This window comes from Jatrophihabitans sp., assembly GCA_036399055.1.
In the GTDB taxonomy this organism is placed as follows: domain Bacteria; phylum Actinomycetota; class Actinomycetes; order Mycobacteriales; family Jatrophihabitantaceae; genus Jatrophihabitans_A.
The window spans coordinates 1-57,671 of sequence record DASWNX010000044.1 but is presented as its reverse complement, the minus strand read 5'-3'; the positions used below and the strand labels follow the sequence as shown (position 1 = coordinate 57,671).

The following is a 57,671-nucleotide window of genomic DNA, read 5'->3' as shown; positions in this document are numbered from 1 at the left end:
ATCGCCGTGCTGCTGCTGTCCGCGCTGTGGAGCACCGACTTCTTCACCGGCAACATCACCCAGACCTACAGCATCGACAACCTGCGTGAGGTCTACACCCAGTCCCTGTACCGGAGCGTGACGCTGCGGACTGTCATGGTCGCGCTCCTCGTCACGCTCATCGACGGCCTCATCGCCTTTCCCATGGCCTTCTACATGAGCAAGCTGGCAGGCCCACGGCTGCGCAAGGCGTTGCTGGTAGCCGTGCTGACTCCGCTGTGGGCGAGCTACCTGGTCAAGGCCTACGCCTGGCGCAGCCTGCTGGCGCCCAACGGCCCGGTGAGCTGGCTGACCGGTGGCCACACCCCGGGCTACGGCCTCACGGCCACCGTCATCACGCTGGCCTATCTCTGGCTGCCCTACATGGTGATCCCGGTCTTCGCCGGTTTCGAGCGGGTGCCGCGATCACTGTTCGAAGCCAGCGCTGACCTCGGCGCCGGCGCCGGGCGCACCCTGCGCTCGGTCATAATCCCGATGGTCTTCCCGGCCCTCGCGGCGGGCTCCATCTTCACGTTCTCCCTCACCCTGGGCGACTACATCGCGGTCGGCATCGTCGGGGGCAAGACCCAGTTGCTGGCGAACGTGATCTACGGCCAGCTGGTCACGGCCAACAACCAGCCACTGGCCGCTGCGCTGTCCACCGTGCCCCTGGTCGCGATCGTCGTGTACCTGCTGCTGATGCGCCGGACCGGCGCCCTGGAGAACGTCTGATGCACCTGTCGAACCGGGTGCGCCGCGCGCTTGCGGCGCTCACTTTTCTGGGACTGGCCTTTCTCTACGTCCCGCTGATCCTGATCGTGCTCAACGCCTTCAACTCCTCGCGGACCTTCTCCTTCCCGCCCACCGGTCTCACCCTGAAGTGGTGGAGCGCGGCGGCGCACAGCGAGGGAGCCCTGCACGCGCTCGGCAACTCGGTCCGGGCCGGCCTGGGCGCGACGGCGGTGGCACTGGTGCTCGGCACGATGGCGGCGTTCGCGGTGCAGCGCTTCGACTTCTTCGGCCGTTCCACGATCAGCTTCCTGGTGGTGCTGCCGATCGCGCTGCCGGGCATCGTCACAGGCCTGGCGCTCAACGCGGCGTTCACCAACGTGCTGGATCCGCTGGGAATCGGCTTCGGCCTGACCACGGTGATCATCGGCCATGCGACCTTCTGCATCGTCGTGGTCTACAACAACGTCCAGGCCCGGCTGCGACGGATGAGCGGGTCGCTCGAGGAGGCTTCAGCTGACCTCGGCGCCACCGGCTGGCAGACCTTCCGGCTGGTCACGTTTCCCTCGTTGCGGGGCGCGCTGCTGGCCGGTGCGCTGCTGGCGTTCGGCCTCAGCTTCGACGAGGTCGTCGTCACCACCTTCACCTCAGGCCCCGCGGTCCAGACGCTGCCGCTGTGGATCTTCGGCAACTTGTTCCGGCCCAATCAGGCGCCGGTGGTCAACGTCGTCGCCGCCGTGCTCATCGGCTTCGCCGTGCTGCCGGTGTGGTTGGCGCAGCGGCTCGGGGACGACGCGGCGTCCAGTCGGTTCTAGAGCGAGGCCCGCTATCTCAGGCCGTAGTCGCCCAGCACCTCGGCGCCGGCGCGCTGGCCCTCGAGGGCGCCGCCTTCCATGTAGCCCTGGTAATCGATCGAGCAGTGCTCACCGGCGAAGTGCACGTTGCCCTGCCGCACCGCCTCGTAGCCGGCGTAGTTCTGGCAGTAGCCGGTCGGGTAGTAGGAGTAGGCGCCGTAGGAGTACGGGTTGACGTGCCAGGCCGCCAGGGTCGCCCGGCCGTTCCACTTGGTTCCCAGCCCGGGAAAGACCGGCTCGATCTCGCTCAGGAACTTCCTCGCCGAGGTCACCACGTAGGGGTTGGCCTGGTTGCTGAACGGCATCGACGGGTTGAGCGCCGCGGCGATGTCGCCACCGGTGTAGTCCACCAGGATCCCTTCGGCGCCGGCCTGGGCACGCGTCGCCTCCCAGGTGTTCATGGTGCCGGTGTCGCTGTAGGACTCCCCCGAGGAGATGCCGGGCCAGGCGCCGGGACTGTTCCACACCCGGGCGCCGAACTGCAGGTGCAACTTGCAGTCATGGCCCATCCGCATGTTGGCGATCTGGCCCTTCTTGCGGGTGTCGAAGCCCGCCCTGGTGAAGTCGAGTCGCTTCAGCACGCCCAGCGGCACCGCCAGGATGGTGTGGTCGGCCGTCACCGTCTGGGTCCTGCCGTTGGCCGTGAAGGTCAACGTCTGGGTGCCGTTGGGGTTCGCGGCGAGCGCGGTGAGCTTCCAGTTGAGATTGACCGAGCCCTTGGGCAGCGCGGCCGCCATCGCCTTCGGCAACTGGTCGTTGCCGCCACGGATGTGGTAGCGCTCGTCGGAGAGGCCGAAGATGCTGAAATTGCCCGGGCTGGGCTGGTAGGCCAGCAGGCCGAGGATGTTGAGCGCGGTCTGGTCGGTGGTCTGGCCGCCGTACTCCTCGTTGTAGGCCACGTCGAGCAGAGCGCCCATCGGCGAGGAATGCCCGCCCGGCACCCGGCTCTCGATCCAGTCGTAGGCGCTCATGTTTGACAGCGTGGTGCCACCGCCGGGCTGCGGGTTGTTCCAGGTGACCGGCCAGGTGAAGGTCTTCATGTCGTTCTGGATGTTCTGGTGCACGACCTGGAAGTCCGAGCTTGCCTGGCTGTACAGGTAGTACTGCCCGAAGAAGTAGAAGGTCTGCTCGGCTTGTTGGGGCTCGGCCTGGACGAGGTCGTCCAGCGTCAGGTTGAACCGCCGGGCGAGCGCCTGGACTGCCTTGTGGCCGGTGTCGATCATCTCGCCACCCCACTCCGACACCTGCCCCGACGCCCAGTTGGCAGTGTCGGAGTAGATCCGGCCGCCGAGCCGGGTGTTGGCCTCGTAGACCGTGCAGGCCAATCCGGAGTCCTGCATTCTCAGCGCGGCCGCCAGGCCGCTGATCCCCGCGCCGATCACGGCGATCCGCGGGGCGCCCGCGGCGCCCGCGCGCTGGGCGAGCGGAACCTGCCCTAGCGCCACCACGCCGGCCGCGGCGACAGCGCCACCGAGCAGCTGACGGCGGCTTAGTTCCAGCCCTACCTTGTCCGGGCCCATCGTCTGGATGGCCTGCGGTGTCACCCCGAGCTCATCGGCGGCACGGTGCTCCGCGGCCAGTCGCCGTACCAGGTTTCCGATCGACGATCTCGCCATGACGAAGCCCTTCAGTCCATCTAACAATCAATTAACACGTGATCCTGCTGGCAGAAACTGCCCATGTCAACGAATCGGGGCCAACGCCGACGGAGCGGGACGAACTGTCACCGAGAGCGACGGTCCGAGGTGGAGCCGCTGCCGCTGTCCACCGTTGAGCCCCTGACCCTCGACTCCGTGGAAGACTCCGGGGAACCCAACCCCTGACCCAGACGTCGGAGCAACCATGAACAATCTCGCGAACGTCGACCACTTCTTCGTCAAGCAGAAGATCACCATGATGGTGAACCGCTACGAGATCCGTGCCGCCCTGCCGGACGGCTCCGAGGGCGAGGTGCTGGCCGTCGCGCAGCAGAAGCGGATGGCGTTCAAGGAGCAGGTCACGTTCTACGCCGACGAGCAGCGCTCGGTGCCGGTGTTCAGCTTCAAGGCGCGCAAGCGGATCGACCTGGCCGCCACGTACGACGTGCTGGACGCCGGAGGTCAGCCGATCGGCAGCTTCCGTAAGGAGTTCGCCAAGTCCCTGCTGCGGTCTTCGTGGGAGCTCACCTCGGCGGCAGGCGTGGCCAGCGGGACCGAGCGCAACCAGGGCGTCGCCATCGCCCGGCGCCTGTGGGAGTCCCTGCCCTTCGTCGGCGACCTGCCGTCGCCGTTCCTCTTCCACTTCGACTTCACCGACGCGCAGGGCAGCGTCGTCCTCTCCTCGGTGCGCAAGCGCTCGCTGCGGGACCGGTACGAGGTCACCGTCCCGGGTGGTCGGGTCGACGGCCGCGTGGCGGCGGCGATGGCAGTCGCGCTGGACGCGCTGCAGTCCCGCTGAGCCGGATCAGACCAGGCCGACGCCCCAGCTGCCGGCCCACTGCTGGCCCGGCTCCAGCCTGATCAGGCCCTGGCCGGAGTTGAAGGCGTTGGCCGGGCAGCTCATCGGCTCGATCGCCACCGCGTTGCGCCCGGGCGTGATGAACGGCGGCGTGAACACCTGCAGGTACTGGTAGGCGGCGTCCCAGCGGATCTGGACAGCGCGCCGCTCGGTGCGCAGCAACGCCGCCGAGCCGGTGAGCTCGGCGAAGCCGTGGTCCAGGCGCAGGTCGCCGATCGGCCGGATCGTCCGGAGGTCGAACGGGGTGCCCTCGACCGGGCGGCGCCCGATCGGGATCTGGCGCTCATCGGCTTCGAGCACCGCCCCGGCCGGCACCAACAGCTCGGCGGTGTCGAGCTCGTGGTCGGCCAGGTCGAGGTAGGGGTGGAAGCCGGCTCCGAACGGCGCGGCCGAGCGGCCGGTGTTGGTGACCGCGGTGCTCACCAGCAGTCCGGTGTCGGCGTCGAGGCGGTAGCTGATCTCCAGGCGCAGCTCGAACGGGTAACCGGTCTGAGGCGCCAGGTCGTGGGCCAACGTCACCGACGAGCCGTCGTGGCTGATCGCGCTCCACCGGACCCACTTCACCAGGCCATGGCTGGCATTGAGCCGCGCCGGCTCGGTGAGCGGCAGCTGGTAGTCCACGCCGTCGAAGCGGTAGCGGCCGCCGGCGATCCGGTTCGGCCACGGCAGCAGCACCGCGCCGGTCGACTTGGGCGGCAGCGCGTCCGGCGGGCTCTGGACGGTGACCGGTGAGCCGTCGTGCCACAGCCCCGCCAGGCATGCCCCGACCTCGGCCAGCACCGCGCGGTAACCGCCCGCCGCGATCTCATAACGCCTGCCGTCAAAGCTCATGCCTTCGACGCTAACGAGTCCGGCTCGACCGGTGGCTGGCGGGCGTCGTACTGCCAGAACGACCGGACGGCCCGAGCCGCGATCAGCACCCCGCCGGCGCACAGCAAACCCCCGCCGACCCAGGACACCGTCACCGAGGTCAGCGACGCGGTCGCGCCGGCCCGCAGGTCCCCCAGCCGCGGCCCGCCGGCCACCACCACCACGAAGACGCCCTGCATCCGCCCGCGCATCGCGTCGGGGGCGTAGGTCTGCAGCATGGTCTGGCGGTACACCGCGCTGATCAGGTCGGCCGCGCCGGCCACCGCCAGCAGCAGCACCGCGAGCCAGAGCTGGTGGGCAAGGCCGGCCACCGCCACGGCCAGTCCCCACACCACGATCGCCCCGGTCAGGCTCACCCCCTGGCGGCGGACCCGGCCGATCCAGCCTCCGGACAGCCCCGCCAGCACCGAGCCGATCGCGATCGCGGCGTACAGCGGGCCGACCTGGCCGTGCCAGCGGTCATCGGCCACCTGCGGGTACAAGGCCCGGGGCATCGCGAACACCATCGCCACGATGTCGACCACGAAGGACATCAACAGCACCGGACGGCTGCCGATGAACAACAACCCGTCCAGCACCGAGCGCAGCCCGGCTCGTGGGGACTGGCCGTCCGGCGGGATACGCGGCAGGCGAAGCGCTGCGTACATGGCCAGGGTGAACAGCCCGGCGTCGACGGCGTAGGCGTAGGCGAAGCCGTGTTGCCGGGTGATCAGCACCCCGGCGATCAGCGGGCCGATCACCTGGCCGACGTTGCCCACCGTGAACGTCAGGGTGTTGGCCGCGGGCACCAGCTCGACCGGCACGATCCTGGGGATGATCGCGCCGCGCGCCGACGAGGCGACGGCGAAGAAGCCGGACTGGACGGCGACCAGGGCCAGGATCAACGGCACGCTCCGCAGGCCGGCCAGGGTCTGCAGCAGCAGCCCGACGGTGCAGGCCCACGTGCCCAGCGAGCTGATCAGCAGCAGCGTGCGCCGGTCGATGACGTCGGCGATCGCCCCGCCGTACAGGCCGAAGACCACCAGCGGAACCAGCCCGACCAACCCCACCAGGCCGACCTGCAGGGACGAGTGCGACAGCTGGTAGACCTGCACCGGAACGGCCACCGCGGTCAGCATCGCCCCGATGAACGAGGTGCCCTGACCCATCACCTGACGCCGGAACGCCGCGATCCTCAGCGGCGCGGTGTCGATGGCGTGGTGCCGCAGCCAGCCGACCCCGGCCTCGGGCTCGGCCTCGACCACCGCTTCGGCCGGGCGCGGCGCGCCGCCGTCCTGAGTAGCGCTGTCGTCCTGGGTAGCGCTGTCGTCCTGGGTAGCTCGGTCGTCCTGGCTCACGCGTCGTACCGGGTCACGCGTCGTACCGGGTCACAGGCCGTACCCGGTCGCGCGTCGTGACCGGGTCACGGGCCGAGCCGCTCGATCAGCCACTGTCCGCCGGGACGTGCCGGGCCTGCGGGCGCCTCGCCCTCCACCAGCCGGTAACGCAGCCGGTCGTGCAACCGGAACTCCCTGCCCTGCCAGAACTCGGCCTCGGTCACGGTGATGCGGTAGCCGCCCCAGTGTGGCGGCGGGGCGATCTCGCCGTCGCCGAAGCGCTCGGTGACTTCGGCCAGCCGCCGCTCCAGCTCGGCCCGGCTCGGCAGCGGCTCCGACTGTGGCGAAGCCCAGGCCGCCAACTGCGCTCCGCGCGGCCGGGAGGCGAAGTACCGGGCGGTCTCGGCGGGGTCGACCTTGGCCACCGGCCCGCGCAGGCGCACCTGACGCTCCAGCGGCAGCCACGAGAACAGCGCGGCGGCCACCGGGTTCGCGGCGAGCTGGCGGCCCTTGGCGGAGTGGTAGTTGGTGTAGAAGACCACGCCGGCGGCGTCGAAGCCACGCGCCAGCACGGTCCGCAGGTCCGGCCGGCCGGCCTCGTCGACGGTCGCCACCTGCATGGCGTTGGGCTCGTCGATCCGGTCGTCGGTGATCGCCTGGGCGAACCAGGTCCGCAACTGCTCCAGCCAGGTCGGCGCCAGCAGGGCCTCGCTCAGCTCACCGGCGCGGTAGGAGCGACGGGTGCTGGCCAGCCCGGCCAACGGATCGGCGTCGGTCCCGGAGGCGGTCACCCGGCCATTCTTCCTCACCTGCCAACGGCCCGGCGAAGCCGCGTGACCCGGGGTCGGGGTCAATAGGTAACAATGGAGTCGTCGGGCGCCTCGCCATCGCGCCCACAACTCAGCGAGCCTTCCGCGCCGGCTCCGCCAGGCGGCCGGCGAACTGACCAAGCGATCGGAGTCAGTTGCATGTCAGACGATTTCAGCCCCGGCCTTGAGGGTGTCATCGCGTTCGAAACCCAGATCGCCGAACCCGACAAGGACGGCGGAGCGCTGCGGTACCGCGGCGTCGACATCGAAGATCTCGTGGGCCACGTCACGTTCGGCAATGTCTGGGCGTTGCTCGTGGACGGCAAGTTCGGACCCGGCCTGCCGCCGGCCGAGCCGTTCCCCATCCCGGTGCACACCGGTGACGTCCGGGTCGACGTCCAGGCGGCGCTGGCGATGCTCTCGCCCATCTGGGGCTACCGGCCGTTGCTGGACATCAGCGACGACGAGGCCCGCGAGCAGGCCGCCCGGGCCTCGGTGATGGCGCTGTCCTACGTGGCGCAGTCCGCCCGCGGCGTCGGCGCGCCAGCGGTTCCGCAGTCGCGCATCGACCAGTCCCGCACCATCGTCGAGCGGTTCATGACGCGCTGGCGCGGCGAGCCCGACCCCCGCCACGTCGACGCCGTGGACGCCTACTTCGTCTCGGCCGCCGAGCACGGCATGAACGCCTCGACCTTCACCGCCCGCGTGATCGCCTCGACCGGCGCCGACGTCGCCGCCGCCATCTCGGGCGCCATCGGCGCGATGTCGGGCCCGCTGCACGGCGGCGCGCCGGCCCGGGTGCTGCCGATGATCCAGGAGGTCGAGCGCACCGGCGACGCAGCCAAGGTGGTTCGCGACATCCTCGACCGCAAGGAACGGTTGATGGGCTTCGGTCACCGGGTGTACCGCGCCGAGGACCCGCGCGCCAGGGTGCTGCGACGCACCTGTCGCGAGCTCAACGCCCCTCGCTACGAGGCCGCGGTGGCGCTGGAGCAGGCCGCGCTGACCGAGCTCCGCGAGCGCCGGCCCGACCACCCCATCGAGACCAACGTCGAGTTCTGGGCGGCGGTGACGCTGGACTTCGCCGAGGTGCCGCCGCACATGATGCCGGCGCTGTTCAGCTGCGCCCGGACCGCCGGCTGGTGCGCGCACATCATGGAGCAGAAGAAGACCGGACGGCTGGTCCGGCCGTCTGCTCGCTACATCGGCCCCGATCCGCGCAGCCCGAAGGACGTCGAGGGCTGGGACAACATCGCCCATTCTTAAACCGCGCATTCCCGGCGGTTGCCACTTAGTGTGAAGCCGCACACCTGGGAGCCCAATTCGGCGTGCCTGACCACGTGGGGGGTCTTATAGTCCCCGTCATCATGGTCAGACAGGGTTCGGTCAGCTGGCAGAACTGGGCAGGCACCTATTCGGTGACGCCGGCCCGCATCCAGCACCCGTCCTCGCCGGAAGAGGTGGTGGAGGCGGTGAGCCGCGCCGCCCAGGAGAACCTGTCGGTGAAGGCCGTCGGGGCCGGGTACAGCTCCAACGACATCGCGGTCACTCGCGGCGTGATGCTCGACCTGTCCCGGCTGACCGGCATCCTCTCCGCCGACCAGCGGACCGGGCTGGTGACAGTCGCTGCCGGAACCACGCTGCACGAGCTCAATCACGCGCTGTGGGAGCTCGGCCTGTCGCTGAGTTGCCTGGGCAATCTCGACGCCGCCACCATCGCCGGCGCGATCGCCACCGGCACCCACGGCACCGGTCGGCGTTACGGCGGCTTGGGCAGCCAGGTGCGCGGCCTGCAGCTGGTCACCGCCGACGGGCAGCTGCTGAATTGCTCGGTCAAGCAGCATCCGGAGCTGTTCGCCGCCGCTCGGGTAAGCCTCGGCGCCCTGGGCATCATCACCGCGGTGACCCTGCAATGCGAGCCTGCCTTCGTCCTGCATTCGTTCGAGGCCCCGGCCGACTACGAGGACCTGCTCGAGGTGCTCGCCAGGCTGGAACTGCGAGACCACTTTGAGTTCCTGTGGTTTCCGCACACCCGCCGCGTGCTGACCAAGGTGCAGACCCGGCTGCCCCCGGACGCCCCGCTGCAACCGTTGAGCCCGGTGCGCGGCTGGTACGACGACAAGGTCCTCGGCAGCGTGTTCAGTGCGATGAACCGGCTGTCCACAGCCTGGCCGGGCGTGACCGGCAAGGTGAACCGGATGGCCACCCGGGCACTTCCTGAGCGCAGCTACACCGATCGGGCCTACCGGGTCGTCACAAGCTCACGCCGGGTGGTGTTCCGCCAGATGGAGTACGCGGTGCCACGGGCGTCGGTGGCGCATGTCCTGGACGAGATCGATGACTGGCTGCAGCGCTCGGGCGAGCAGATCGCCTTTCCGGTCGAGGTCCGGCTGACGGCCGCGGACAACATCCCGTTGTCACCGGCCTTCGGCCGCGAGACGTGCTGGGTCGCGGTTCACCAGTACCACCGGCGTTCGCATGATCAGTACTTCGCCGCTGTCGAGGCCATCGCCCGCGAGGCCGGCGGACGGCCGCACTGGGGCAAGCTGCATTACCGCACGGCCGAAGACCTGGCGCCGTCCTACCCGCTGTTCGAGGAGTTCCTGGCGGTGCGCGACACCTACGATCCCGAGCGCCGGTTCAGCAACGACTACCTTCGCCGGGTGCTCGGCAGCTGATCGGCGGCATTGGCCGCATGAGGCCAAGGGGCAGATCGCGGCCCGAAGCCAGACCTCGTCCTGATCGCCGAAGACGGCGGCTGCACCTTCTCCGGATGCGACAAGCCACCCAAGTGGCGCCGACGCCATCACATCACCGCCTGGGTTGACGGCGAAAAGACCGACCTGGACAACCCGCCAGTCATAAACAGGCCTGGTGTGACGATCCGGACCGGGCCGAGTCAGAAGTTTAATGAGCTGTGGCGAACAGGGTGGCGACTCGGCGAGTCCGAGGCAGCCTCATCTACGATGGCGGCATGATTACTCGCCTACCTCAGCTATCGCTTGACGCACTAAAGATCGAGGTGGCGACGTATACCGCGAAGCTATCCATGACCGCTATTCCCGCACTCTACGGTGTGACTGATGGAAAAGCGGTTGGAACGTATGTCGAGCATGCGTTTATCGCGCACTTAGCGTTGACTTACGAGTTCGACAAGGGCAACTCCGCCAAGGGAATTGACATCCCGAGCCTGGACATTGACCTGAAGGTCACGTCGATCAAGCAACCCCAAAGCTCTAGCCCTTTTCGGGACGCTACTCAAAAGGTCTATGGGCTAGGGTATGGGCTGCTCGTTTTCGTCTACGAGAAGGCTGACGACCCAGTGGGTCAAGCCGCGCAGCTTGACATACTCCATGCAATTTTGATAGATCGAGCATTGACTGCCGACTACACGCTGACGCGGGGCCTCAAGCAAATACTCGAGGCTGACGGAGGCGTGGACGACGTCGACGCATACCTGCAGGACAGGAATTTGCCACTCGACCCCGACTCGCGGCGCACGTTGGCCGAACGGATACTGCTGGAGCCTCCAGCACTGGGACAGCTCACCATCTCAAATGCACTTCAATGGCGGTTGCAATACGGCCATGCGATTCGCGCCGCGCTCACCGGCGGCATGGATGGGGTGGTAGATCTTCGTGCCCAACGATGAGTTCGGTGATTTCCAGACACCGATCAAGCTTGCTCGCATGTGTGTGGAATCAGTCGTTGACCGGGGCCCGTGGAAACGCGTGCTCGAGCCCACCTGTGGGACGGGCTCCTTTCTGGAGGTGGCCCACGAGCTGCTGTCAGACGCCGAGGCAATCGGCGTCGAACTCCAGGAAGAGCACGCCAGGGAGGCGGGCCGGAAGGCAACCGTCATCCACCGGGACATATTCGGGATCGATCTGGCGTCTGAGCTGCCGTGGGCTGAAGACGGTCCCCTGCTCGTCGTCGGCAACCCGCCCTGGGTCACGATCGCGAACCTCGCGGTCCTTGAGTCGGCCAACCTCCCTGTCAAGGAGAACCTCAAGCGACTCGTAGGCTTGGAGGCGTTGACCGGCGCGTCGAACTTCGACATCGCCGAGTACATCTGGATCAAACTCCTGCGGGAGCTTCAGTCCCAAGAACCCACGATCGCACTGCTTTGCAAGACACAGGTCGCAAGAAATGTCCTGGAGTTCTCAAGCCAGACTGGACTCCCATTGGAGTCTGCGACGATCAGAAGAATTGATGCCAAAAAGTGGTTCGGCGCCATGGTCGACGCATGCCTTTTCACGGTCACCCTGCGAGTCGGCGCTGCGAATTATGTGTGCGATGTGTATGACGCGCTAGACGCGCAGCTGCCAAGTTCGACTTTCGGAGTGGTGGGTGGCAAGTTCGTCTCGGACGTCGAGGCATACCGGCGGTATGGCGCCGTGGACGGAAAGAGTCCCTTAGAGTGGCGCCAGGGAATCAAGCATGACGCCACCGAGGTCATGGAGCTGGTCGATGACTCAGGCCCCAGACAGAAGTCGGGGCAGCCTGTGCATATCGAGTCGGACTATCTTTATCCGCTGTTGAAATGCACCGACGTCTTCCGGGACCGGCTCAAGCCCACGAAATACATGGTCGTCCCGATGCGCAGCCTCGCAGAGAATACGGCGGAGCTTGAGACCAAGGCGCCTAAGCTCTGGGCGTACTTGACCCGGTTCGGCGATAAGCTTGACAAGCGCCAGTCGTCGATCTACCGGTCACGATCACGCTTCTGCGTCTTTGGGATTGGACCGTATAGTTTCTCGCCATTCAAAGTCGCAGTCTCAGGACTTCACAAGCAAGCTGAATTCCGGCTCGTCTGCCCCACGGCAGATGGCCGCCCGGTGGTCTTTGATGACACGTGCTATTTCCTGTCTTTCGACTCGGCAGAGGAAGCAAGCCTTGTCGCTTCACTGCTTCGTTCAAAGCCTGCCCAGGCAACCATCGGCGCATTGGCTTTCTGGGATTCCAAGAGACCAATCACTAAGAGACTGCTGCAGCGCCTCGATCTGGCCGCGATAGCTGACCTGGCCGTAGACGAAGCCGTACTCGAAGACGCTTTGAGGCTGGCAGCGGCGCAAGGGATCAAGCTTGACCCCGAAGCGCTGTCGAGTGCGTACGCAGACCGGCGGCTCGCCTGGGCGAACCCGGTCCCGGCCTCCAAGGCCCGGCGAGGCGGGTCGCGGCCGAAGCCGGTCGACGGCATGACCGCGGCGGAGGGTGAGTTGTCACACTCGGCGGCTCAAGGCGGCCTCTTCTGAAGTCGCGAACTGCGCTTGGTCGCCGCTAGCCCACGCCGCGCGCTTCACGTGGATGGCGACCTAACTCGGACTGGGTGACGGGCTACCGCCGGCCGTGGTTCATCGGTCAAGAAGCGAGGTGTGCTGAGGCCCCCCGGTCGAGCTCGTCGGCTTGGTCCGCGGCCACGACGAGGTCGACGGCACGTCGCCGGACTCGTCGGCTCCGGTGAATTGACCGCACTCAGGCGGCCGGGTCGCGCGGGCAGTTCTGGTAGACCGCGAGCAGCCACTTGCGACCCCGCTTGACCAGGATCCAGGACGCCCTGATGGCCGCTTCGTCAGGCACCTCGGTCTCGCCGGCCGGCATCACGCCGCCCTGGGTGATCACCGCCACGGCGCCCGCGCGCAGCGGCTTGATCTCGATGGGCGAGCCGGTGACCGTGCTGCCCTTGTAGGCGCCGTCGAACTGCGCGGCCATGAAGTCCCGGATCTCGTCGTGGCCCTTCTTGTAGACGCCCGGCAGGATCAACGTGCCGTCTTCGGTGAAGAGCTCGGCGAAGGCATCGGCGTCATGCGCGGCCCAGGCCGCGACCATGCGCGCGGGGACCGCGGCGATGGCGGCCATGTCGGCGGCGGAAGGTCCAGCGGCGGAAGGGACCGAGGTGGTCGTGGTCATGGGCGTTCTCGCTTTCGGTTGAGCGATCGGTTCAGCGGACTCTTGAATGGACGAGTTGAGCGGACGGACCATCGCCACGACCGTCGCACCGGCGGGCGTCAGGGCGCACCTTCGGTGTTGCGGGACCGGCCCGGACCAGCCAGACCAGCCCGGACCAGCCAGACCAGACCGGACCAGACCAGACCGACCGGACCAGCTAGACCGACCGGCGCGCACCCGCACGTCAGGCACGCTGCTGGGATACTGGCCGGGTGAGCCAGCCGCCCCAGCCTTATCCGGTGATCCCCGCCGAGCTGCTCCCCTCCGATGGCCGGTTCGGCTCCGGGCCGTCCAAGGTCCCCGCCGACACCCTGCGCCGCTTCGGCGAGCGAGCCGGTCGGGTGCTGGGCACCTCCCACCGGCAGCCGCCGGTGAAGTCGCTGATCGGCCGCATCCGGTTCGGCCTGAGCACCCTGTTCCGGCTGCCGCCCGGCTACCAGGTGGTGCTGGGCAACGGCGGCTCGACCGCCTTCTGGGACGCGGCCGCCTTCTCCCTCGTCCGGCAGCGAAGCCAGCACGTCACCATCGGCGCGTTCTCGGCCAAGTTCGCCGACGTCACCCGCGGCGCGCCGTTCCTGGCCGAGCCGAGCATCCGCTCGGCCCAACCCGGCTCGGCGGCCTACCCGGAGTGCGAGGCGGGGATCGACACCTACGCCTGGCCGCAGAACGAGACCTCGACCGGGGTGATGCTCGACGTGCGTCGGGTCGCCGGCGCGGACCCGACGGCCCTGCACCTGGTGGACGCGACCTCGGCAGCGGCCGGCCTGCCGGTAGACCTGAGCCAGAGCGACGTCTACTACTTCGCCCCGCAGAAGGGCTTCGCCGGCGACGGCGGGTTGTGGATCGCCTTCTTCTCCCCCGCGGCGCTGGAACGGGCTGCTGAGCTGGCAGCGTCCGGGCGCTGGATCCCGCCGTCGCTGGACCTGGTGACCGCCATCGACAACAGCGCCAAGGACCAGACCTACAACACTCCCGCGATCGCCACCCTGTGGCTGCTGGCACACCAGATCGAGGACATGCTGGAGCGCGGCGGGCTGGCCTACACCACCGCCCGCAGCGCCTCCTCCGCCGCCCGGCTGTACTCCTGGGCCGCCGACTCCGCCTTCGCCAGCCCGTTCGTCGCCGACCCGGCGGTGCGCAGCTCGGTGGTGGGCGTCATCGACTTCGCCTCCGAGGTGCCGGCCGGCCGGCTGTCCAAGGCGCTGCGCGCCAACGGCATCGTCGACACCGAGCCCTACCGCGGCCTGGGGGGCAACCAGCTGCGAATCGGCATGTACCCGGCCGTGGACCCCGACGACATCTCGGCCCTGACGTCCTGCATCGACTGGCTGGCGCCCAGGCTCGGCTGAGTGCGGGCTGAGCTGGGCGCATCTTCGCCGCCGGCACGGCGTGGACAGTCACGTTCTCAGGCCGGTCGCCGTATCGTCGCGTGCATGCGATTGCTGCGTCTGGTCGGTCCCGATGAGGACGGCACGTCCCTGATCGTGGAAGCGGTCGAAACCGGCAGTCCTGAGGGTGAGCGCTTCACGCTGTCACTGGATGACCGGCTGCGCGCCCTGGCCACCGCCCAACCCGATCAGCAGACCGACACGCCGGAACCGACGCCGGCAGAAAGCAGCGGACCTGTGCCGACTCCCCGTGAGATCCAGGTGCGGGTGCGAGCCGGCGAGAGCGCCCAGGCAGTCGCCGACGAGGCCGGCATCCCGCTGGAGCGAGTGATGCGCTTCGCCTTCCCGGTCCTGCAGGAGCGGGTCCGGGTCACCGACGAGGCCCGCCGCGCGCGGGCCAGGCGCGGCGGCGACGGGCTGCTGGTGCCCTTCGGCGAGTTGCTCGACAGCCGGCTCGCGCGGCATGGCGTCGACCCCACGTCCGTGCGCTGGGACGCCTACCGGCGCGAGGACGGTGGCTGGACGGTCACCTCGGCGTTCAGCTCGCACGAGCGCGACGTGCTGGCGAAGTTCTCGTTCTCGCTGCTCAACCGCACGGTCTCGGCGCTGGACGACATCGCTGCCGACCTGCTCTCGGACCGGCCGGTGCAGGCGCTGCTGCCGCCGCCCCCCGCGCCCAAGCCGGTCGCCGACGAGTCCGGCGCCGAGTGGTCGCCGGACTGGGACTCCGCCCCACCCCGGCTGACCGCCGTGCCGAATCCCACCCGGGCCGACGCGCCGCGCCAGCAGGAGACCGGCGCGGCAGTCCGGCCGCCCTCGCGCCGGCAGAAGGCGCACACCCGTCCGGTTCCGGTCCAGGCCGAGGACGAGCTGTTCGACCAGGACGCCTTCGAGCAGCAGCCCTGGCACGAGCCGCCGCTGCCGTTTGAAGCCGGCGCCGCCTCGATGAGCACCCCGACCCGCCCCCGCGGCCAGCGCCCGGCCGCCGAGACACGCGAGAGCGCCAGCGCAGAGGCGCTCACTCGGGCGCAACCGGAGCTCACCGAGCCCGCGGCCGCCGATCAGAAGCTGACGGGGCTGGACCCGGCCGGACGGAAGGGCTCCGACGCGGACCCGGCAGATCTCGATCAGCCGAACTTCGTCTCAGCCGAAGCCCTGTTCGAGCCGGCCGACACCGGCCCAGCGGGCGCCGGCCCAGCCCGGCCTGCCCCGGCCAAGCCCGCTTCGGCGAAGTCCCGTCCGGCCGGCACCGCCACGGCGATTCCCGCGCCCGAGGCCCCCAGCGGCAGCGACGACCTGGTCAGCACCCGGACGGGTGGCGACTCGCAGAGCAAGCGCGGCCGGCGAGCGGGCGAGAAGCCGCGGATGCCGTCCTGGGACGACATCCTGCTCGGGGTCCGCAACAAGTCCGACTGAACGGCGCCGATTGAGCGGCCCCAGCTGAGCGGCGCCGGGCTCAGCAGCCCGCCGAGCGGCCCCGGCTGAGCGACTCGGCTCAGCAGCCCGCCGAGCGGCTGCGGACCAGCGTCCGGCGGCCGGCTGGAGGGCCTAAAACAATTGGCTCGTTGTCGGGGCGCCGTCGTAGGGTGAGTCACCGTGGCATACGGGGCGGACGAAGCATCAGCGACCGGCCTGGAGGCCGGCTCGCACGCTTCGATGCGCGGGCTGCTGCGACTGTGGCCCTGGCTTCGTCCCTACCGCGGTTACCTGATCTTCATGCTGGTGATCGCCAGCCTGGCGATGGTCGTCCAGTCGGTGCTCCCGATCATCACCGCCGCGCTGATCGACGGCCCGATCGCCCGCCAGGACCCGTCCGGCATGTACCCGCTGATCGGCCTGGCGCTGCTGTTCGGGGTGCTCGAGGCGCTGCTCTTCGGAGTCCGGCGCTGGGCGATGAACGTCTCGTCGCTGGCTATCGAGACCGATCTGCGGCGTGACCTGTACCAGCATCTGCAGCGGTTGCCGGTCAGCTTTCACGACCGGTGGCCCTCGGGCCAACTGCTGTCCCGGGTGACCAGCGACCTGAGCATGCTGCGCCGGTTCGTCGGCTTCATGGCCGTCTTCGTGGTCGCCAACCTGGTCGTGATCGTGGTCGTGCTGGCGATGATGATCAAGCTGCACCTGCTGCTGGGGCTGGCGATCTGCGTGGCGATGCTGCCGCTGGCCGTGGTCACGCGGCACTACGAGCGGCGCTACAACATCGAGGCCCGGCGGGCGCAGGACCTGACCGGCGACCTGGCCACCGGCGTCGAGGAGTCGGTGCTGGGAATCCGGGTGGTCAAGTCCTTCGGCCGTCGCGGCCAGCTGCTGCGCAACTTCACCGGCGACGCCAGCCGGTTGCGCGAGGCCGAGCTGGGAAAGAACCGGACGCTGGCCACGCTGTGGTCGCTCATCGGCGCCTACCCGCAGGTGGTGCTGGCCGGCGTCACCTGCTTCGGGGTGCTGGCGGTCGGGCACGGCTCCCTGAGCCAAGGCGACCTGGTCGCGTTCATCACCCTGCAGCTGCGGTTGAACTGGCCGCTGATGGCCATGGGCTGGCTGATCGCCGGCACCGAAGAGACGGTCGCGGCGACCGCGCGGCTGTTCGAGGTCCTCGACAGCGCCAGCGACATCACCGACCCGCCGGCGCCGGCGCACCTCAGCGGGCCGTGGAGCCGGCCGGCCCGGCTGCGGTTCGACAAGGTCTGCTTCCGCTTTCCCGGCGCTGCCAGCGACACCCTGCACGAGTTGGACCTCGACATCGCCCCTGGCGAGACGATGGCCTTGGTCGGTCCCACCGGCTCGGGCAAGACCGTGCTCACCTCGCTGGTCTCCCGGCTGCAGGACGTCACCGGCGGCGCGGTGCTCATCGACGGCGTGCCGGTCAGCCAGCTGCGGCTGGAGGAGCTGCGCCGCACGGTCAGCACCGCCTTCGAAGAGGCCACCCTGTTCTCGGCCAGCGTGCGCGAGAACCTCAGCCTCGGACGCCCCGAGGCCACTGACGACGAGATCGCCGAGGCGATCGAGATCGCCCAGGCCGGCTTCGTCCACGAGCTGCCCTACGGCCTTGAGACCCGGGTGGGCGAGCAGGGCCTGTCACTGTCGGGCGGCCAGCGGCAACGGCTGGCGCTGGCCCGGGCAGTGCTCGGCCGGCCCCGGGTGCTGGTGCTCGACGACCCGCTGTCGGCGTTGGACGTGCACACCGAGGCCCAGGTCGAGAAGGCGCTGCGCCGGGTGCTGGGCGCGACCACCGCGCTGCTGGTGGCCCACCGCGCCTCGACCGTGCTGCTCGCTGACCGGGTCGCGCTGCTCGACGGCGGCCGGATCATCGCCGTCGGCACCCACAGCGAGCTGATGGCCACCAACCCGGCCTACCGCGGCCTGCTCTCCCAGGACGGCGACCGCGAGCTGCGCGACGACCTGCCCCACGACCTGCCCGACGACGTTCAGCAGGTGCGGGTATGAGCGCCCAGCCGCCTGGCGAGCCGGGCGCGGAGCAACTGGCGCCGGTGCCGGTCACGCAGTGGCGCGGCCAGTACGACCGCAAGGAGCCCGAGGACGAGCAGGCCGTGATCGCCGAGGGCCGACCGCGTCTTGACCCGGAGGCCCGGCGGCTGCTGCTCGAGCTGATCCGGCCCTACCGGCGCCAGATCATCATCCTGCTGATCCTGGTGGTCGGTCAGGTCATCACCACGATGGCGGCGCCGTGGCTGATCGGGATGGCGATCGACCACGGCCTGCCCGACGCCCTGGACGGGAACTACCGCACCCTGACACAGCTGACGGTGGCGCTGGTGACGGCCGCGACCACCGCCGGCGTGCTGCAGTGGGTGTTCCTACGCCGCACCGCCGTGGTCGGTCAGGCGGTCCTGTTCGACCTGCGCCGCCGGGTCTTCGACCACACCCAGCGGTTGAGCGTCTCCTGGCACGAGCGGTTCACCTCGGGTCGGGTGATCAGCCGGCTCACCTCTGACATCGACACCTTGCGCGAGCTGCTGGACTCCAGCCTGGACGGCTTGCTGCTCGCGCTGCTCAACATCGTGGTGATCTCGGTGGTGATGCTCGTGCTCGATCCGTGGCTGGCCCTGATCGCCCTGACCGCGATGATCCCGCTGCTGCTGCTGTTCCGGTGGTTCTCCGCGCACTCGACGGTGGCCTTCCGCCGGACCCGCGAGAGCGTGGCGCTGCTGATCGTGCAGTTCGTCGAGACCTTCAACGGCATCCGCGCGGTGCAGGCGTTCCGGCGCGAGCCTCGCAACGACGCGATCTTCGAGGCCTTGAACGCCGACTACCGTGACGCCAACCGCAAGGTGTTCAACCTGCACGCGGTCTTCATCCCCGGCGTGACCCTGATCGGCAATGTCGCGACCGTGACGGTGCTTTTCGCCGGCGGTTACCGGGTCGCGCAAGGGGGCCTGGCGCTCGGCGTGCTGACGGCGTTCCTGCTGTACCTGCGAGAGTTCTACGGTCCGATGGAAGACGTCGCGATCTTCTACAACTCGCTGCAGTCAGCGACCGCCGCGATGGAGAAGCTGGCTCTGGTGCTGGCCGAGGAGCCGGCGGTGCCCGAGCCGGCGAACCCGACGCCGCTGCCGCATCCGACGGCCGGCGAGGTCTGCTTCGACTCGGTGGAGTTCAGCTACGACCCGAAGGCCGAGCATCCGCGCACCGTGCTGCACGAGCTCGACCTGCGCATCGACAGCGGCCAGACCGTGGCGCTGGTCGGCGCCACCGGCGCGGGCAAGACCACCATCGCCAAGCTGATCAGCCGGTTCTATGACCCCACCGAGGGCCAGGTGCGCCTGGACGGCGTCGCGCTGGACCAGCTGTCAGACCACGACCTGCACACCGCGGTCGTCATGATCACCCAGGACGGCTTTCTGTTCTCCGGATCGGTGGCCGACAACATCGCCTTCGGCCGGCCCTCGGCGTCGCGGGCCGAGATCGAGCAGGCGGCCCGGGCGGTCGGCGCCGATGAGTTCATCCAGCGACTGCCGGCCGGTTATGACACCGACGTCCGCAAGCGCGGCGGCCGGCTGTCGGCCGGCCAGCGGCAGCTGATCGCCTTCGCCCGGGCGTTCCTGGCCGACCCGGCGGTGCTGATCCTGGACGAGGCCACCTCCAGCCTCGACATCCCGACCGAGCGGGCGGTGCAGCGGGCGCTGCGCACCGTGCTGCGTGGGCGCACCGCCCTGATCATCGCCCACCGGCTCTCGACCGTGGCGATCGCGGACCGGGTGCTGGTGCTCGACGCCGGCCGGGTCGTCGAGGACGGCGCCCCGGCCGACCTGATCGCCACCGTGGACGGCCGGTACGCCGCGTTGCACACCGCCTGGCTCGACTCGCTGGTCTAGCACCGGCTTCAGTGGTCGCACAGAGTGGGCCACTAACTAGTGCTCACGCTGCTTCACCAGTCCAACGAACCTGTTCAAGCGTCTTGGCTATCTCGTCAATCAGCACCGCAGAAGCTCCTGACATCTTCCTTTTGAAGACCGCTGGCTCTTGGGCCGACCAATCCCGGAACTCGGCAGTTCGGAAAATAGGCCAACGCTCCTCCTCCTTGTCCCTCTTCATGTGCTCACGGTCATCAGATTTTGCGGTATTAGATGCTTCCACTGCGGCCAGAAAATCTGCCAATGCCGCGGTCGGCCCTTCGTAGGACTTATCAAGCCTTCGGTTCATCCGTAGGCTCCGCACGTACCGCCTAGTACCATATTCTGTTCTTATCGCCCTAAGGTGCGCGATCACATCATTTGCTGACCGTACAGGAGTATTCCGCCTTTCCCAGCGGCTGAGGTACAGTCTGTCCCGAATTCGTAGAGTTACAGCAACCATAAGGCCTACGAGAAACAAAACTGCGCCAAGTCCTACTGCGATAGTAAGCACCAAGCTGACGACGGGACTATCTTGGAAGCGTATTCCTACTATCAATAGGAGCGACACCGCGACTACGGCCAAAACTGTCCCCAATAGCCAGGAGGCAAGATTGCGAACACCGCGATTCATGAGGAAACGTACAAGGCTGGGCAGGGATAGAATTGCTCGGTAAAGCAAGACAATTTGCGGCACAACCCAGACCATTGACGAAACGGAGGCGATGCGCACACAGAGTAGAGCAGACAATGACCAGGTCACTAAAAATAAACCGACCGCACTTAAGGTTGCCTGCATTCTATGCGCCTCACTTACACTCAGCGGCACAAATATGAAGCGCAACGCGAAGGCAAAGTAAGCTACTAATATGCTGTCTATAGCAACAAATTTGGCACTTACGCTTTCATCGTTACCAATACGTCTTACGCCTGGAGCCAAGGAGCGGATACTTGCCATCACTGGGAACTTCATTTGATCAGCGGACCAGGCGAAAAACGTCGTAGCTCTCAGAACATATAGAGAGGCATGCGAAATCAATCCTATAAACAGGACGCCAGCGAAGCTAGAGACACTTGAAGCTAGAACAGCGCCAAACGCAAGTACCACGAGATGAATTGCGAAGTCCACAAATGGCACTGCGACCAGCAGTCGCTTGCTAGACAAGAAGTCCTTGGCACCGTCAACTCGTTTTAGCTGAGCATTGACAGCTAGGGAGTCCCGGCGTAAGCGGCCACCTACTGCATAAGTTAGGAGGCCTAGGCGAATCTCGCGCGCGAGGTCCGCGGGTAGCGGTTTGAGGCGACCAAGCTGACGGAACGCAGACTCCCGAAGCCACCCACTGCCGCTTTGTGAGGCGCGTCGCAACAAGAACAAAAGGGTTTTCTCCGGGGCGGCCCCCGCCGTATCGATCGCCCACTTCAAGTCGATGATAAGGCCGCGCGTGGCTGCGTCTTTAAGCAGTTGCCCACTCCGGTCCTTCACTTGATGCCTGGTAGGCGCAACACGGCCGTTCCAGCCTGCATCGAGCAGGCCTAAAACGTGCAGTGCGCCACGCGGCCAGATGAATGGGTGAGTGTTTTTAGCGTCAGAGAGTGCGGTATCAGGCGGTAACGCCGAAACTTGCCTTAGGAAGCGATCAGCCTCTGCGAGCAAAGCATCGGTCTTGTCAGCCGGCTGCATCTGCAATACGGTTACCGCAGTCTCACGCCATCTGCCGTCTAGCAGAAGATCCTGTTCGGACACCCGCTGAGGTTCCCGCAACACTAGACAAGTAGCGAAGTATTCCTGGAATCGTCGGTGGGAAAAGGTAAGCGTAGTGGGATCGAGTGGCGAAAACCGATCCTCGGTACGGGCTAGCCTAACAAATCGTAAGGCCCCCATTGCCATCATCAGACTGCTCTGAGTAACTATGAACCCCTGCTTTCTCAGGCCTGCCAGCAATTTAGGCTCAGTCGCACTGAGCCCCAAGCCAGGTTCCGCTGCCATGCAGAAGGCTACCTTCTCCGCGATATCGCGGATTTCAACAGCGTCCATTTGAAACCGTGCGAGAATCTCAGCGCCATCTTCTCCGAATGAGCGTACGACATGTGATTCAAAGACACTATGCGAGGTCTCAGGGAAGTGCCGTTCATTTTCAACATATTCGCACAACAGGCCCAACACTAGCGGATTATCGGAGAGAGCTCTAATACTGGTCGTTGCATTCGGTAATTCATTGAACAGAATCCTTTCCGCGACAACATCAAGAGCCGCCTTCTTAATGAAGGCAGTTCGCCGACGTTCCGACAAAGGTACGATCCAAAATTTCGGCCAGGCCAGCTCTTGCGGTCCCCTGTATTCGCGGGAGGCTAACATTCCTCGACAGGGGCTAACGCCATTCATGAACTGCTCTATTGCCTGAGCGTAACGTCGCACTGTGGCGTCAACCTCCACGGCGCTGAGAATTTCTGGTATCTCATCAAAGCTGTCGAAGAGAAAAAGCCACAGACCCTTCTCAAGTCCCTCGTCGAAGTGCTCCTTGAAGTACTTCACTTGCCGTTGGTCATCTAGGGCGGAAGACATAGTCTCGAGGATGAAATTTCGGATGTCAGTACCCGTGACATCGTCTTGACCTGGCCTGAATTGTTTAAGGCTGATATAAAGCGGAATAACCACATGATTCCGCCGTGTCTTCCGGGCTGCGTTCGTCAACCGACCTGCTACGTGCCTAAGCGCAACGCTCTTCCCCGAGCCCGGATCGCCTTGTAGTAGCAGTAGCCGATGTTTACTTGCCATCAATGCTGTTGTTAAATTTCCCTCGCGCCTTCGGCTGTCGTCCGAGCCAAACAAGCGAGCCAGCGGCCCGCGGCCCAAACGCGCACCTACGGCTTCAACTTCAGCCTCAAGTTCAGCGTAACGCTTGTCAGCCCAAGATTCGTCCGCGTTCATACGGGTCAATCGGCCGTCCAAGCTTTCCAGAAAACTTCGCCGTCTTGCGATAGCGCGACGACGGTCGGGGCCATACAGTCGGGCAAACTGCTCCAGCGCGAAGCGAACGACCGGTTTCAACCAGGACACTCCACTGAGGAGTGCTCCTACCGCCCCAGTGACGGCCAAGACAGCAACGGCTGCTGCGACCACACTGTTGTGTGTGAACGGTTCTAAGACCGACTCTGCCTCTGTTACAGCCATTGTTTCGCATCGCCTTACTTCCACCCATACATCCCGGCGATGTACACGATAGCCTTCCGGGCGGGAGTGGCGTCCTCCGTCGGGTTTAGCTACATCCTCCGAGCAGGCACCGATCAATACGGCTTGCAACGCACGTGGCAAAGCGGAGCCGATAAAGATTGGGACTAGGCGGCGACGTGCTGGCTGACTGCCCCCGTGACCGGCTCCAGGGCCAGCTCCAACACCTCGCGAACGTCGCTGACCGGATGCACGGTGAGCGCCTGGCGCACCTCCTCGGGCACCTCGTCCAGGTCAGGCTCATTGCGACTCGGGATGAGGACCGTGGTGATGCCGGCCCGGTGCGCGGCCAGCAGCTTCTGCTTCAGCCCGCCGATCGGGAGCACCCTTCCGGTCAGCGAGATCTCACCGGTCATCGCCACGTCCGAGCGCACCAGCCGGCCGGACAGCAGCGAGGCCAGCGCCGTGGTCAGAGTGATCCCGGCGCTCGGGCCGTCCTTGGGCACCGCGCCGGCCGGGAAGTGGATGTGCACTCCGCGATCGGCCAGTTCGGACACCGGCAGCTGCAGCGCCGCCCCATGCGAGCGCAGGTAGGACAGCGCGATCTGCGCCGACTCCTTCATCACCTCGCCCAGCTGACCGGTCAGCCGCAGCTCGGTCGGGCCGGTCCCGGCGTCGGCCAGCGATGCCTCCACGAACAGCACGTCACCACCCGCCCCGGTCACCGCCAGCCCGGTCGCCACGCCCGGCGCCGCCGTCCGCTCCGCTGTCTCGGGGGTGTGCCGGGGACGTCCGAGGTAGCCGCGCAGGTCATCGGCGCCCACCGTGATCGGCTCGTCCGAGCCGGCGGCGCCCGCCTCGGCCAACGCGGCCCGAGCGGTGATCTTGCGCAAAATCCGGGCGATCAGCCGCTCCAGCTCACGCACCCCCGCCTCGCGGCTGTACTCGGCGGCCAGCCGGCTCAGCGCCTGGTCCTCGACGCTCACCTCGTCCGGGCTGAGGCCGGCCCGTTCCAGTTGCCGGGGCAGCAGGTGGTCACGCGCGATGACAACCTTCTCGGCCTCGGTGTAACCGTCCAGGCGCACCAGCTCCATCCGGTCCAGCAGCGGCGCCGGAATCGAGTCGAGCACGTTGGCGGTCGCCAGGAACAGCACGTCGGACAGGTCCAGCTCGACCTCGAGGTAGTGGTCGCGGAAGGTGTGGTTCTGCGCCGGGTCCAGCACCTCGAGCAGCGCGGCGGTGGGATCACCGCGGTAGTCCGAGCCGAGCTTGTCGATCTCGTCCAGCAGCACCACCGGGTTCATCGAGCCTGCCTCGGAGATCGCCCGCACGATCCGTCCCGGCAGGGCGCCGACGTAGGTGCGCCGGTGGCCGCGGATCTCGGCCTCGTCGCGCACCCCGCCCAGGGCGACCCGGACGAAGTCGCGGCCCATCGCGCGGGCGACCGACTCGCCCAGCGAGGTCTTGCCCACGCCCGGCGGGCCGACCAGTGCCAGCACCGCGCCGCTGCGCCGGCCGCCGATGACGCCCAGCCCGCGGTCAGCGCGGCGGCGGCGCACCGCCAGGTACTCGATGATCCGCTCCTTGACGTCGTCCAGGCCGGTGTGGTCGGCGTCCAGCACCGCTCGCGCCTGGCTGATCTGATAGGAGTCCTCGGTCCGGGTGTTCCACGGGATCTGCAGGACGGTGTCCAGCCAGGTGCGGATCCAGCCGACCTCCGGTGACTGGTCAGAGGTGCGCTCCAGCTTGTCCACCTCGGCCAGAGCAGCCTCGCGCACCTTGTCCGGCAGCTCGGCTGCCTCGACCCGGGCCCGGTAGTCCTGCTCCTCCGAGGCCGGCGTGCCGTTCAGCTCGGACAGCTCCTTGCGCACGGCCGCCAGCTGCTGGCGCAGCAGGAACTCACGCTGCTGCTTGTCCATGCCTTCGGCGACGTCCTTGCGAATCGTCTCGGCGACGTCGAGCTCGGCCAGGTGCTCCCGGCTCCAGGTGATCAGGCGGTCCAGCCGCTCGGCGACGCTTGCCGTCTCGAGCAGCCAGATCTTGCGCTCGTTGCTCAGGTAACCGGCGTAGCCGGCCAGGTCGGCCAGCGCCGACGGGTCGGCCATCGACTGGACGGTGTCGATGAACTGGAACGCGCCACGCTGCTGCAGAATGGTGGTCGCCAGCGCCCGGTACTCCTTGGCCAGCTCCCGCACCCGGCCGGCCGGCTCGGTGACCTCGTCCACGGTGGCCGTCTGCACCCACAGGGCCGCGCCCGGGCCGGTGGCGCCGGCGCCGATCCGCGCCCGGGACGCGCCGCGGACCACGGCCGCCTGCTCGCCGCCGGGCAGCCTGCCGATCTGCTCGATGACCGCGACGGCGCCGACGCTGGCGTACTTGCCGTCCAGCCTGGGCGCCAGCAGCACCCGGGCTGGCTCGTCCGAGCCTGGCGTCAGTGACGCCTGAGCGGCCTCGACCGCGGCGCGCACCTCGGCTGCCGAGAGCTGGAGCGGAACGACCATGCCCGGCAGCACGACCACGTCGTCCAGCGGGAGCATCGGCAGAGCAAGGGTTTCAGTCATGTGTTCCATCCCCACTAGAAAGTTGAGTCACTCTCACTCAACTACCGGTCAAGGGGGTTTGTTTCTCTGCGGCGTTCGCTGACAGAGATCACCCGCTGACCACTGGATGGGCGCTGCGGCGCAGCGCGCCGGATGCGCATCCCAAGTGGTATGCATCGCGGGTAAGCTGGTGCGGTGACCACCCAGATCGCGATCCGGCTGCACGAGCAAGAACTCGCCGCGCTGGACCGCGAAGTGGCCGAAGGCCGCGCTGCCAGCCGCGCCGACGCGGTTCGACGCGGCATCGCCTTCCTCGAACGCGCTCAGCGGTACCGCGGCGAGGAGGAGAACCTGCTCCGGCTGGCCCGCCAGGCCGATGTGGTTTATCCGGATCTGGAGGTGCTGCTGGACCTGCCGCACCCCACGCTCGACTGAATGCGCGCCATCGCCCTGGTGACCCTGGACAAGCCACGACCCGCGCTCATCCTGACCCGAGCATCGGCACTGCACCTGCTCACCTGGGTGAGCGTCGCGCCGATCACCAGCACGATTCGCGGCCTCACCAGCGAGGTGCCGGTCGGTGCCCGCAACGGCCTCGACCACGACAGCGTGGTGAGCTGCGACAACATCACCACTGTTCGCCGGGAGGCAGTCGGAGCCACCATCGGCCTGCTCTTCGACGACCAGGAGCCAGCTCTGGCCAGGGCGATCAGCGACGCCTTCCAGCTCTACCTCGGCTGAGCCGAGCGCGTCGGCCGACGCGGCGAACCGGCCGGTCGAAGACTCGACCGGCCGGCCCAGCTCACGCCTACGGCTTGACCACCAGCGCGCTCCCGCCACCGAGCCGGACCGGCTCGGCCGCGGCCTGGAAGCGGTTGCCCGGCAGGAACTCGATGCCGGTGGCGTTGCCGATGTAGTTGTCGCGCGGCAGCACCGGCCCGGTCTGCTGCCGGAACTGCTCGCCGTACTGCGCGGTCAGCGCGGCCGCCTCCGGGGTGTTCAAGAAGGCCGGCTCGGCGTCGGTCAGCGCGCCGTTGCGCTGGCTGGCCCGCGGCGCGGCGATCGCGGCCGGCAGGCTCATCCCGAAGTCGATCCGGTTGATCAGGATCTGCAGCACCGTGGTGATGATGGTCGCGCCGCCCGGCGAGCCGACGGTGAAGTACGGCGCGCCGTCCTTGAGCACGATGGTCGGGTTCATGCTCGAGCGCGGCCGCTTGCCCGGCGCGGGCAGGTTCGGGTCATACACACCGGGCGCCGACGGGGCGAAGTCGAAGTCGGTCATCTCGTTGTTCAGCAGGAAGCCGCGGCCCGGCACGGTGATGCCGCTGCCGGCCAGCTGCTCGATGGTGTTGGTGTAGCTGACGACGTTGCCCCACTTGTCGGCGGTCACCAGGTGGTTGGTCTGGGTGCCCTCGTGCACCGGGTGCTGCGCGGCGGTCGGAGCCGAGCAGCCGGTGTAGGGCGGGAACGGCTTGCCCGGCGCGACCGGCGAGGTCAGCGCGGTCTCGCCCACCAGGCAGCTGCGGGTGGCGGCGAACGCCGGGTCCAGCAGGCCGGCCTGCGGAACGGGCTCGTAGTCGGCGTCGCCGATGTAGGCGTTGCGGTCGGCGAAGGCCAGCCGGGACGCCTCCAGGTAGTGGAACAGCGCCCGCGCGCGCGGCTCGGCCGACAGGTCCCAGCGGCTGAGGATGTTCAGCGCCTCGCCGGTGGTCAGGCCGCCGCTGGACGGCGGCGCCATGCCGTAGACGTCCAGGCCCCGGTAGGTCACGTGGGTCGGCGTGCGCAGCTTGGCCACGTAGTTCTCGATGTCCCGCTCGGTCATGATGCCCGGGCGGACGGTGACGGGCGTGCCGGGGTGGACCGGCGGACGCTGCACCGTGCGGGCGATCTCCTCAGCCAGCTTGCCCTCGTAGAAGTAGTCCGGGCCGTGGCTGGCCAGCCGCTGGTAGGTGCGGGCCAGGTCCGGGTTGCGGAACCTGGAGCCGACCGGCAGCGGCTGGCCCTCGGGGGTGAGGAACAGCTTGCGGCTGCTGGTGAAAGCCTGCAGAGCGGTCAGCGCCTTCTGCTCCTGCTGGTTGAAGTCCGCGGTGACCGGGAAGCCGCGCTTGGCGATCTCGATGGCGGGCTTGAGGTTGGCGCGCAGGCTCTTGTTGCCGTAGTCCTCGACCGCCTTGGCCCAGGTGGCGACCATGCCCGGCACGCCGACCGACAGCCCCGAGATGCGGGCGTCTTGGAAGGGGTACGGCTTGCCGGTGCTCGGGTCGATGAACAGGTTCGGGGTGCAGGCCGCCGGGCAGGTCTCGCGGCCGTCGATGGTGATGACCTGCTTGGTCTTGGCCAGGTAGATCATCATAAATCCGCCGCCGCCAGGGCCGGCCACGAACGGCTGGGTCACCCCGAGCGTGCTGGCCACCGCGACCGCGGCGTCGACGGCGTTGCCGCCGGACTTCAGGATCTCGATTCCGGCCCTGCTGGCGTTGAACTCGGCCGAGGCGACCGCCCCGCCGCTGCCGGTGGCCACCGGCATCTTGGCGTAGCTGGGCTTGGACGATTTGGCGATCGCCGAAGAGCCGGTGGAGACCAGTGCCGTGGCGGTCAAGGCGGAGACCGCCACGGATGCGGTGAGCAGACGAGAATTCACTTCAGGACCCCCAGAGAGAGCAATAGGCCCCACTACCCGTACTCGGCTGCTTGCCGGGTGTCAACACCCGGCGATCTCACCTCAGCCGAGGCCTTCAGGGCGGGGCGGCGCCGATCCGGCAGTCGAGGACAGCGGCTCAGCCGGTCAGGTGGGCCAGCGCGACCGCGCCGGCCGTCGCGACGTTGAGAGAGTCGACCCCGTCGGCCATCGGAATCCGCACCCACTCGTCGGCGTCGGCCAGCGCGGCCTCCGACAACCCCGGGCCCTCGGCGCCCAACAGCAGCGCCCAGCGGTCCGGGCGCTCCAGCCTGGCCAGCGAGGCGGCCGCCGGGCGCGGCGTCATCGCCAGCAGCCGCACCCCGGCGGCTCGCAACAGCCGCAGCGAGGCCGGCCACGGCTCGTCGAGCACCGCGAAGCCGACCCCGAAGACGTGTCCCATCGAGACCCGGACGCTGCGCCGGTACAGCGGGTCGGCGCAGCGCGGGTCCAGCAGCACCGCGTCCACGCCGAAGGCGGCGCAGTTGCGAAAGACCGACCCGAGGTTCTCGTAGTCGTTGATCGACTCCAGCACCACGAACCGGTTGCCGGCGGCGATCAGCGACTCGGCGGCCACGGGCGGGGGCCGGTCGGCCGCGGCCAGCACGCCCCGGGTCACCCGGAAGCCGACCACGTCCGACAGCGTCCACTTGTCGAGCTCGTAGACGGCGACGTCGAGGCCGGCCAGCACCGGCGCCAGCGCCTCCAGCTTGGCCGGCACGCCGACCACGGCGCGGATCCGGTAGTCCGAGCGAGCCAGCCGCTGCACCACGTTGACGCCTTCGGCGATCACCACGCCGCGGCGTTGCGGCGAGGAGTCGGCCTGCATCAGATCGCGAAAGTCCGCCACCCGGGGGTCGGCGGCGTCGGTGATCAGCACGTGGCGCCCGCTGGAGCCGTTCACCCGAGGAACGGATGCGGCGCCAGCAGCCGATCCATCACCTGACTCGAGCCGACGTGGCGGTGCCGGGACAGGTAGCCGGCCACCACGAGCGTGGCGACCAGGCAGATCAGGCCGCCGCCGAGCATTCCCCAGCGCGGGCCGAACAGCTCCGCGACCCAGCCGACGATCGGCGCGCCGATCGGGGTTCCTCCCATGAAACACAGGATGTAGAGGCCCATCACCCGGCCGCGCATGGTCGGCTCCACCCCCAGCTGCACCGTGGCGTTGGCCGATTGGGCAAGGGTGATCATGGCAAAACCGGCCGGGACCAGCGCGAGGGCCAACAGCTCGAAGCTCGGCATCACCGCCGCCAGCACCTCGGTCAGGCTGAAGGCCAGCGCGGCGCCGACCAGGAACAGCCGGGTCGGCCGGTGTCGGCGGGTGGTCGAGGCCAGCGCCCCGAGCGTGGCCCCGACTGCCAGCATCGTCGACAGCAGCCCGAATGAGTCGGCGCCGCGATGAAAGACCTGCTTGGCGAACAGGGCGATGCTGATCTGGAAGTTCATGCCGAAGGTGCCGACTATGAACATCAGCAGCATCGGCAGGACCAGGTCTGATCGGGTGCGCACGTAGCGGATCGCCGCTCGGTACTGCCCAGGCTGTCGCCGCACCGGGTCGCTGGGGATCAACTCCGCCGCGCGCATCAACACCAACCCGCCCAGCACCGCGACGCTGGACACCGCGTTGCCCAAAAACGCCCAGCCGGTGCCGAAGGCGGTGATCACCAGCCCGGCGACCGCCGGGCCGATGATCCTGGCCAGATTGAAGTTCATGGAGTTCAGCGCCACCGCGTTCGGCAGGTCGGCAGGGCCGACCATCTCCACCACGAAAGACTGCCGGATCGGGGTGTCGAGCGCTGAGAACACCCCGAGCAACGCGGCCAGCGCGAAGACCTGCCAGAGTGTGACCACGCCGCTGACATCGAGCAGCCCCAGCGCCAGCGCGGTGAGCCCCATGCCGGTTTGGGTCGCCAGCATCAGCTTGCGCTTGTCGCCCCGATCTGCCAGCGCTCCCCCGTAGAGCGAGAGCAACAGGGCGGGGGCGAACTGCAGGGCGGTGACGATCCCCAACGCGGCGCCCGAATCGGTCAATTCCAGCACCAGCCAGTCCTGCGCCACCCGCTGCGCCCAGGTGCCGGTGAGCGAGATCAGCTGGCCGGAGAAGTACAGCCGGTAGTTGCGGACCGCCAGCGAGCGGAGCGGGCTCGGCCAGCGGCCTCGGCTCACCGGGGCGGGCTCGGCCACACCCGCCGGAGTTGGAGCGGCCGGCGACGGGCTCACCGGCGCCAGGCCCACCTCGGCGCCCGGCTCGTCGGCGTCGGCGCCTGGAATTCGCGCCGCGCTCACTCCGAGCCGATCCTGTCCAGGACTTCGACCGCCTCACCTAGCTTGCGCAGGTCCTCGGCCGAGAACTCGACCAGGCGCTTGGCCAGCCACTCGTCCCGGGCGCGGGTCTCCTCGGCCAGTAGTTCCAGGCCCGCCGGGGTGATCGCGATGATCGACTGCCGGCGGTCCTCGGGGTGGCTGGACCGCTCGATCCAACCGGACTGCTCCAGCGCGGCCAGGATCTTGGTCATCGACGGCGGTTGCACGCGCTCCACCATCGCGATCTCACCGGCGCTCAGCGGACCGCATTTGCCGACGGTGTCCAGCGCCGAGAGTTGCGACAGCGTCGCGGCCATGTCGACCCGCTGCGAACGCAGCCGGCGGGCGGCGCGCAACAGCGAGAGCCGCAGCGCGGAGGCCAGTTCAGCGTGATCCGGCGGCATGTGACTCATCTTTTTTAGCCTAGCTAACGAAGAACTCCGGGGCCACCGCGCCTGCTCGCTCAGCAGATCGACGCTTAGCTGGTCGACGCTCAGCTGATCCCGAACAGCGTCTTGAGCGGCTCGAGCGCGAAGTAGATCGCGAAGAAGACCGCCACTCCCCACATCAACGGGTGCACCACCCGGGCCTTGCCGACGGCTGCCTGCAACACCACGTAGCTGACGAAACCGACGCCCACCCCGTTGACGATCGAGTAGGTGAACGGCATCAGCACGATGGTGAGAAAGGCCGGCACCGCCAGCTCGATGCTGTGGAAGTCGATGTTGCGCACCTGGCGCATCATCAGCACGCCGACCACCACCAGCGCCGGCGCGGCCGCCTCGGACGGCACGAACTGCGCCAGCGGCGAGAGGAACACCGTTATTCCGAAGAGCAGTCCGGTGACCACCGAGGCAAGGCCGGTCCGGGCGCCGTCGCCGATGCCGGCGGCCGACTCGATGTAGGTGGTGGCCGAGGACGCCCCAGCGGCGCCACCGGCGACCGCGGCGAGGCCGTCCACCAGCAGCACCGGCTGAAGGTTGGGCAACTGGCCGTCCTCGTCGAGCAGCTCGGCCTCCTGCGCCAGCCCGATGGTGGTGCCCATCACGTCGAAGAAGTCGCTCAGCACCAGGGCGAACACGATCACGACGGCTGCGACGATCCCGACCGCGGAGAACCCGGCGCCGAGCGAGAACTGCCCGAGCAGGCCCAGGTCCGGCGGGCCGAAGTCCTTGCCCTCGAAGGACGGCACGTTCAGCGCCCAGCCCTTGGGGTTGACCACCTTGCCGGTGGCGTCGGTCTGCGAGCCGATGTCGCCGACCGCCTCGACGATCACGGCCAGCACGGTGCAGACCACGATGCCGATCAGGATCGCGCCGCGGACGTTGCGGGCCATCAGCACGGCGGTCACCAGCACGCCGATCACGAAGACCAGCGTCGGCCAGCCGTTGAGGTGCCCGCCGATGCCGATCTCGACCGGGGTGCCCGCCCCGCGCCGGACGAAACCGGCGTCGACCAGCCCGATCAGCGCGATGAACAGCCCGATCCCGACGGCGATGGCGCTCTTGAGCTGAGGCGGGATGGCCCGGAAGACCGCGACCCGGAAGCCGGTCAGCACCAGCACCGTGATCACCAGGCCCTCGATCACCACCATGCCCATCGCGGCCGGCCACGACATCTGGGTCGCCACCTGGAAGGCGACGAAGGCGTTGAGCCCGAGGCCGGTGGCCAGCGCGAAGGGGTAGCGCCCGATCAACCCCATCGCGATCGTCAGCACGCAGGCGACCAGCGCGGTCACCGCGGCCACCGCGGCCAGGGCCGGCGCCTGGCCGCCGCCGAGGTAGTTGCCGTCGACGTCCTTGACCGTGCCGATGATCAGCGGGTTCAGCACCACGATGTAGACCATCGTCACGAAGGTCACCAGGCCGCCGCGGACCTCGCGGGAGACCGTCGAGCCCCGCTCGGTGATGGAGAAATAGCGGTCCAGGCCGGTGCGCGGCCGGGTGCTGCTCGATGCGGTCTCAGTCGACATGCTGCTCCAGGTGTCAGGCTCGGTCGCGGCGAATGCTCGGCGGTCCGCGACGGGGGTCGGTGGCGTAGCCTGCCCAATTGTGAGCAGGACTGGCAAGCCCGGACCCCCGACTGCCCCTGCGTCCACCCCCGACGGCCCGAATGACGTCCAGATGCTGAGCGTCAACGCCCGCCGGGTGGTGCTGGCCGGCACCGCCGCGTTCGGCCTGGCCTTTGTCGTCCTGCTGCCGTTCTGGTCCTGGCTGGGCGAGCACGACCACCGGGTCTGGCTGTGGACGGCGCTGGCGGGAACGGTGCTCGGCCTGCTGGCCTTGCCGCTGGTCCGCAAGCACACCGGTGAAGGCCGGCTTGGCTGAACTGGTCCGACACCGGCTCCGGCTGCGGGCCAGGCCCGGGGACCTGCTCAGGACACTGGCCCGCGCCGGTGAGCTGGACACCAGCGTGCTGGTCTGCCTGGCCGGACGCTGGGCCGGGCAGGCGCCACTGATCTGCTGGAACCCCGTCCGGACGGTCACCGACCCCCGACTGCTCGGCAAGGTCGGAGAGTTCGGCGGGGTCGGCGGGTTCGGCGAGGTCGGCGGCCGGGGGGCCGACGAGCTGACCGGCGCCGCGCCGGACGCGGTCGGAGGCGGCTGGTTCGGCTGGTGGAGCTACGACGGCCCATCCTGGTTCGGTCTCTTCGAGCAGGTGCTGCGCCGCGACTCCGACGGTGACTGGTGGCTGGAGTCGATCGCCGACGGCCCTGCCCGAGGCCTGGACGAGCAGGCCGCCGTTATCGAGCGGATCGGCGACACCGCGACGCCGCCGGTTCTGCAGCCACCGGTGATCAGCGGCCTCACCAGCACCCCGCGCCAACGGCACCTGGCCGCGGTGGAGCAGGCGATCGCCGCGATCCGGGCCGGGCAGCTCTACCAGGCCAACGTCTGCGCCCGCTTCGAGGGACGGCTGACCGGTTCGCCGGTCGAGCTGTTCGCGACCGGCCTGGACCGGTTGGCGCCGGACTACGCCGCGTTTGTGCAGACACCGGCCCGCACCGTGGTGAGCTTCTCACCGGAGCTGTTCCTGCGCCGGGAGGGCGATCAGGTGCGCACCGCGCCCATCAAGGGCACCCGGCGCCGGCTCGGAACGGCTGCTGACGCCGATCAGCTGATGGCACGAGATCTGGCGCACTCGGCCAAGGACCGTGCCGAGAACGTCATGATCGTGGACCTGATGCGCAACGACCTGTCCAGGGTGTGCCTGCCCGGCAGCGTCGACACCCCGACGTTGCTCAGCGTGCGGCCCGGGCCAGGCGTCTGGCATCTGGTCTCGGAGGTGACCGGCCGGCTGAGCCCCGACGCCACCGACTCCGACCTGCTGAGCGCCTGCTTTCCGCCCGGTTCGGTCACCGGAGCGCCGAAGATCCGCGCGCAGCAGCTGATCGAGGACCTCGAAGGCGCCGGGCGCGGGGTGTTCACCGGCGCGATCGGCTACCTGAGCCCGCTTCCGGCCCAGCCCGCTGCCGGCCGGCCGGGCCGGGCCGAGTTCAACGTCGCCATCAGGACGTTCGAGATCTCCGGCGACCGGATAGAGCTAGGCGTCGGCGGCGGGATCACCGCTGACTCGGCGCCGATGCAGGAATGGCAGGAGTGCCTGGTCAAGGCGGCGCCGCTGCTGGCTCTCGGCGGCGCGACGGTGGACGGCGACCGGCCGCTGCCGGCGCCGGCGGTGGTGCGAGCCGAGGACGGGGTCATCGAGACCATGCTCGCGGTGGACGGCCGGATCGTGGCGCTGGCCGATCACCTGGCCCGGCTGCAGTCGTCCTGCCTGGAGCTCTACCGCATCAGGCTGCCCGCCGAGCTGCCCCGGCAGCTGCACCAGGCGGTGGCCGGCGGCGCAGGCCGGCGGCGGGTGCGGCTGCGCTTCGGGCCGGGGCTGCGCCACCCCGAGATCGACGTGGCGCCGGCCCCGGAGGCAGGCGCCGGCGTGGCGCTGCACTGCCACGCCGGGCGCAGCGGCAACTGGCGGCACAAGTGGGCCGACCGCGAATGGCTCACCGGGCTGGAACGAGCCGGCAGCTGGCCGCTGTTCACCGAGCCGGGCCCGGACGGGGCCGAGCTGGCGCTGGAGACCAGCCGCAGCAACCTGGCGGTGATCTGCCGGGACGGCGTGCTGCGGACGCCGGTGCTAGCGGAGAACGTCCTGCCCGGGATCACCCGGCGACGGCTGTTGGACGCCGCCCTGGACCGCGGCTGGCCGGTCCTGCTCGGGCCGGTCCTGCTCAGCGAGGTCCGCGACGCCCGGCTGGTGCTCAGCCTGTCCAGCATCCGCGGCGCCGCCGTCGTCGAATCCCTCGACGGGAACCGCCTCGACGTCGACACAGCCCTGCTCGCCGAGCTCAGCGGCTGGCTCGGCTGACAAGCCGCCCCGCCCACGCTTGGTCAGGCGCGCGCTAGCTGGAATGCGTGCGGGAGTCCAACTGCGCCAGCAATCGAGGCGTCGCGCGGCTGGCCCACGCCTGCGTCAGGTACTCCTCGACCAGCTCGTGACCGGCGACGTCGAGATCGAATGCGACGCCGAGGACCTTGGCTCCCCAGCGAACCGGCTCGCAACAGTCAGGATGTCGCTGAACCGCTGACTGTATCGATTCTTCATCGACGAACACCCGCAGCGACTGCGGTGTCGGCAGCGTGGCGAAGATCTTCTTGCCCACCCTGAACGACGGAATACCGTGATGATCCTGCTCGACAGCCCCCGGCAGGCTGAGCGCGCAACGCCGTGCTCGGTCCTCCGGCGTGCCAGCGCTCGCTGCTCGCACCGGCCGTTGTGCCTGGAAGTCAGAGGGGCCGGACAGTGGTGGCTTCCCCATCGGCTTCCCGGCTGGCCACTGGCTGAGCCTCTGCCTCGGTGTCTGCCTCGGTGTCTGCCTCGGTGTCTGCCTCGGCCTCTGCCTCGGCCGGCTCGGTGTCTGCCTCTGCCGTGGCCGGCTCGGGGTCTACCTCTGCCTCGGCCGGCTCGGCGTCTGCCTCTGCCGTGGCCGGCTCGGCGTCGGAGTCCTCGACGTCCCCGGTGTCACGGGGCAGCAGGTCGATCAGCTCGTCCTCGAAGACCTCGCCCGACTCGTCGGCCACCGGCTCCAGCACCACTTCTGAGTGCGCCCCGCAGCCGTACTCGACCGACACCACGTGCCCGTCGGCCTCGACGACCTCGTTGCCGCACACCCCGAAGCCGGCCTGCAGCGAACCGGCCAGCGGCAGGAAGAAGCCGCAGGTGCCGCAGTTGGCGGGCGCCTGCTTGGCCATCGGGCTGTCCGGTCCGTGCGAGCTGGCGAACCAGCGCTCGGCGGCCTCCAGGCGGCCCAGCCGGGACAGCACCCGGACCCGGCCCAGGCCCAGCTCGAAGGCCACCTGCTCGACCTGAGGGTCGTCAGAGAGCAGGTAGGCCGGCGCCAGCCGGGGGTCATCAGGAGCGGTCGGCAGCAGGTCGCCGGGGCTGAGGTCACCCGGTTGCACCCGCTGGCTCCACGGCACCCACTCCGGCGCGCGCAGCGAGTGCTCACCCGGCAGCAGCACCACCTCGGCGACCGTCGGGTCCGCGTTCGGCGCCCGCACCACGGTGACGGCCCAGAACCAGCCGACGTAGCCGGGCAGCGAGGCGGCGAAGGCGTGGGTGACGGCCAGCTCGCCTTCGGGCTGCACACCGAGGTGCTCACCGACATCGGCGCCGGCCATGTCGACGGCGGCAGCCCTCGCCAGTTCCACCGCCGCGGCGGTGGCGGCGTCGACGGTCTGAGGTTGAGTCGACGAGCTCGGAGCGGTCACCACTGCATTGTCGCACCACCGCGGCCCGGTGAGCGCATTGCCGGGGCACCGACCGGCGCGGTGGGGCAGGATGGGACCGTGACGGTCGGAGACGGTTCACCCTGGGCCGGGCAGCCGGGCGCGGACGGCTATTCCGCCCCGACCTACTCCGACGCCGTCTCCCAGTCCACTTCGTCGCATGAGTCGGGCTCGCCCCGTGAGGGCGATCAGGCCGTCTCCGGCGGCGCGACGCCCGCTGGCAACGCCCCGGGCGGGCCTCGGGTGTCTGGCCCCCGGGTGCCCGGACGGCCCCGAGTCTCGGGCCGGTCCAGGGTGTCCAGCCGGCTCGGGGCAGAGGCAGGCCGCACCACGCCACGGGCGTCGGTCCGGCCGGTGAGCACCGGCAATGTGACGGTCACCCGGGCGGTGCTCTCGCGCAGCAGCTACCTCTCCCGGCTGCTCGCCCACAAAGTGCGCTCGGCCAGCGAAGCCGACGGCGCCCGCGAATCGGGCCTGACCGCGCTCATCTGGAACCAGGTGATGTCCTACGCCTCCGACGCGATGGTGACCGTCGCGCTGGCCGGCACGGTCTTCTTCTCCGCGCCGTCGGAGGCCCAGCGCGGCAACGTGCTGCTCTACCTGCTGATGACGATGGCCCCGTTCGCGATCGTGGCGCCGGTGATCGGCCCCGCTCTGGACCGAGTGCAGCACGGCCGGCGCCTGGTGATGGCCGGCACCGCGCTGGGCCGGGCGGTGCTGGCGATCGTGATGGCGATGCACTTCACCGACCTGCTGCTGCTGTTTCCGGCCGCGCTGGGCTCGCTGGTGCTGTCCAAGGCCTACGCGGTGATCAGATCCTCAGCCGCGCCCCGGCTGGTGCCTGCCAACCTGACACTGGTCGAGGCCAACGCCCGGCTGTCGATCTTCGGGCTGGCCGCCGCGCTGCTGGGCGGCGGGCTGGTCGGCGTGGCCATCAAGGTCACCGGCTCCTACCCGCTCGGCCTGTGGATCACCGCCACGGCCTTCACGGTGACCGGCGTCTCGGCGTTGCGGCTGCCCAAGATCGTCGACGCGCTGCCGGCCAGCCTGCGGGTGAAGGGCGACCTGCGCGCTGCCCGGGCCAGCCGGCGCCGGCCGCACGGGCTGGTGGGCCGGCTGGTGGAGTGGACCCGCCGCGGTTTCGCCCCACCGGTGATCGTGGCGCTGCAGGGCGAGTCGACCCTGCGCTGGCTGGCCGGCTTCCTGACCATGTTCCTGGTCTTCTACATCGAGTCGGTGTCACACGGCTGGCAGGCGGTGGCCAGCCTGGGCGCGCTGGGAGCGGCCAGCGGGGTCGGCAACTTCCTCGGCACCGGCATCGGCACCCGGCTGCGCATGGCCCGTCCGGACCTGATCATCCTGGTGTGCACCTGCGCCGCCGCCCTCGGCTGCGTGGTCACCGCGGCGCTGTTCAGCTTTCCGCTGGCGATTGCCGCGGTGCTGGTCAGCGCGGTGGCCAACGCGCTGTCCAAGCTCTCGCTGGACGCGATCATCCAGCGTGACGTGGCCGAATCGCTGCGGTCCTCGGCGTTCGGGCGTTCGGAGACCTTCCTGCAGCTGGCCTGGGTGCTGGGAGCGACGATCGCGCTGCTGCTGCCTGCCGGCAACGGCCGGCTCGGCTTCATAGTGATGGCCGGCGTGCTGGTGTCCGTCGCGGTCACCATGGCGCTGCACGAGCGGGCGCTGCGAGCGCACCGGTCCACGCCACCGCAAGCTCCCCTGGGCGCTGAAGGTAATCTCGCCGAGTGAGCGTGCCCCGTCTTCGCCCCCGCGCGCTGGCCGCCGGACTGGGCCTGGCCGCTACGGCGTCGGTGCTGGCCGGCTGCTCCGAGCCGCAGCCGAGCATCACGGTGCTCAGCGACAACCGTTCCAAGATCGTGCAGGCTCAGCCGGCCTGCACGGTGCTAGGCAGCTGCCAGCCGGTCCAGAGCCGGGTGCCCCAGGTGCCGGCGACCGGCGGCTCGCAGATACTGCTGGACGTGCCCAAGGAGCTGGCCGACGCCGGCTGGATCGTGGCGGCGTTCACCTCCGACGGCAAGACCAACACCGCGCTGAGCACCCCGGGGGCGGCCTCTCAGCCGATCAAGGGCCGGCACACCGTCCGGTTGCGGGTGCCCGCGGCCACCGAGGGCAGCTACTACCTGCAGGTCACCTCCCTGCGGCCGACCAACCAGCTCACCACCTGGCTGGTCGGCGTCCAGCTTCGGCAGTGATGAGCGCCTCGACCAGGATCGCCTCGGTCAGGATCCTGGTGGTGACCGCGGTCGAGGCCGAGCGCGACGCCGTGCTGGCCGGGCTTGCCGGGCGGCCGGCCGTCGGCGCCGTGCAGGGTGTGCGGGTGCACCGCGCGCTCACCGGCGCCGGCCTGCTCGACGTCGCCTGCGTGGGTGTCGGGCCGGTGGCCGCGGCGGTCGGCAGCGGCTGCCTGCTGCGCCAGCACTATGACCTGGCGCTGTCGGCCGGCATCGGCGGCGGCTTCGCGCCCGTCGAGGTGGGGGCGGTGGTGATCGCCGACGCTGTGGTGCACGCCGACCTCGGCGCCGAGACCGGCGATGGCTTCGTGTCGATGGCCGAGCTGGGCTGGGGCGCGGTGCGGTACCCGGTCGATGAGGCCTTGGCCGCTGAGCTGAGCCGCCGGACCGGCGCGGTCACCGGCGCGGTGCTGAGCGTCTCGACGGTGACCGGCAGCCAGCAGCGCGCCGATCAGCTGCTGGCCCGCCATCCCGACGCGGTCGCCGAGGCGATGGAAGGCGTCGGCGTGTGCCTGGCGGCCGGCCAGGCCGGGGTGCCCTTCGCCGAACTGCGCGCCATCGCCAACCCGGTCGGCCCGCGGGACCGCGAGGCCTGGCGAATTCCCGACGCGCTGGCCGCGCTGAGCGCCGCCTTCGGCCAACTGCTCGCCACGCCGCTGGGCGTCCGGGCCGCCGACGACGAGCCAGCGCCGGGCGCCGGCCGATGACCGCCCTGAAGCTGGCGTTCTCGCCCTGCCCGAACGACACCTTCATCTTTCACGCCTGGACGCACGGGCTGATCGCCGGCGCCCCGGCCACCGAGGTCACCTTCGCCGACGTCGACGTCACCAACACCGCCGCCGAGCAGGGCCGCTTCGACGTCGTCAAGGTCTCTTACGCCGCGCTGCCCTGGCTGCTCGAGCGCTACCGGCTGCTGCCGTGCGGCGGCGCGCTGGGCCGGGGTTGCGGCCCGCTGGTGCTCACCGCCGACGGCCGGACGAACCTCGACGGGGCGCGAGTGGCGGTGCCGGGCGAGCGCACCACCGCCTACCTGCTGATGCGGCTGTGGGCGGCCGGGCAGTCGCCGGCCTCCATCGAGGTGACGCCGTTCGCCGAGATCATGCCCGGGGTGCGCGACGGCCGCTTCGACGCCGGCCTGGTGATCCACGAGGCTCGCTTCACCTACCCGCGCTACGGCTTGCGGGCGCTGGCCGACCTGGGGCAGTGGTGGGAGCAGAGCACCGGGCGCCCGATTCCACTCGGCGCCATCCTGGCCCGTCGCGAGCTCGACGCCGCGGCGCTGACCGAGGCGCTGCGGGCCTCGGTGGACTACGCCTTCGCCCATCCGCAGGCCTCGGCGCAGTACGTGGCCGCGCACGCCGACGAGATGGACCCCGACGTGCAGCGCCAGCACATCGAGCTCTACGTCAACGCCTTCAGCCGGGACCTCGGCGAGGAGGGCTACGAGGCCATCGAGGTGCTCCTCGGCCGGGCGCGCCAGGCCGGGCTGGTGCCCGCCTTCGGCCCGCTGCGCTAGCGACCCACCCGCCCGGCCCGTTTCGGGCTGGCCGGCCGGAGGACCCGGTGCTTGCGCATTAGGGACGTAGCCCCCATTCTGTGGCTTCTTTGTAGATGCGTTACCTAAACAACCGCAATCACCACGGGGGACACACCATGCGAGTGCCGAAGCTTTTCTATGCCCTGGTCGCGAGCTGCGTGCTCGCCGCCCTGGCGCCGCTGGGCACGGCCCAGGCCGCGACCGGGCCCACGATCGACAACGCCAGCCTGACCAACGGCGGCAGGCCGTGCTCGGCGACCACCCCGCCGGTGACGCTGGGCTACTGGGCCACCTACCTCGAGGCGGCAGGGACGGACGACACCTACTCGTACTCCGGCTACAACTACACCTTCACCATCTGGCCGGTCGATGATCCGGCGGCCGCGACGAGCATCACCACATCGAGGACGGACTCGGGCGAGCTGGCCAGACCCCAAGTGCCTGCCGGCGTGCTCATCGACGGCGGCAGCTACGCCTGGCGGGTGCAGCTCACCACCGGCAACGGAACCTCACCCTGGTCCCAGGTCTGCACCTTCAGCTATGACCACACCGCGCCGGCGGCGCCGTCGGTCAGCTCCGCCAACTACCCGCCGTCCGGCCAGGGCGCGGCCCCGCTCGGCCAGCTCGCGCAGTTCACCTTCGACGCCGGCGGCGATGTGGACACGGCCGGCTTCCGGTACAGCTGGGGTTATCTGGGAGTGCTCGGCTGCTCCTTCGGCGCCCAACTGGTGTGTCCGGACTTCCTCAGCCAGCCCGGCACGGTGCGGGTCACCAGTCCCGGCGGCACCGCCTCCGTCACGCTCAATCCGGTCGGTCACGGTCCTCTGACCTTGGTGGTGGACGCCCTGGACGTCGCGGGCAACACGTCCTCGAACGTGCTGTACCAGGTCTTCATGCCGTACTCGGCCCCGACCGTCACCCAGGCGGTCAGCAACCCGATCTGCGGCAGCGTCGCCAAGCTGGTCTTCTCGCCACGTCCAGGACTCGGCCCGGTCAGCTCCTACACCTACTCCTTCGACCAGGGCGCTGCCGTCACCGTCCCGGCCGCTGCCGACGGCACGGCGCAGGTGTCGATCAAGGAGAACCGGGAGCCCGCGTTCATCGTGGTCTCCAGCACCGGCGCCGACGGGTTCCGGTCCAGCGAGGCCAACGTGTACCTCAACCTGAATCCGCAAGTCTCCGTCTATTCCGACGTGTACACCGACTACGGCCAACCCGTCGGCGGCATCGGCGTGACCAGCGAGTTCGCCTTCCAGCCGCCCTTCTCCGAGAGCGGGCCGCCGGCCGGGTTCAGCTACCGCTTCCCGAATGGCCAGACCAGGACGGTGGCCGCCACAGACGAGTTCGGCAGCGCCAGTGTGCAGTGGGCGCCGACCCGCGCCGGTCAGCAGACCCTGACAGTTCAGGCGATCAACGCCGACGGCTCACCCGGCACCTGTACGACCAGCTACACCTTCACCGTCGCACGCTAGGACCGGCTGCCGAGCCGGGGGCAGCACCGCCTCCCACGTCCGGACGCGCGAACGGGCCCCGGCAGTCACCTGCCGGGGCCCGTCACGTGCAAGACCGCTCAGCTCTCCAGGTTGTCGGCCACCGCCCGCAGCAGGGTGGCGACCTTCTTGCCCTCGGCCCGGTCGGGGTAGTGCCCCCGACGCAGGGAGTTGCCCACCTTGTCCAGCAGCTTGATCAGGTCCTCGACGATCGGCGTCATCTCATCGGCGGGGCGCCGGGTGGCCTTGACCACCGACGGCATCGGCTCGAGCAGCCGGACCTGCAACGCCTGGTTGCCCTTACGGCCCTGCACGATGCCGAACTCGACCCGTTGCCCGGGCTTGAGCTCGGGAACCCCGGCCGGGAGGGCGTCCTTGTGCACGAACACGTCGGCGCCCTCGTCATCGGCAAGAAAACCGAAGCCCTTTTCGGCGTCAAACCACTTAACCTTGCCGGACGGCATGACTGAACACCCCATTACTTCTGTCAAGACTGAATCACCTGTTGGTACCAGACTGCCAGCACCAGATTGTCTCAGTGCACACGATGACGCCCACACGTCGTGCGGGCGTCAAGGTCACAGGCTATCGCGCGCCCGCAGCCGGCCGCACCGGAGATACTGGAAGGCATGCCAGCAGCCGCTCGCCGCCCAGGCTTGACCCGGTTGGGCCTCGCCCTGTTCGCGGTCGGGCTGGTGTTCACAGCGGTCACCGTGCTGCCGTTCTTCCTGGGCCAGGGCAACCGGCCGCTCTGGCTCAACGCCGGCTGCCTGCTGGCGCCGATCGGGCTGACGCTGGCGCTGATCGGGGCGGTCCGGGCCGGCCGAGCCGACCAGCGAGCCGCCTCGGCGGCGGTCGACCAGCACGTCGGCTGAGACTGCCGACGCTCAGCGGCCGGCGCTCACCGACCGGTGCGCTCGGCGGCGCGCTCGGCGGCGCGCTCGGCGGCGGCGAGCCACTTGCGAGCCGACCGGTGCACGTCCTCGGGCAGCTCCGGGGCGCTCAGCAGCTTCGGGGCCAGGCTGCGGTCTCCGGTCAGGGCCCGCAGGGTCTGCGCCAGGGTCAGCCCGTGCGCCGGCCGGTCCAGCACCAGCACCTCGTCCCCGGCGGCGACCTCGCCCTCGGCCAGCACCCGCAGGTAGGCCCCGACCCGGCCCGACCGGGTGAACCGCTTGACGAGCCGGTCGACGTCCCAGTAGCTGGCGAAGGTGGAGCACGGCATCCGGGGCGCCGTCACCTGCAAGATGGCCCCGCCCACCTGCCAGCGCTCGCCGATCACCGCGTTGGTGACCTCCACGCCGCGCAGCGTCAGGTTCTCGCCCAGCGAGCCGGGGCCCAACTGCAGGCTCAGCTCACCGGCCAGCTCCCGCTGCCACCACTCGGTGTCCTCGATGGCGTAGGCGTACACCGCCTGATCGAGGCCGCCATGGTTGCGGGTGTCACAGATCGTGTCGCCGGCCAGCCCCAGCCGGCCGACCATCACCGGATGCACCACCGGGCGCTTGTCGATGCCGGTCTTGGCGGGCTTCTTGTTGGGCCGCGTTCCCGGGCGCACCGGTGGCGTGTCGATGACATGGGCGAGGTTGACCGCCACCACCCGCGAGTTCGCAGCCGCCACGGCGTCCACCCTAGGTCACATGGCACACTGATCATTCGGTCTCTGGCCGGAGCGGCGCCGGTCCGCGGCAGCTCTGGACAGGCCGAACCGACCACAGGCAGCGCGAGCACACGCAGAGGGTGACGCACATGGCAGACACCACGCCGCAGAGACAGCCGTACAACCAGCCCCAGCACACCTGGGACGACGCCTACCCAGAACACCCGGTGAACGAGCTCCTCTCAGACAAGGCCGGCTCACAGAGCCCGTTCGGCGACGACCTGACCTTCCCGCTGCCCGTCGAGCAGCTCTACTACCGCCACCCCGGCCCCGACAACCGGCCCCACCTCGCCGGCCGCTGAGCCTCGTCAAGCTGGAGTGACCGCGCAACCGCAGGCTTCCGCGCGCTCCGGCGCGGCGCAGTCACTGACCGAGTGGCTGCGGAGCTGGACCGACGCGCAGCTGGTGACGCTGCTGCGCCGTCGTCCCGACCTCGCCCTGCCTGCGCCGGTGGACCTGAGCACGCTGGCCAGCCGGGCCAGCGTCCGGACGTCCATCTCGCGCGCCCTGGACGGCGTGGACGCCTTCACCCTGCGGACCCTTGAAGTGCTGGTCTGCGCGGGTCCGGACGCCTCGTTGAGCACGGTGCGGGCCTGGTTCGCGCCTGAGCTGGCCGCCGACGTCGCAGCGGCGGTGGCCCGGCTGCAGGAGTGGGCGCTGGTCTGGGGCGCCACTGACCGGCTGCACCCGGTCGGCACCGTCCGCGAGGTGCTCGGACCGTATCCGGCCGGCCTGGGCCGCAAGGCGGCTGACCTGTACGCCGCGGTCAACGACATCGCGCTCGCTCCGCTGCTGCGCCGGCTGGGTTTGCCGCCGGCGACTCAGCCCCGCTCCGGCAACTCGGCCGCGACGGCGGTGGCACACCAGCTCGATGAGCTGCTGGCCCAGTGCTCGCCTGCCGAGCGCTCGATCCTGGAGCGGCTCTCGGCCGGCCCGCCGATCGGCGCGCTGCGCAACGCGCTGACCGGCCGGCAGCTGAGCGCCGAGACCGACAACCCGGCCCGCGGCCTGGTCGAGCGGGGCCTGCTCGTGCCGATCGACAACCACACCGTCGAGCTGCCCCGCGAGATCGGGCTTGCCCTGCGCTCGCAGCCGGCCGGCGAGGTGACGCCGCGGCCCCCCGAGATCCAGGCGCTCGAGCGCGGCGCCCCGGTGATCGACGGCGGCGGTTGCACCCAGGTGCTGGAGACCGTCCGGCTGGTCGAGCTGCTGCTCAACCAACTCGCCGCCGATCCGCCCGGGCTGCTGCGCGCCGGCGGCCTCGGGGTGCGTGAGCTACGCCGGCTCAGCCGGGCCCTGGACACCGGTGAGCCGGTCACCGCGCTGCTGATCGAGGTCGCGTTCGAGGCCGGGTTGCTGGCCAGCTCGACCAACGCCGACCCGGCCTACCTGCCGACCACCGAGTTCGACAGCTGGCTGCGGCGGGGCACTGCCGAGCGCTGGGTGCAGCTGGCGACAGCCTGGTTGTCGATGACCCGGTTACCCAGCCTGGTCGGCGCCCGCGACGAGCGGGACAAGACCATCGCGGCGCTGTCGGCGGACCTGGAGCGGCACAGCGCCCCGGCGTTGCGGCGCCAGCTGCTGAGCCTGCTCGCCGAGCTGGCCCCCGGCCTGGCGCCGGGCTCGGACGAGCAGGTGCTGGCCCGGCTCAGCTGGCAGGCGCCTCGGCGGGCCTCGGCCAGCCGCCGCAGCGCCGCCGGCATGCTCGCAGAGGCCGCCACCCTGGGCCTGACCGGCTACGGGGCGATCACCGGTTACACCCGGGCGCTGCTGGACGGCGCTGAGACCGGAGCGGCGCAGGCCGAGGCCAACGCGGCCAATGCCCTGACCGCGGCGTTGCCCGAGGCGGTCGAGGAGTTCCTGCTGCAACCGGACCTGACCGCCGTCGTCCCCGGGCCGCCGGCGCCGGACTTGCAGCGTGAGCTGAACCTGGTGGCCGATCTGGAGTCCACCGGCGGCGCGTCGGTGTACCGGGTCGGGCCGGTGAGCCTGCGGCGGGCCCTGGACGCCGGGCGCACCGGTTCGGACCTGCAGCAGTTCTTCGCCGACCGCTCCCGCACCCCGGTCCCCCAAGCCCTGCATTACCTGATCAACGACGTGGCCACCCAGCACGGCCGGCTGCGGACCGGCGCCGCCGCCAGCTACCTGCGCTGTGACGACGAGTCGCTGCTGAGCCGGGTGCTGGCCGAACCCGGGCTGGACTCCTTGGGCCTGGTCCGGATCGCCCCGACCGTGCTGATCTGCTCGGCGGCGATCTCCAGCGTGCTGGACCGGTTGCGCCGCGCAGGCTTCGCGCCGGCCGCCGAGTCCGCTGACGGGGCGGTGCTCAGCTTCGCCGCTGACGCGCCGCGGGTGCCGGGCCGCCAGCACTCCCGGATGTCGCGGAGCCGGACCAGCACGCTCGGTGAGAGCCAGCTGGTCGAGGTGGTGAACCGGCTGCGGGCCAGCGAGCGGTTGGCCGTGGCCGTCACGAACTCCACCAGCCGGGTCGCCCAACAGATTCCGGGAGTGACGTCGGCCTCGATCCTGGAGCTGCTTCGCACCGCCGTGCGGGAGGAGCTGACGATCGCGATCGGCTATGTCGATGACACCGGCACCCTGTCGCAGCGGACCATGCTGCCGATCTCGGTGGGCGGTGGCATGCTGCGCGGCTACGACCCCGCAGACGACCGCTTGCGCAGCTACCCGCTGCAGCGGATCACCACGGTCAGCCTGCTGGAGGAGTAAGCCGGCGGTGGCAGCGAAGCCAGCCAGCCGCCGGCGTGTGGCGGGAACATCGCCAAGTCCGAAATCCTTGGCACAATGGAGCACTTGGCCGCCACACCGCCAGTCCCGAACCACCATCCAACCCCGCAGTCCAGCCAGCTTTGAGGAGCACACCCGGGTGACCGACGGACCCCTGATCGTCCAATCCGACAAGACGTTGCTGCTCGAGGTCGACCATCCGATGGCCGGAGAGGCCCGCGCGGCCATCGCGCCGTTCGCCGAGCTGGAGCGCTCTCCCGAGCACGTGCACACCTACCGGCTGACGCCGCTGGGGCTGTGGAACGCGCGCGCCGCCGGCCACGACGCCGAGCAGGTCGTCGACGCCCTGGTCCGCTTCTCCCGCTACACGGTGCCGCACGCGCTGCTGGTCGACGTCGCCGACACCATGGACCGCTACGGCCGGCTGCAGCTGGCCAAGCACCCGGTGCACGGCCTGGTGCTGATCAGCCTGGACCGCGCGGTGCTGGAGGAGGTGCTGCGGCAGAAGAAGATCGCCCCGATGCTGGGCGAGCGGATCGACTCCGACACCGTGCTGGTGCACCCGTCCGAGCGTGGCCGGCTCAAGCAGGCGCTGCTCAAGGTCGGCTGGCCGGCCGAGGACCTGGCCGGTTACGTCGACGGCGAGGCGCACCCGATCGAGCTGGACAACGCCGACTGGACGCTGCGGCCCTACCAGCAGCAGGCGGTGGACTCCTTCTGGGCCGGCGGCTCGGGCGTGGTGGTGCTGCCCTGCGGCGCCGGCAAGACCCTGGTCGGCGCGGCGGCGATGGCCCAGGCCAAGGCGACCACCCTGATCCTGGTCACCAACACCGTCTCCGGACGGCAGTGGAAGAGGGAGTTGCTGGCCCGCACCTCGTTGACCGAGGAGGAGATCGGCGAGTACTCCGGCGAGAAGAAGGAGATCCGGCCGGTCACCATCGCCACGTACCAGATCATGACGACCCGGCGTAAGGGCGAGTACCGGCACCTAGAGCTGTTCGACTCCCGGGACTGGGGGCTGGTGGTCTATGACGAGGTGCACCTGCTGCCGGCGCCGATCTTCCGCCTGACCGCGGACCTGCAGTCGCGCCGGCGGCTGGGGCTGACCGCGACGCTGGTGCGCGAGGACGGCCGGGAGGGCGACGTGTTCTCCCTGATCGGGCCCAAGCGCTACGACGCGCCCTGGAAGGACATCGAGAACCAGGGCTGGATCGCCCCGGCGGACTGCTCCGAGGTCCGGGTGACCCTGACCGACGCCGAGCGGATGGCCTACGCCACCGCCGAGCCCGAGGACAAGTACAAGCTGGCGGCCACCGCGCGCACCAAGCTGCCGGTGATCAAGGCGATCGTCGACCAGCACCCGAACGACCAGGTGCTGGTGATCGGCGCCTACCTCGACCAGTTGGAGGAGATCTCCGAGCATCTGGGCGACATCCCGATCATCCAGGGCTCGACTCCCAACCGGGAGCGCGAGCGGCTCTATGACTCCTTCCGCTCGGGCGAGACCCGGGTGCTGGTGGTCAGCAAGGTGGCCAACTTCTCGATCGACCTGCCCGAGGCGGCGGTGGCGGTCCAGATCTCGGGCACCTTCGGCTCGCGCCAGGAGGAGGCCCAGCGGCTGGGACGGGTGCTGCGGCCCAAGCACGACGGCAGGCAGGCGCACTTCTACACCGTCGTCAGCCGCGACAGCCTGGACGCCGACTACGCCGCGCACCGGCAGCGGTTCCTGGCCGAGCAGGGCTACGCCTACACCATCATCGACGCCGACGACTTGGTGTGACCTGCATCACACAATATCGCGACCTATCGGTCAAGTAACTCAAGTGACGTTATTGCACGTTCGAATTTGCCAAATGGCGCTCCGCTGAGCCAGACAGGCCACTCCAGCCGTACATCTGGCAGATGTGAGGCAAGAGCCGCCGGTCGAATATGTAGCGCATTCAGGCCTCTTCGTATACCGTCAGAAACACCAAAGACCCCAACGACTAGTGATCGTTGAGGTCGGAGGTCCGTCCATCGGGACGGCGTTGATAGATCTACCGTCTTGGAAGACGAGAGAAAACTATCAGGTTACTGGGCCTGCCGCAAGCCGGCAGCCAGAAGCAGACGCCGCCCCTCACTTCTCACCGTGGAGGGGAGGCAAGGGCATGAGCAACGCCTACGTGTACGCGCTCATCTTGATCACGATGGTCATCTGCAGCGGCAGATCCATCCACATCGAGCTAGCCCTGGGTCAGAGGCCGTAGGGCAGCCCCCGCGGCTCGGGCCATTGCCAGCTGGCTCGGGCCGCAGGGGGCTCACCCTCAGCATCGCGTCCCTCCTCTCGCCATGGTGGACCACCGGGAAAGGCTTAACGTGTCGAATGATGTCGAGGCCGAGGTGTCAAGCAGTGTAAAGAACCCCAAGGCCAAAGAATCGCTGTACAAATGTCCAAAGTGCGGAGCTTCCTGCGAGGTGATACGCACCAAGGGCGGGGCTACGGAGATTATCCGAGAGCGGCAGTGCAACAACGGCCATAAGTTTGGCACGAAAGAAGAAGCAACAGATTTCGATTACCTAGTTAGACGTCGGAATGGAGTTGAGGAGCCGTTTAACCGGAAGTTCGCGCTGGAGCACAGCATCATGCTTGCGGGTGCGGATGACTTGACTGAACGGGAGGCAGCAGCCGTGGCATACAACGTAATGCGCCGGCTTGATCTCGAGAAGCATGTCGCCGTGGATACTGAAGCTATCGGTAAAGCAGTCATCGATGAGCTCCGAACAACACACGGAATTGCTGCGCTTCGCTACGCGACAACGTTTCAAAGTAGCAGGAATGACTCACTGACTGCTGAGGAATTCCTGAAATGGGCCGAGGAAAAATTTCATATTCACCGCAGTCACCTTAGAGTTGAGGAACGCCCTCAGTGGGTAATTAAAAAGCCGAAGATTAACCGGAATCCTGGCTTCGGCGAAGACTTCACCCTTGCCAAGCTTTGGATAGGTTTCAGCACGGCGACCCGGCGGCTGAAGGTGGCCGTTCCTAACAGTCCCACCCTCACAAACGGGGAGTTAAGCGGCGCGCTCAGCGCATATGTGTTGTCTACCGTCAAAGGGCAGGCCATAGTCACTTCCAGCCAGTTGTCCTCTGCCGCTCTTCTCATCCTAAGGAGCGTCTGCCCACTCGGCTATCTACGCTTCGCCGCTAAGGCAAAAGGCCACAGGTCCGAGAATGCATTTCTTGACGAAGTGCGCAGCCTGATTGAGTACGAGTCACCGTTGATCGATCTGACACCCTTCCTCGCAACAGGCAAGGCGATAGCAGAAGAGGTTCATCCTGATGGGGTTTAAGCGCTCCTGGTTGGACACTTCCTTCGGGTTTGCCGGCCCGTATGGCACGCGTGTCGCCCACTTCAGCCTCGCCCCCACCGCGCGGATTGATAGGCAAGACTGGAGTAGCGCCGAGAAGGAGCGCTTTGCCCGTGAGCGAGAGTTGATAGGCGAAGGTCCGCATCTGAGCCGCTTGAGTGATGTTTCACAAGTGTTTTACTCGACTACGCCTGGATTGAGTAAACGTCTGACACATTCGGTGGAAGTCGCTCGAATCGCTGGGCTGCTATCGGCCGAACTGGGCTTGAACGTTGCCTTGGCAGAGAGTATCGCACTGTCTCATGACTGCGGGCACGCGCCCTTCGCTCATTTAGGAGAGCGGTTCTTGCAGGAGCGCAGGATTGGTGCTGGCCACGCCTCGTGGGGAGCCGATGCCCTAGACCATTGGATGGTCGACCTGTCTCCACAGCTTCTAGACGGAGTTAGAAACCATCCGTGGGATGCCAACGCACCGCAGACTGCGGAGGGTGAGGTCGTCAGTTGGGCAGACAGGATCGCATACCTGTTCGATGACTTGCACGACGCAGCCACAGCGGGTCTAATCCCAATAAATGCCTCGTCTGCCGAACAGTCTAACCAAACGAAAGGTCTACTTATAAATAGCATTGTACGGGCATCAGGTCGGACTGGAGTAATTTCAATCGAAAAAGACGCATGTTCGTTGCTTGGCACTCTACGGCAGTCCAACTGGGCCACAATTTATCAACACCCGGCAGTTCGAGCGCAAGGAGTAGACGCAATCCAAGTGCTCGCCGCAGTGGCAGCAAGTTTAAAACTCCGCAAGGACCCGCGAGGCCTACGGCACCTTATGACCATGTCAGACACTGAAGCGCTTTCCGCTGTCAACTTTTCACCTTGTAGGCTCGATATCACCGCTTTCCTATCAGCCGGAAAGACTGGAAAGATGTTCCAAAGACTGCCTGTACCGGCGGCGGTCTAGCGGTTTATAGCTAAGCAGGGTTACGCCTACACCATCATCGACGCCGACGACCTGGTGGGCCGCCGGCTGCCGGAGTTTCCCGTAGAGGATGACTGAGCGGCTGGCGCAGCCGGCTTCGGTGCGATCCGGCGAGGCCTTGCGTCCGGAGAAGATTGGGTCTGCTCTAGACGTCCGACTTGTCCTAGACTGTGACCTAGGTGAACACACGCTACCTGAGTGATCTTGTTGACTTATGTTAGATTCTTTTGATTCTAACTGAGCCCATGCGATCCAGCGCCATGCAACGTCGGCACCCCAGGACGGTAACGATGCTCGCTCGCCAACGGCAGGCCCGGATCCTCGACGAGGTCCGGCGGGCCGGCGGGGTGCGGGTCTCCGAGCTGACCGTCCTGCTCGGGGTGTCAGACATGACGGTCCGCCGTGACCTCGATCAGCTGTCGGCCGAGGGCGCCATCCAGAAGGTGCACGGCGGCGCGGTGCTCGGCAGTCACGTCACCGAGGAGCCAGGCTTGGAGGTCACGCCCACCTCCGCGCAGCCCGCCAAGCAGGCGATCGCCGCCCAGGCCGCCCGGATGATCACGCCCGGCGCCGCGGTCGCGCTGTCCGCCGGCGCCACCACCTCCTTGATGGGCCGGCACCTCGCCTCGATCCCGGGGCTGACGGTGGTGACCAACTCCACCGCGGTGGCCGACGCCGTGTGCTCCTCCGATGCCGACAAGCAGACCGTGATCCTCACCGGCGGCATCCGCACCCCGCGCGGGGCGCTGGTCGGGCCGGTGGCCGACGCCACCATCGGATCGCTGCACTTTGGCCAGCTATTCCTCGGCGTGCACGGCATGGACCCCGTCGCCGGCTACACCACCCCTGACCTGGCCGAGGCGGGGACCAACCGGGCGCTGATGGACCGCGCCCAGGTGGTGATCATGCTGGCCGACTCGTCCAAGTGGCAGACCGTCGGGCTGGCCGGCTTCGGCCCGCTGTCGGCCGCCGACATACTGATAACCGACGACGGACTGCCCGATGAGGCCCGTGCCGTGTTGCAGGGCGCCGTCGGCGAACTCGTCATCGTGCCCGCCCTCGCGGAAGGCTGCAGATCATGACCCACCGGCAGCAGCACAGCCTGGCCGACGGCCGGGACCTGTTCTACTACGACCTCGGGCCGGGGGCCGACCGGTCGGCGCCGGACACCCGCGAGCTGCCCGAGACCGCCACCTCCTCCCAGGTCCGCTGGGACCCGCTGTTCAGCGAGTGGGTCGTCATCGCCGGGCACCGGCAGTCGCGCACCTACAAGCCACCGGTGAGCCTGTGCCCGCTGTGCCCGAGCACAGAGGGCAAGGCCACCGAGATCCCGGCCGCCGACTACGACGTGGCGGTGTTCGAGAACCGGTTTCCCTCCCTTGCCCTCGAAGCCGCCGACGTCTTCGCCGCCGTCGAGGAGTTTCCGTTCCGGTCGGGCCCGGGCGCCGGCCGCTGCGAGGTGGTGTGCTTCACCAGCGACCACAACACCTCCTTCGCCCAGCTGAGCCAGCAGCACGCCCGGACGGTGATCGACGCGCTGGCCGACCGGACTGCCGAGCTCAGCCGGCTGCCCGAGGTGCGCTACGTCTTCTGCTTCGAGAACCGGGGCGAGGAGATCGGTGTGACGCTGTCGCACCCGCACGGCCAGATCTATGGCTACCCGTTCGTGCCGCCGCGGATGCTGCGCGCGGCCCAGACCGCCGCCAGCCACCAGCAGGAGCACGGCCAGTGCCTGCGCTGCGAGCTGCTACGGCGCGAGGTGGCCGCCGGTGAGCGCGTCATCAGCCGCAGCGAGCACTGGACGGCGCTGGTGCCGTTCGCGGCCCGCTGGCCCTACGAGGCCAGGCTGATCGCCAACCGTCATGTCGGGAGCCTGCCTGAGCTGACCGAGGACGAGCGGGACGACCTGGCCAGCAGCTACCTGGACCTGCTGCAGCGCTTCGATCGGCTGTTCGACACCCCGACGCCCTACATCGCAGGCTGGCACCAGGCGCCGGTCCGGCAGTTCGCCGACAGCTGGCATCTGGGCGCCGAGGTCTTCACCATCCGCCGGGCCGCGGGAAAGCTGAAGTACCTGGCCGGCTCAGAGTCCGGGGCCGCGGTGTGGATCAACGACATCACCCCCGAGAACGCGGCTGCGCGGCTGCGCGGCGACTGAGTCCCCCCTCTGCCGCCGGCGCCTTCGCAGCAGCCGCCTTCACGGCAGCCGGCTTGGTGGCTCCTGACTTGGTGGCGCCTGGCTTGGTGGCGCCCGGCTTGGTGGCTCCCGGCTTTGTCGCAGCCGGCGCCGCCTTCACGGGGTGGGCCTGTCCGGGCAGCGTCTCGGCTCCGAACCGAGCCAGGCTGACCGCCTCCTGCGCCGCCAGGCGCAGCTGGGCCAGCAGCTCGCCGTAGATCACCGTGCCGACGGCGACGGTGTGGGCCGCCTCGGCACGCGGGGCCTCGACCGGGATGTGATCCATCTCGACCTCGGCGACGGCCCTGGCCGCGTCGGCCCACGGCTTGAGGCTCTCGGCATCCACCGGCTCCCCCTCCCCCCGCAGCACGTCGAGCACCCGGGCCAGCGAGTCGACCAGCGGCGAGTCCTCGGTGAGCGTCCAGCCCAGGTCCGCCAGCAGCCGGCTGGCCAGCTCCACGCCCGCCTCGGTGGCCGAGGCCGAACCCTTCGAGCCGGCGACCGCCGTCTGGGTGACACCCAGCAGGTCCAGCAGCGGGAGCGCGTCGTCATCGACGGCAGCCAGCACCGTGCCGACCGTCGCGACGGGCAGATCGGCTATGTCACGCAACGCCCTGATCAGCCGGAGCCTTTCCAGGTGCGAGTCGCTGTACTCGGCCTGGGTCCGCGAGATCGGCGCCCCAGAGGGCAGCAGACCTTCGCGCAGGTAGAACTTGATCGTCGCGACCGGCAGGCCGCTCTGCTTGGCCAGCTCCGAAATCCGCACCGGGTCGCCCCTTAGAAAGATCGGATAGCCTCGCTATCCTGGCGTTGAACAGTGACACTATCGCTCAGTCCGCGCCGTCTTGTCCGCAACGCACGATCATCCCGCTCGGCGCCGCCGGACCGGGCCGGACCCCGGGGGCGCCTCAGCGGTTCTGGCGCACCCAGTCCTGGGCCACCCGCTGTTCGATGCGCAGCGCGGCTTCGATCACCTTCACGATCTCGGGCTCGATCTTGCGGCCCAGCAGCGGGATCGCGACCTTGACCTCACCGGTGACCAGTTCGGTCGAGCCGTCCGGCGTGGGTGAGAGCGTGATCGACCCACTCATGCTGGCAGGTTGGCCCTTGACCGTGACTGTGACCACCGCGGTCCGGACGCCGGTCGGCCCCGGGGGGCTCCACTGCTCGACCTGGCCGATCGCGATGCTCTCGCCGACGAACTTGCGCATGTAGTCGGGAACCTGCGGCGCCATCACCCGCTGCACCTGGACCCGGGCGCCGCCGTCGGACGCCGGCTCGATCAGCACGTCGTAGGACAGCGCGCCGGACTCACGGCAGGCCTGCTCCCGGACGCTCTGCTCGACCCGGCTCGCGAAGGCCTGCTCGACAGTGGCGGGCGCAGAGGTCTCCACACGCAATCTCATAGCCGCATCATCGCCGATGACGCGCCTCGACGCGTCCAGGGGGTCCGCTTGGGCACTGCTACCGTTGCCGGTGTGCGGCAGTATCTGGATCTCCTCGACACAGTCCTGCACAAGGGCGTGCGCAAGGACGACCGCACCGGCACCGGCACCCTGAGCGTGTTCGGCCATCAGCTGCGCTTCGACCTCGCTGACGGCTTCCCTGCGGTGACGACCAAGAAGCTGCACATGAAATCGGTGGTCGGAGAGCTGATCTGGTTCCTGCGAGGCTCCACCAACGTGCGGTGGCTGCAGCAGCACGGCATCAGCATCTGGGACGAGTGGGCCGGCCCCGACGGCGAGTTGGGGCCCGTCTACGGGCACCAGTGGCGGTCCTGGCCGGCGCCGGACGGCCGTCAGATCGACCAGATCGCCAACGTGGTGCACTCGATCCGCACCAACCCCGACTCCCGGCGGCACATCGTCAGCGCCTGGAACGTCGCCGAGGTCGATCAGATGGCGTTGCCGCCGTGCCACACGATGTTCCAGTTCTACGTCGCCGAGGGCCGGCTGTCCTGCCAGCTCTACCAGCGCTCGGCCGACGTCTTTCTCGGCGTGCCGTTCAACATCGCCTCTTACGCGCTGCTGACCCACTTCGTCGCCCAGGTGACCGATCTTCAGCCTGGCGAGTTCGTGCACACCTTCGGCGACGCCCATCTCTACCTCAACCACGTCGAGCAGGCCGAACTGCAGTTGAGCCGCGAGCCCCGGCAGTTGCCCACCCTGCGGCTCAACCCGGCACGCCGTCAGCTGAGCGAGTTCGAGATAGCCGACGTGCAGCTGGACGGCTATGACCCCCACCCGGCGATCAAAGCGCCGATCGCGGTCTAGGAAATGCGCGCCCAGCATGCGGGCGATGCCGACGTCGTCGTCGTAGGCGCCGGGCTGGCAGGGCTCTCAGCCGCCCACGAGCTGACCCGGGCGGGCTGGCGGGTGCTGCTGCTGGAGGCGGCCGAGCGGCCCGGCGGCCGGATTGTCACCGACCTGGTGGACGGCTTCCGGCTCGACCGAGGCTTCCAGCTGATGAACCCCGCCTACCCGCGGCTGCTCCGGCTGGCCCGCGATGGCGTGCTTGACCTCGACCAGCTCTCCTTGGAGCGCTTCGAGGCCGGTGTCCGGGTGGCGATGAGCGGCCGGCACTCGGTGCTGGCCGACCCCCGGCGTCAACCTCGTCACCTGATCAGCACGGTGAGCGGCCCGGGCTCACCGGCGGAGAAGGCACGGTTTGTCGCCTGGGCGCTGACCTGCGCCCTGCGCCGGCCGTCCCGGCTGCTCACCGGGCCGGACGAGCCCTACGGCGCCGTCCTGGACCGGCTCAAGATCACCGGCGCAGTCCGGACAGCGGTGCTCGAACCGTTCCTGGCCGGGGTGCTGGGCGAGGACGAGCAGCAGAGCTCGGCGCGCTTTGTCTCCATGCTCATCCGCACGTTCGTCCGGGGGACGCCTGCGGTGCCGGCCTGGGGGATGCAGGGGTTGCCTGACCAGCTGGCCCGGTCGCTGCCGGCCGGCACGTTGCGCTTCGGTGTCCAGGTGACCGGCGTCGACGGCGGCCGGGTCTGGACCGAGGACGGCGCCGTCACCGCACGGGCGGTGCTGGTCGCGGCGAGCCCCTCCTGCGCGGCCGCTCTCACCGGTCTGGCTCGCCCGCCGATGCAGAGCTTGAGCACGTTCTGGTTCGCGGCCCCGCAGGCGCCGTACACCCGGCCGCTGCTGCACGTGGACGGCCTGCGCCGCGGTCCCGTGGTCAACGCGGCGGTGCTGTCGGCCGCGGCCCCCGCGTACTCGCCGGACGGCCGGGCGCTGATCGGGGCGAGCATGGTCGGGTTGCCGGGCGCGTCGACCGAGCGGGACGTCCGGCGCCAGTTGGGCCTGATGTATGACACCTGCGCCCGAGAGTGGGAACTGCTCCGGGTGGACGCGATCGCCGAGGCGCTGCCCTCGATGCGCCCGCCCTTGAACGTGCGGCAGCCGGTGCGGCTGTCCGACACCCTGTTCGTGGCCGGCGATCACCGCGACACGGCGTCCCAGCAGGGCGCACTGGCCTCCGGCGCCCGAGCCGCGGCCGCCATCGGCAGGCAGCTCACCGCCCAGTGAACCGCGCAGCTCTCATGTGATGCGCTTGGCCACTGTGGACGCTGCCCTCGGCGTCAAGGGACGGACCGCCCTCGGCGTCAAGGGACGGACCGCCCCTCGGCGTCAAGCGTCATGCTCTGCGGTGGTCATCACCACCGCAGAGCATGACGCACTGGAGAGCATGACGCGCAGGGAGCATGACGCGCAGGGAGCATGACGCGCACGCCGACCGCAGGGCCAGCCGACCCGCGGAGGGCCCGCCGACCCGCGGAGGGCCCGCCGACCCGCAGAGCCAGCCGAGCAAGCGCTGAGGCCGGGCATAGAACTGGGCGGGCCCGGGTCCGAGGACCCGAACCCGCCCAGCGGTGTTCGTAGAGCAGTGCCCGTACAGGTGAGCAGGACTTAGAAGTCCATGCCGCCCATGTCCGGAGCGCCACCGCCAGCGGCGGCGCCGGCCTTCTCGGGCTTGTCAGCCACGACCGCCTCAGTGGTGAGGAACAGCGCGGCGATCGAGGCGGCGTTCTGCAGGGCAGAGCGAACCACCTTGGCGGGGTCCGGCACGCCGGCAGCCAGCATGTCGCCGTACTCGCCGGTCGCGGCGTTCAGGCCGTGGCCCTGGGGCAGGCCCGCGACCTTCTCAGCCACGACGCCGCCTTCGAGGCCGGCGTTGATCGCGATCTGCTTCAACGGAGCAGACAGCGCGACCCGGACGATGTTGGCGCCAGTGGCCTCGTCGCCGGTGAGCTCGAGCTTCTCGAACGCGGTGACGCTGGCCTGCATCAGGGCGACGCCGCCACCGGCGACGATGCCCTCTTCGACGGCCGCCTTCGCGTTGCGCACGGCGTCCTCGATGCGGTGCTTGCGCTCCTTGAGCTCGACCTCGGTCGCGGCTCCGACCTTGATGACCGCGACGCCGCCGGCCAGCTTGGCCAGCCGCTCCTGCAGCTTCTCGCGGTCGTAGTCGGAGTCCGAGTGCTCGATCTCGGCGCGGATCTGGTTGACGCGGCCCTGGATCTGGTCGGCGTCACCGGCGCCCTCGACGATGGTGGTCTCGTCCTTGGAGATGACCACCTTGCGAGCCCGGCCCAGCAGCTCCAGGCCGGCGGTCTCGAGCTTGAGGCCGACGGTCTCGGAGATGACCTGGCCACCGGTCAGGATCGCGATGTCCTGCAGCATCGCCTTGCGGCGGTCACCGAAGCCCGGAGCCTTGACGGCGACGGACTTGAAGGTGCCCCGGATCTTGTTGACCACGAGGGTGGAAAGCGCCTCGCCGTCGACGTCCTCGGAGATGATCGCCAGCGGCTTGCCGGACTGCATGACCTTCTCCAGCAGCGGCAGCAGGTCCTTGACGTTGGAGATCTTGGACTCGACGATCAGGATGTACGGGTCATCGAGCTGAGCTTCCATGCGCTCGGTGTCGGTGACGAAGTAGGCGCTGATGTAGCCCTTGTCGAAGCGCATGCCCTCGGTGAGCTCAAGCTCGAGACCGAAGGTGTTGCTCTCCTCGACGGTGATGACGCCTTCCTTGCCGACCTTGTCCATGGCCTCGGCGATGAGCTCGCCGACCGTGGTGTCAGCGGCCGAGATCGAGGCGGTGGCAGCGATCTGCTCCTTGGTCTCGACCGGCTTGGCGACGCTGAGCAGGTGCTCGGTGACCGCGATGACCGCAGCCTCGATGCCCCGCTTGAGGCTCATCGGGTTGGCGCCGGC

At 68.9% G+C, this 57,671-nt stretch carries 47 protein-coding genes and 1 pseudogene (1 of these 48 running past the window's edge); 29 read left to right on the top strand and 19 right to left on the bottom strand.

What is annotated here, in order from left to right:
* Window positions 1–750, top strand: the 3' portion of a protein-coding gene (locus VGB75_19840) for an ABC transporter permease (GenBank protein HEY0169301.1). 162 nt of this gene lie to the left of the window's left edge; only the last 750 of its 912 coding nucleotides appear in the window; its start codon lies off the left edge, out of view; the stop codon is at window positions 748–750.
* Window positions 750–1,562 (top strand): ABC transporter permease, encoded by an 813-nt coding sequence (locus VGB75_19835; GenBank protein HEY0169300.1) that lies wholly within the window; start codon window positions 750–752, stop codon window positions 1,560–1,562. The genes VGB75_19840 and VGB75_19835 overlap by 1 nt, the downstream gene beginning before the upstream one ends.
* Window positions 1,563–1,573: 11 nt before the next feature.
* Here VGB75_19835 and VGB75_19830 read toward each other — a convergent pair whose 3' ends face one another.
* A complete protein-coding gene (locus VGB75_19830; GenBank protein ID HEY0169299.1) occupies window positions 1,574–3,217 on the bottom strand; it encodes an NAD(P)/FAD-dependent oxidoreductase in 1,644 nt (547 codons plus the stop codon).
* 226 nt (window positions 3,218–3,443) lie between these two features.
* On the opposite strand from VGB75_19830, the gene VGB75_19825 reads away from it, so the two are divergent.
* Window positions 3,444–4,037: a hypothetical protein gene (locus VGB75_19825; GenBank protein HEY0169298.1), complete on the top strand. Its 594-nt coding sequence runs from the start codon at window positions 3,444–3,446 to the stop codon at window positions 4,035–4,037.
* 6 nt (window positions 4,038–4,043) lie between these two features.
* On the opposite strand, the gene VGB75_19820 is transcribed toward VGB75_19825, so the two are convergent.
* The 3 genes from VGB75_19820 to pdxH form a co-directional block, all read right to left on the bottom strand.
* A complete protein-coding gene (locus VGB75_19820; protein HEY0169297.1) occupies window positions 4,044–4,928 on the bottom strand; it encodes an aldose 1-epimerase family protein in 885 nt (294 codons plus the stop codon).
* Window positions 4,925–6,304, bottom strand: a complete 1,380-nt coding sequence (locus VGB75_19815) for an MFS transporter (GenBank protein HEY0169296.1) — start codon at window positions 6,302–6,304, stop codon at window positions 4,925–4,927. The genes VGB75_19820 and VGB75_19815 overlap by 4 nt, the downstream gene beginning before the upstream one ends.
* A gap of 65 nt (window positions 6,305–6,369) precedes the next feature.
* Window positions 6,370–7,074, bottom strand: coding sequence for a pyridoxamine 5'-phosphate oxidase (gene pdxH / locus VGB75_19810; protein ID HEY0169295.1), 705 nt, complete (start codon window positions 7,072–7,074; stop codon window positions 6,370–6,372).
* Window positions 7,075–7,251: 177 nt separating this feature from the next.
* Here pdxH and VGB75_19805 point away from each other — a divergent pair, with 177 nt between their 5' ends.
* From VGB75_19805 to VGB75_19790, 4 genes are all read left to right on the top strand, one after another.
* The gene (locus tag VGB75_19805; GenBank protein HEY0169294.1) at window positions 7,252–8,358 is read left to right on the top strand and encodes a citrate synthase 2; all 1,107 of its coding nucleotides are present in this window, start codon (window positions 7,252–7,254) and stop codon (window positions 8,356–8,358) included.
* Between the two features lie 101 nt (window positions 8,359–8,459).
* Entirely contained in the window at window positions 8,460–9,770 is a 1,311-nt protein-coding gene (locus tag VGB75_19800) for a D-arabinono-1,4-lactone oxidase (protein HEY0169293.1), read from the top strand.
* A gap of 371 nt (window positions 9,771–10,141) precedes the next feature.
* Complete coding sequence (locus tag VGB75_19795) at window positions 10,142–10,744, top strand: hypothetical protein (protein ID HEY0169292.1); 603 nt, start codon at window positions 10,142–10,144, stop codon at window positions 10,742–10,744.
* A complete protein-coding gene (locus VGB75_19790; GenBank protein HEY0169291.1) occupies window positions 10,731–12,347 on the top strand; it encodes a hypothetical protein in 1,617 nt (538 codons plus the stop codon). The genes VGB75_19795 and VGB75_19790 overlap by 14 nt, the downstream gene beginning before the upstream one ends.
* A 220-nt stretch (window positions 12,348–12,567) precedes the next feature.
* On the opposite strand, the gene VGB75_19785 is transcribed toward VGB75_19790, so the two are convergent.
* On the bottom strand, window positions 12,568–13,002 hold the full coding sequence (locus VGB75_19785) for an SgcJ/EcaC family oxidoreductase (GenBank protein ID HEY0169290.1): 435 nt from the start codon (window positions 13,000–13,002) through the stop codon (window positions 12,568–12,570).
* 251 nt (window positions 13,003–13,253) lie between these two features.
* On the opposite strand from VGB75_19785, the gene serC reads away from it, so the two are divergent.
* From serC to VGB75_19765, 4 genes are all read left to right on the top strand, one after another.
* Window positions 13,254–14,390 (top strand): phosphoserine transaminase, encoded by a 1,137-nt coding sequence (gene serC / locus VGB75_19780; protein ID HEY0169289.1) that lies wholly within the window; start codon window positions 13,254–13,256, stop codon window positions 14,388–14,390.
* 84 nt (window positions 14,391–14,474) lie between these two features.
* Window positions 14,475–15,845, top strand: coding sequence for a septation protein SepH (sepH, locus tag VGB75_19775; GenBank protein ID HEY0169288.1), 1,371 nt, complete (start codon window positions 14,475–14,477; stop codon window positions 15,843–15,845).
* Between the two features lie 180 nt (window positions 15,846–16,025).
* Window positions 16,026–17,873: an ABC transporter ATP-binding protein gene (locus tag VGB75_19770; protein ID HEY0169287.1), complete on the top strand. Its 1,848-nt coding sequence runs from the start codon at window positions 16,026–16,028 to the stop codon at window positions 17,871–17,873.
* On the top strand, window positions 17,870–19,762 hold the full coding sequence (locus tag VGB75_19765) for an ABC transporter ATP-binding protein (GenBank protein HEY0169286.1): 1,893 nt from the start codon (window positions 17,870–17,872) through the stop codon (window positions 19,760–19,762). The genes VGB75_19770 and VGB75_19765 overlap by 4 nt, the downstream gene beginning before the upstream one ends.
* Window positions 19,763–19,805: 43 nt before the next feature.
* Here VGB75_19765 and VGB75_19760 read toward each other — a convergent pair whose 3' ends face one another.
* Complete coding sequence (locus tag VGB75_19760; GenBank protein HEY0169285.1) at window positions 19,806–22,709, bottom strand: NACHT domain-containing protein; 2,904 nt, start codon at window positions 22,707–22,709, stop codon at window positions 19,806–19,808.
* Between the two features lie 407 nt (window positions 22,710–23,116).
* Window positions 23,117–25,510, bottom strand: a complete 2,394-nt coding sequence (gene lon / locus VGB75_19755) for an endopeptidase La (GenBank protein HEY0169284.1) — start codon at window positions 25,508–25,510, stop codon at window positions 23,117–23,119.
* Window positions 25,511–25,684: 174 nt separating this feature from the next.
* Here lon and VGB75_19750 point away from each other — a divergent pair, with 174 nt between their 5' ends.
* Both VGB75_19750 and VGB75_19745 read left to right on the top strand, forming a co-directional pair.
* Window positions 25,685–25,924, top strand: a complete 240-nt coding sequence (locus tag VGB75_19750; protein ID HEY0169283.1) for a hypothetical protein — start codon at window positions 25,685–25,687, stop codon at window positions 25,922–25,924.
* Window positions 25,925–26,230: a type II toxin-antitoxin system PemK/MazF family toxin gene (locus VGB75_19745; protein ID HEY0169282.1), complete on the top strand. Its 306-nt coding sequence runs from the start codon at window positions 25,925–25,927 to the stop codon at window positions 26,228–26,230.
* 67 nt (window positions 26,231–26,297) lie between these two features.
* Here VGB75_19745 and ggt read toward each other — a convergent pair whose 3' ends face one another.
* From ggt to VGB75_19720, 5 genes are all read right to left on the bottom strand, one after another.
* Complete coding sequence (gene ggt, locus VGB75_19740; protein HEY0169281.1) at window positions 26,298–28,103, bottom strand: gamma-glutamyltransferase; 1,806 nt, start codon at window positions 28,101–28,103, stop codon at window positions 26,298–26,300.
* A 163-nt stretch (window positions 28,104–28,266) separates the two neighbouring features.
* Window positions 28,267–29,070 (bottom strand): RNA methyltransferase, encoded by an 804-nt coding sequence (locus tag VGB75_19735; protein ID HEY0169280.1) that lies wholly within the window; start codon window positions 29,068–29,070, stop codon window positions 28,267–28,269.
* Window positions 29,067–30,455 carry an MFS transporter gene (locus tag VGB75_19730; protein HEY0169279.1) on the bottom strand — a complete coding sequence of 463 codons (1,389 nt, stop codon included), beginning with the start codon at window positions 30,453–30,455 and terminating at the stop codon, window positions 29,067–29,069. The genes VGB75_19735 and VGB75_19730 overlap by 4 nt, the downstream gene beginning before the upstream one ends.
* Window positions 30,452–30,886: a MarR family transcriptional regulator gene (locus VGB75_19725; GenBank protein ID HEY0169278.1), complete on the bottom strand. Its 435-nt coding sequence runs from the start codon at window positions 30,884–30,886 to the stop codon at window positions 30,452–30,454. Before VGB75_19725 ends, VGB75_19730 begins: the two co-directional genes overlap by 4 nt.
* A gap of 80 nt (window positions 30,887–30,966) precedes the next feature.
* A complete protein-coding gene (locus VGB75_19720) occupies window positions 30,967–32,445 on the bottom strand; it encodes an NCS2 family permease (GenBank protein ID HEY0169277.1) in 1,479 nt (492 codons plus the stop codon).
* Window positions 32,446–32,524: 79 nt separating this feature from the next.
* Between VGB75_19720 and VGB75_19715 the strand changes: the two genes are divergently transcribed.
* Both VGB75_19715 and VGB75_19710 read left to right on the top strand, forming a co-directional pair.
* Window positions 32,525–32,800 carry a DUF2530 domain-containing protein gene (locus tag VGB75_19715; protein ID HEY0169276.1) on the top strand — a complete coding sequence of 92 codons (276 nt, stop codon included), beginning with the start codon at window positions 32,525–32,527 and terminating at the stop codon, window positions 32,798–32,800.
* Complete coding sequence (locus VGB75_19710; protein HEY0169275.1) at window positions 32,793–34,841, top strand: aminodeoxychorismate synthase component I; 2,049 nt, start codon at window positions 32,793–32,795, stop codon at window positions 34,839–34,841. The genes VGB75_19715 and VGB75_19710 overlap by 8 nt, the downstream gene beginning before the upstream one ends.
* Window positions 34,842–34,875: 34 nt before the next feature.
* Here the strand turns inward: VGB75_19710 and VGB75_19705 are convergent, their stop codons facing one another.
* Together VGB75_19705 and VGB75_19700 are read right to left on the bottom strand one after the other, a co-directional pair.
* Entirely contained in the window at window positions 34,876–35,292 is a 417-nt protein-coding gene (locus VGB75_19705) for an MmcQ/YjbR family DNA-binding protein (protein ID HEY0169274.1), read from the bottom strand.
* Window positions 35,261–36,244, bottom strand: a complete 984-nt coding sequence (locus VGB75_19700; GenBank protein HEY0169273.1) for a DUF3027 domain-containing protein — start codon at window positions 36,242–36,244, stop codon at window positions 35,261–35,263. Before VGB75_19700 ends, VGB75_19705 begins: the two co-directional genes overlap by 32 nt.
* 78 nt (window positions 36,245–36,322) lie before the next feature.
* Here VGB75_19700 and VGB75_19695 point away from each other — a divergent pair, with 78 nt between their 5' ends.
* The 5 genes from VGB75_19695 to VGB75_19675 all read left to right on the top strand — a co-directional run bounded on the left by VGB75_19695 (window position 36,323) and on the right by VGB75_19675 (window position 41,523).
* Window positions 36,323–38,011 carry an MFS transporter gene (locus tag VGB75_19695; protein HEY0169272.1) on the top strand — a complete coding sequence of 563 codons (1,689 nt, stop codon included), beginning with the start codon at window positions 36,323–36,325 and terminating at the stop codon, window positions 38,009–38,011.
* Entirely contained in the window at window positions 38,008–38,475 is a 468-nt protein-coding gene (locus tag VGB75_19690) for a DUF2771 family protein (protein HEY0169271.1), read from the top strand. The genes VGB75_19695 and VGB75_19690 overlap by 4 nt, the downstream gene beginning before the upstream one ends.
* Entirely contained in the window at window positions 38,475–39,221 is a 747-nt protein-coding gene (locus VGB75_19685; protein ID HEY0169270.1) for a futalosine hydrolase, read from the top strand. Before VGB75_19690 ends, VGB75_19685 begins: the two co-directional genes overlap by 1 nt.
* Window positions 39,218–40,030 carry a 1,4-dihydroxy-6-naphthoate synthase gene (locus VGB75_19680; protein HEY0169269.1) on the top strand — a complete coding sequence of 271 codons (813 nt, stop codon included), beginning with the start codon at window positions 39,218–39,220 and terminating at the stop codon, window positions 40,028–40,030. Before VGB75_19685 ends, VGB75_19680 begins: the two co-directional genes overlap by 4 nt.
* A 143-nt stretch (window positions 40,031–40,173) precedes the next feature.
* The gene (locus VGB75_19675) at window positions 40,174–41,523 is read left to right on the top strand and encodes a hypothetical protein (GenBank protein HEY0169268.1); all 1,350 of its coding nucleotides are present in this window, start codon (window positions 40,174–40,176) and stop codon (window positions 41,521–41,523) included.
* A 290-nt stretch (window positions 41,524–41,813) separates the two neighbouring features.
* Here VGB75_19675 and VGB75_19670 read toward each other — a convergent pair.
* Window positions 41,814–42,005: pseudogene (locus tag VGB75_19670) on the bottom strand (cold-shock protein).
* A 165-nt stretch (window positions 42,006–42,170) separates the two neighbouring features.
* On the opposite strand from VGB75_19670, the gene VGB75_19665 reads away from it, so the two are divergent.
* The gene (locus VGB75_19665; GenBank protein HEY0169267.1) at window positions 42,171–42,416 is read left to right on the top strand and encodes a hypothetical protein; all 246 of its coding nucleotides are present in this window, start codon (window positions 42,171–42,173) and stop codon (window positions 42,414–42,416) included.
* 26 nt (window positions 42,417–42,442) lie between these two features.
* Here VGB75_19665 and VGB75_19660 read toward each other — a convergent pair whose 3' ends face one another.
* Complete coding sequence (locus VGB75_19660; GenBank protein ID HEY0169266.1) at window positions 42,443–43,159, bottom strand: MOSC domain-containing protein; 717 nt, start codon at window positions 43,157–43,159, stop codon at window positions 42,443–42,445.
* 128 nt (window positions 43,160–43,287) lie between these two features.
* On the opposite strand from VGB75_19660, the gene VGB75_19655 reads away from it, so the two are divergent.
* The 6 genes from VGB75_19655 (at window position 43,288) to galT (ending at window position 52,428) form a co-directional block, all read left to right on the top strand.
* Complete coding sequence (locus VGB75_19655) at window positions 43,288–43,500, top strand: hypothetical protein (protein HEY0169265.1); 213 nt, start codon at window positions 43,288–43,290, stop codon at window positions 43,498–43,500.
* A 16-nt stretch (window positions 43,501–43,516) separates the two neighbouring features.
* Window positions 43,517–45,925: a helicase-associated domain-containing protein gene (locus tag VGB75_19650; protein HEY0169264.1), complete on the top strand. Its 2,409-nt coding sequence runs from the start codon at window positions 43,517–43,519 to the stop codon at window positions 45,923–45,925.
* 157 nt (window positions 45,926–46,082) lie between these two features.
* Complete coding sequence (locus tag VGB75_19645; protein ID HEY0169263.1) at window positions 46,083–47,723, top strand: DNA repair helicase XPB; 1,641 nt, start codon at window positions 46,083–46,085, stop codon at window positions 47,721–47,723.
* A 548-nt stretch (window positions 47,724–48,271) separates the two neighbouring features.
* Window positions 48,272–49,273: an ATP cone domain-containing protein gene (locus VGB75_19640; protein HEY0169262.1), complete on the top strand. Its 1,002-nt coding sequence runs from the start codon at window positions 48,272–48,274 to the stop codon at window positions 49,271–49,273.
* Between the two features lie 1,287 nt (window positions 49,274–50,560).
* The gene (locus VGB75_19635) at window positions 50,561–51,352 is read left to right on the top strand and encodes a DeoR/GlpR family DNA-binding transcription regulator (GenBank protein HEY0169261.1); all 792 of its coding nucleotides are present in this window, start codon (window positions 50,561–50,563) and stop codon (window positions 51,350–51,352) included.
* On the top strand, window positions 51,349–52,428 hold the full coding sequence (gene galT, locus VGB75_19630; GenBank protein HEY0169260.1) for a galactose-1-phosphate uridylyltransferase: 1,080 nt from the start codon (window positions 51,349–51,351) through the stop codon (window positions 52,426–52,428). The genes VGB75_19635 and galT overlap by 4 nt, the downstream gene beginning before the upstream one ends.
* Here the strand turns inward: galT and VGB75_19625 are convergent.
* A complete protein-coding gene (locus VGB75_19625; protein HEY0169259.1) occupies window positions 52,388–53,212 on the bottom strand; it encodes a MerR family transcriptional regulator in 825 nt (274 codons plus the stop codon). The two genes, galT and VGB75_19625, sit on opposite strands and share 41 nt — an antisense overlap.
* A 142-nt stretch (window positions 53,213–53,354) precedes the next feature.
* Complete coding sequence (locus VGB75_19620) at window positions 53,355–53,852, bottom strand: DUF2505 domain-containing protein (protein ID HEY0169258.1); 498 nt, start codon at window positions 53,850–53,852, stop codon at window positions 53,355–53,357.
* Between the two features lie 72 nt (window positions 53,853–53,924).
* Here VGB75_19620 and VGB75_19615 point away from each other — a divergent pair, with 72 nt between their 5' ends.
* Together VGB75_19615 and VGB75_19610 are read left to right on the top strand one after the other, a co-directional pair.
* Complete coding sequence (locus VGB75_19615; protein HEY0169257.1) at window positions 53,925–54,719, top strand: thymidylate synthase; 795 nt, start codon at window positions 53,925–53,927, stop codon at window positions 54,717–54,719.
* Between the two features lie 3 nt (window positions 54,720–54,722).
* On the top strand, window positions 54,723–55,982 hold the full coding sequence (locus tag VGB75_19610; GenBank protein ID HEY0169256.1) for an NAD(P)/FAD-dependent oxidoreductase: 1,260 nt from the start codon (window positions 54,723–54,725) through the stop codon (window positions 55,980–55,982).
* Between the two features lie 381 nt (window positions 55,983–56,363).
* Here VGB75_19610 and groL read toward each other — a convergent pair.
* Window positions 56,364–57,671, bottom strand: a 1,308-nt coding sequence (gene groL, locus VGB75_19605) for a chaperonin GroEL (GenBank protein HEY0169255.1), incomplete at its 5' end; no start/stop codon positions are given.

Coding starts and splice junctions, on each gene's coding strand:
- VGB75_19835 (HEY0169300.1), top strand. CDS start 750: ATGCACCTGTCGAACCGGGTGCGCCGCGCGCTTGCGGCGCTCACTTTT.
- VGB75_19830 (HEY0169299.1), bottom strand. CDS start 3,217: ATGGCGAGATCGTCGATCGGAAACCTGGTACGGCGACTGGCCGCGGAG.
- VGB75_19825 (HEY0169298.1), top strand. CDS start 3,444: ATGAACAATCTCGCGAACGTCGACCACTTCTTCGTCAAGCAGAAGATC.
- VGB75_19820 (HEY0169297.1), bottom strand. CDS start 4,928: ATGAGCTTTGACGGCAGGCGTTATGAGATCGCGGCGGGCGGTTACCGC.
- VGB75_19805 (HEY0169294.1), top strand. CDS start 7,252: ATGTCAGACGATTTCAGCCCCGGCCTTGAGGGTGTCATCGCGTTCGAA.
- VGB75_19800 (HEY0169293.1), top strand. CDS start 8,460: ATGGTCAGACAGGGTTCGGTCAGCTGGCAGAACTGGGCAGGCACCTAT.
- VGB75_19795 (HEY0169292.1), top strand. CDS start 10,142: ATGACCGCTATTCCCGCACTCTACGGTGTGACTGATGGAAAAGCGGTT.
- VGB75_19785 (HEY0169290.1), bottom strand. CDS start 13,002: ATGACCACGACCACCTCGGTCCCTTCCGCCGCTGGACCTTCCGCCGCC.
- sepH (HEY0169288.1), top strand. CDS start 14,475: ATGCGATTGCTGCGTCTGGTCGGTCCCGATGAGGACGGCACGTCCCTG.
- VGB75_19765 (HEY0169286.1), top strand. CDS start 17,870: ATGAGCGCCCAGCCGCCTGGCGAGCCGGGCGCGGAGCAACTGGCGCCG.
- VGB75_19760 (HEY0169285.1), bottom strand. CDS start 22,709: ATGAACGCGGACGAATCTTGGGCTGACAAGCGTTACGCTGAACTTGAG.
- lon (HEY0169284.1), bottom strand. CDS start 25,510: ATGACTGAAACCCTTGCTCTGCCGATGCTCCCGCTGGACGACGTGGTC.
- VGB75_19745 (HEY0169282.1), top strand. CDS start 25,925: ATGCGCGCCATCGCCCTGGTGACCCTGGACAAGCCACGACCCGCGCTC.
- VGB75_19725 (HEY0169278.1), bottom strand. CDS start 30,886: ATGAGTCACATGCCGCCGGATCACGCTGAACTGGCCTCCGCGCTGCGG.
- VGB75_19720 (HEY0169277.1), bottom strand. CDS start 32,445: ATGTCGACTGAGACCGCATCGAGCAGCACCCGGCCGCGCACCGGCCTG.
- VGB75_19705 (HEY0169274.1), bottom strand. CDS start 35,292: ATGGGGAAGCCACCACTGTCCGGCCCCTCTGACTTCCAGGCACAACGG.
- VGB75_19685 (HEY0169270.1), top strand. CDS start 38,475: ATGAGCGCCTCGACCAGGATCGCCTCGGTCAGGATCCTGGTGGTGACC.
- VGB75_19680 (HEY0169269.1), top strand. CDS start 39,218: ATGACCGCCCTGAAGCTGGCGTTCTCGCCCTGCCCGAACGACACCTTC.
- VGB75_19665 (HEY0169267.1), top strand. CDS start 42,171: ATGCCAGCAGCCGCTCGCCGCCCAGGCTTGACCCGGTTGGGCCTCGCC.
- VGB75_19655 (HEY0169265.1), top strand. CDS start 43,288: ATGGCAGACACCACGCCGCAGAGACAGCCGTACAACCAGCCCCAGCAC.
- VGB75_19640 (HEY0169262.1), top strand. CDS start 48,272: ATGGTGGACCACCGGGAAAGGCTTAACGTGTCGAATGATGTCGAGGCC.
- VGB75_19635 (HEY0169261.1), top strand. CDS start 50,561: ATGCTCGCTCGCCAACGGCAGGCCCGGATCCTCGACGAGGTCCGGCGG.
- galT (HEY0169260.1), top strand. CDS start 51,349: ATGACCCACCGGCAGCAGCACAGCCTGGCCGACGGCCGGGACCTGTTC.
- VGB75_19620 (HEY0169258.1), bottom strand. CDS start 53,852: ATGAGATTGCGTGTGGAGACCTCTGCGCCCGCCACTGTCGAGCAGGCC.
- VGB75_19610 (HEY0169256.1), top strand. CDS start 54,723: ATGCGCGCCCAGCATGCGGGCGATGCCGACGTCGTCGTCGTAGGCGCC.